This window comes from Rhizobium altiplani (assembly GCF_001542405.1).
Classification (GTDB): Bacteria; Pseudomonadota; Alphaproteobacteria; order Rhizobiales; family Rhizobiaceae; genus Rhizobium; species Rhizobium altiplani.
The window spans coordinates 230,687-277,025 of record NZ_LNCD01000138.1 but is presented as its reverse complement, the minus strand read 5'-3'; the positions used below and the strand labels follow the sequence as shown (position 1 = coordinate 277,025).

At 59.2% G+C, this 46,339-nt stretch carries 41 protein-coding genes (1 of these 41 only partly in view); 18 read left to right on the top strand and 23 right to left on the bottom strand.

Annotated features, from left to right (window positions below; translation table 11 throughout):
• Positions 1-108 precede the first annotated feature (108 nt).
• A complete protein-coding gene (locus tag AS026_RS34560; RefSeq protein WP_062370584.1) occupies positions 109-1,143 on the top strand; it encodes an IS110 family RNA-guided transposase in 1,035 nt (344 codons plus the stop codon).
• A gap of 447 nt (positions 1,144-1,590) precedes the next feature.
• Here the strand turns inward: AS026_RS34560 and aspT (AS026_RS34555) are convergent, their stop codons facing one another.
• From aspT (AS026_RS34555) to AS026_RS34545, 3 genes are all read right to left on the bottom strand, one after another.
• Positions 1,591-3,282, bottom strand: a complete 1,692-nt coding sequence (aspT, locus tag AS026_RS34555; RefSeq protein WP_062375308.1) for an aspartate-alanine antiporter — start codon at positions 3,280-3,282, stop codon at positions 1,591-1,593.
• 63 nt (positions 3,283-3,345) lie between these two features.
• Positions 3,346-4,971, bottom strand: a complete 1,626-nt coding sequence (locus AS026_RS34550) for a bifunctional aspartate transaminase/aspartate 4-decarboxylase (protein ID WP_062375306.1) — start codon at positions 4,969-4,971, stop codon at positions 3,346-3,348.
• 479 nt (positions 4,972-5,450) lie between these two features.
• A complete protein-coding gene (locus tag AS026_RS34545) occupies positions 5,451-6,119 on the bottom strand; it encodes a hypothetical protein (RefSeq protein WP_245307726.1) in 669 nt (222 codons plus the stop codon).
• 362 nt (positions 6,120-6,481) lie between these two features.
• Here AS026_RS34545 and AS026_RS34540 point away from each other — a divergent pair, with 362 nt between their 5' ends.
• The 3 genes from AS026_RS34540 to aspT (AS026_RS34530) all read left to right on the top strand — a co-directional run bounded on the left by AS026_RS34540 (position 6,482) and on the right by aspT (AS026_RS34530) (position 11,916).
• Positions 6,482-6,925, top strand: coding sequence for a hypothetical protein (locus tag AS026_RS34540; protein ID WP_245307724.1), 444 nt, complete (start codon positions 6,482-6,484; stop codon positions 6,923-6,925).
• Between the two features lie 450 nt (positions 6,926-7,375).
• The gene (locus AS026_RS34535) at positions 7,376-10,081 is read left to right on the top strand and encodes an aminotransferase class I/II-fold pyridoxal phosphate-dependent enzyme (RefSeq protein WP_062375298.1); all 2,706 of its coding nucleotides are present in this window, start codon (positions 7,376-7,378) and stop codon (positions 10,079-10,081) included.
• Between the two features lie 143 nt (positions 10,082-10,224).
• Positions 10,225-11,916 (top strand): aspartate-alanine antiporter, encoded by a 1,692-nt coding sequence (aspT, locus tag AS026_RS34530; protein WP_062375294.1) that lies wholly within the window; start codon positions 10,225-10,227, stop codon positions 11,914-11,916.
• A gap of 196 nt (positions 11,917-12,112) precedes the next feature.
• On the opposite strand, the gene AS026_RS34525 is transcribed toward aspT (AS026_RS34530), so the two are convergent.
• The 8 genes from AS026_RS34525 to iolE all read right to left on the bottom strand — a co-directional run bounded on the left by AS026_RS34525 (position 12,113) and on the right by iolE (position 19,654).
• A complete protein-coding gene (locus AS026_RS34525) occupies positions 12,113-12,418 on the bottom strand; it encodes a MurR/RpiR family transcriptional regulator (RefSeq protein WP_062375367.1) in 306 nt (101 codons plus the stop codon).
• 76 nt (positions 12,419-12,494) lie between these two features.
• Positions 12,495-13,463 carry a sugar phosphate isomerase/epimerase family protein gene (locus AS026_RS34520; protein WP_062375292.1) on the bottom strand — a complete coding sequence of 323 codons (969 nt, stop codon included), beginning with the start codon at positions 13,461-13,463 and terminating at the stop codon, positions 12,495-12,497.
• A 16-nt stretch (positions 13,464-13,479) separates the two neighbouring features.
• Entirely contained in the window at positions 13,480-14,472 is a 993-nt protein-coding gene (gene iolG, locus AS026_RS34515) for an inositol 2-dehydrogenase (protein ID WP_062375290.1), read from the bottom strand.
• Positions 14,473-14,538: 66 nt separating this feature from the next.
• A complete protein-coding gene (locus AS026_RS34510) occupies positions 14,539-15,330 on the bottom strand; it encodes a carbohydrate ABC transporter permease (RefSeq protein WP_160330134.1) in 792 nt (263 codons plus the stop codon).
• Positions 15,331-15,353: 23 nt separating this feature from the next.
• On the bottom strand, positions 15,354-16,262 hold the full coding sequence (locus AS026_RS34505; RefSeq protein WP_062375287.1) for a carbohydrate ABC transporter permease: 909 nt from the start codon (positions 16,260-16,262) through the stop codon (positions 15,354-15,356).
• Positions 16,263-16,285: 23 nt separating this feature from the next.
• Positions 16,286-17,614 (bottom strand): extracellular solute-binding protein, encoded by a 1,329-nt coding sequence (locus AS026_RS34500; protein ID WP_062375285.1) that lies wholly within the window; start codon positions 17,612-17,614, stop codon positions 16,286-16,288.
• Positions 17,611-18,711: an ABC transporter ATP-binding protein gene (locus tag AS026_RS34495; protein ID WP_062375283.1), complete on the bottom strand. Its 1,101-nt coding sequence runs from the start codon at positions 18,709-18,711 to the stop codon at positions 17,611-17,613. Before AS026_RS34495 ends, AS026_RS34500 begins: the two co-directional genes overlap by 4 nt.
• A gap of 43 nt (positions 18,712-18,754) precedes the next feature.
• Entirely contained in the window at positions 18,755-19,654 is a 900-nt protein-coding gene (gene iolE / locus AS026_RS34490) for a myo-inosose-2 dehydratase (protein WP_062375280.1), read from the bottom strand.
• Between the two features lie 91 nt (positions 19,655-19,745).
• Between iolE and AS026_RS42155 the strand changes: the two genes are divergently transcribed.
• From AS026_RS42155 to AS026_RS34480, 3 genes are all read left to right on the top strand, one after another.
• The gene (locus AS026_RS42155) at positions 19,746-19,907 is read left to right on the top strand and encodes a hypothetical protein (protein WP_160330133.1); all 162 of its coding nucleotides are present in this window, start codon (positions 19,746-19,748) and stop codon (positions 19,905-19,907) included.
• A gap of 102 nt (positions 19,908-20,009) precedes the next feature.
• Entirely contained in the window at positions 20,010-21,503 is a 1,494-nt protein-coding gene (gene mocR / locus AS026_RS34485) for a rhizopine catabolism transcriptional regulator MocR (RefSeq protein WP_100248233.1), read from the top strand.
• A gap of 95 nt (positions 21,504-21,598) precedes the next feature.
• On the top strand, positions 21,599-22,834 hold the full coding sequence (locus tag AS026_RS34480; RefSeq protein WP_062375278.1) for a DegT/DnrJ/EryC1/StrS family aminotransferase: 1,236 nt from the start codon (positions 21,599-21,601) through the stop codon (positions 22,832-22,834).
• 39 nt (positions 22,835-22,873) lie between these two features.
• On the opposite strand, the gene mocR (AS026_RS34475) is transcribed toward AS026_RS34480, so the two are convergent.
• On the bottom strand, positions 22,874-24,361 hold the full coding sequence (gene mocR, locus AS026_RS34475; protein ID WP_100248232.1) for a rhizopine catabolism transcriptional regulator MocR: 1,488 nt from the start codon (positions 24,359-24,361) through the stop codon (positions 22,874-22,876).
• A gap of 128 nt (positions 24,362-24,489) precedes the next feature.
• Here mocR (AS026_RS34475) and AS026_RS34470 point away from each other — a divergent pair, with 128 nt between their 5' ends.
• The 5 genes from AS026_RS34470 (at position 24,490) to AS026_RS34450 (ending at position 29,684) form a co-directional block, all read left to right on the top strand.
• A complete protein-coding gene (locus tag AS026_RS34470; RefSeq protein ID WP_062375274.1) occupies positions 24,490-25,617 on the top strand; it encodes a Gfo/Idh/MocA family protein in 1,128 nt (375 codons plus the stop codon).
• A 129-nt stretch (positions 25,618-25,746) separates the two neighbouring features.
• Positions 25,747-26,769: an extracellular solute-binding protein gene (locus tag AS026_RS34465; protein ID WP_062375271.1), complete on the top strand. Its 1,023-nt coding sequence runs from the start codon at positions 25,747-25,749 to the stop codon at positions 26,767-26,769.
• 103 nt (positions 26,770-26,872) lie between these two features.
• The gene (locus AS026_RS34460; protein ID WP_082728663.1) at positions 26,873-28,042 is read left to right on the top strand and encodes an ABC transporter ATP-binding protein; all 1,170 of its coding nucleotides are present in this window, start codon (positions 26,873-26,875) and stop codon (positions 28,040-28,042) included.
• Complete coding sequence (locus tag AS026_RS34455) at positions 28,039-28,878, top strand: ABC transporter permease (protein ID WP_062375266.1); 840 nt, start codon at positions 28,039-28,041, stop codon at positions 28,876-28,878. Before AS026_RS34460 ends, AS026_RS34455 begins: the two co-directional genes overlap by 4 nt.
• Positions 28,879-28,880: 2 nt before the next feature.
• Positions 28,881-29,684: an ABC transporter permease gene (locus AS026_RS34450; RefSeq protein ID WP_062375264.1), complete on the top strand. Its 804-nt coding sequence runs from the start codon at positions 28,881-28,883 to the stop codon at positions 29,682-29,684.
• Between the two features lie 70 nt (positions 29,685-29,754).
• Here AS026_RS34450 and AS026_RS34445 read toward each other — a convergent pair whose 3' ends face one another.
• From AS026_RS34445 to AS026_RS34415, 8 genes are all read right to left on the bottom strand, one after another.
• Entirely contained in the window at positions 29,755-30,933 is a 1,179-nt protein-coding gene (locus AS026_RS34445) for a GGDEF domain-containing protein (RefSeq protein WP_062375262.1), read from the bottom strand.
• Between the two features lie 315 nt (positions 30,934-31,248).
• On the bottom strand, positions 31,249-31,434 hold the full coding sequence (locus AS026_RS44720) for a zinc-binding dehydrogenase (RefSeq protein WP_425349839.1): 186 nt from the start codon (positions 31,432-31,434) through the stop codon (positions 31,249-31,251).
• A 173-nt stretch (positions 31,435-31,607) separates the two neighbouring features.
• Entirely contained in the window at positions 31,608-32,384 is a 777-nt protein-coding gene (locus AS026_RS34440) for a MetQ/NlpA family ABC transporter substrate-binding protein (protein ID WP_062375259.1), read from the bottom strand.
• Positions 32,385-32,426: 42 nt separating this feature from the next.
• Positions 32,427-33,095 (bottom strand): methionine ABC transporter permease, encoded by a 669-nt coding sequence (locus AS026_RS34435; RefSeq protein ID WP_025659220.1) that lies wholly within the window; start codon positions 33,093-33,095, stop codon positions 32,427-32,429.
• Positions 33,085-34,116 (bottom strand): methionine ABC transporter ATP-binding protein, encoded by a 1,032-nt coding sequence (locus AS026_RS34430; RefSeq protein WP_062375362.1) that lies wholly within the window; start codon positions 34,114-34,116, stop codon positions 33,085-33,087. Before AS026_RS34430 ends, AS026_RS34435 begins: the two co-directional genes overlap by 11 nt.
• Positions 34,117-34,477: 361 nt before the next feature.
• Positions 34,478-34,828: a VOC family protein gene (locus tag AS026_RS44325; protein WP_062375360.1), complete on the bottom strand. Its 351-nt coding sequence runs from the start codon at positions 34,826-34,828 to the stop codon at positions 34,478-34,480.
• A gap of 5 nt (positions 34,829-34,833) precedes the next feature.
• Entirely contained in the window at positions 34,834-35,346 is a 513-nt protein-coding gene (locus AS026_RS34420) for a helix-turn-helix domain-containing protein (protein ID WP_062375257.1), read from the bottom strand.
• Entirely contained in the window at positions 35,343-35,699 is a 357-nt protein-coding gene (locus AS026_RS34415) for a hypothetical protein (RefSeq protein ID WP_062375255.1), read from the bottom strand. The genes AS026_RS34420 and AS026_RS34415 overlap by 4 nt, the downstream gene beginning before the upstream one ends.
• Positions 35,700-35,990: 291 nt before the next feature.
• On the opposite strand from AS026_RS34415, the gene AS026_RS34410 reads away from it, so the two are divergent.
• Positions 35,991-36,635, top strand: coding sequence for a glutathione S-transferase family protein (locus tag AS026_RS34410; protein ID WP_062375252.1), 645 nt, complete (start codon positions 35,991-35,993; stop codon positions 36,633-36,635).
• A 98-nt stretch (positions 36,636-36,733) separates the two neighbouring features.
• On the opposite strand, the gene AS026_RS34405 is transcribed toward AS026_RS34410, so the two are convergent.
• Positions 36,734-37,753: a LacI family DNA-binding transcriptional regulator gene (locus AS026_RS34405; RefSeq protein WP_062375249.1), complete on the bottom strand. Its 1,020-nt coding sequence runs from the start codon at positions 37,751-37,753 to the stop codon at positions 36,734-36,736.
• Positions 37,754-37,895: 142 nt separating this feature from the next.
• Between AS026_RS34405 and AS026_RS34400 the strand changes: the two genes are divergently transcribed.
• The 5 genes from AS026_RS34400 to AS026_RS34380 all read left to right on the top strand — a co-directional run bounded on the left by AS026_RS34400 (position 37,896) and on the right by AS026_RS34380 (position 44,311).
• Positions 37,896-40,229: an alpha-L-rhamnosidase gene (locus AS026_RS34400; protein WP_062375247.1), complete on the top strand. Its 2,334-nt coding sequence runs from the start codon at positions 37,896-37,898 to the stop codon at positions 40,227-40,229.
• A gap of 69 nt (positions 40,230-40,298) precedes the next feature.
• The gene (locus AS026_RS34395; RefSeq protein WP_425349838.1) at positions 40,299-41,579 is read left to right on the top strand and encodes an ABC transporter substrate-binding protein; all 1,281 of its coding nucleotides are present in this window, start codon (positions 40,299-40,301) and stop codon (positions 41,577-41,579) included.
• Positions 41,580-41,642: 63 nt separating this feature from the next.
• Positions 41,643-42,506: a carbohydrate ABC transporter permease gene (locus AS026_RS34390; protein WP_062375242.1), complete on the top strand. Its 864-nt coding sequence runs from the start codon at positions 41,643-41,645 to the stop codon at positions 42,504-42,506.
• A complete protein-coding gene (locus AS026_RS34385) occupies positions 42,503-43,327 on the top strand; it encodes a carbohydrate ABC transporter permease (RefSeq protein WP_062375239.1) in 825 nt (274 codons plus the stop codon). Before AS026_RS34390 ends, AS026_RS34385 begins: the two co-directional genes overlap by 4 nt.
• Positions 43,328-43,330: 3 nt before the next feature.
• Positions 43,331-44,311: an ABC transporter ATP-binding protein gene (locus AS026_RS34380; protein WP_062375236.1), complete on the top strand. Its 981-nt coding sequence runs from the start codon at positions 43,331-43,333 to the stop codon at positions 44,309-44,311.
• Positions 44,312-44,497: 186 nt separating this feature from the next.
• On the opposite strand, the gene AS026_RS34375 is transcribed toward AS026_RS34380, so the two are convergent.
• Together AS026_RS34375 and AS026_RS34370 are read right to left on the bottom strand one after the other, a co-directional pair.
• Positions 44,498-45,685 carry a galactarate dehydratase gene (locus tag AS026_RS34375; protein ID WP_062375234.1) on the bottom strand — a complete coding sequence of 396 codons (1,188 nt, stop codon included), beginning with the start codon at positions 45,683-45,685 and terminating at the stop codon, positions 44,498-44,500.
• 12 nt (positions 45,686-45,697) lie between these two features.
• On the bottom strand, positions 45,698-46,339 hold the 3' portion of the coding sequence (locus AS026_RS34370) for a mandelate racemase/muconate lactonizing enzyme family protein (protein ID WP_062375231.1). The gene runs 573 nt beyond the window's last position; only the last 642 of its 1,215 coding nucleotides appear in the window; its start codon lies beyond the right edge, outside the window — the gene reads right to left on this strand; its stop codon occupies positions 45,698-45,700.

The window sequence follows — 46,339 nt, the reverse complement described above, 5'->3', positions numbered from 1 at the left end:
ATGATGAATCACAAATCTGCTGATTTGATGTTGTGGAACGGCTCTGCTCCCACCCTATCCTGAAAAGAGGCCGAGCATCCTGTTCGGTAAACAGCTTGGAGCGTTCTTATGACTTTGATCACGACAATCGGTCTCGATACGGCCAAACAAGTCTTTCAGTTGCATGGAGTAGACAACGAAGGGACGACAATCCTTCGTAGGCAGCTTCGACGCTCTGAGGTTTTGAAGTTCTTCAGGAAGATCCCGTCGTGTGTCGTTGGATTGGAGGCATGCGGAGGCGCTCATTATTGGGCACGAGAGATCAAGGCTCTCGGACATGAAGTTCGGTTGATCCCACCTGCTTACGTGAAGCCCTATGTCAAAAGAGGCAAGAATGACGCGGCAGACGCTGAGGCGATATGCGAAGCTGTAGGTCGACCGTCGATGCGTTTCGTGCCGCTCAAGACCGTCGGCCAGCAAGCGACGGCTATGCTCTTGAAGGCAAGGGACCTGCTGGTTCGGCAGCGCACCCAAACGATCAACGCTTTGCGCGGTCATCTTACCGAACTGGGCATTACCACATCCAGAGGTGTGGGCAAGGTCGACGACCTTGCCGCAATCGTCCGTGACGAGGATGATGCCCGCTTGCCACCCTTGGCCCGCATCGCCCTGTTGCCCCTGACCCATCAGATAGAGGCCTACACGTCGGAGATCGTTAAGTTGGAGAAGCACATGATCCGCGAAAGCCGACAGGATGCGACATTGAGCCGGCTGACCTCAATTCCAGGTGTGGGTCCAATCACTGCCAGCTCCATCGCGGCATTTGTACCCGACCCAAAGGCCTTCAAGTCTGGGCGTCACTTTGCGGCTTGGATAGGCCTGACCCCGAAATCAAATTCCACAGGCGGGAAAACCAGATTGGGAAGAATCTCAAAAATGGGAAACCCGGTCTTACGATCTCTTTTGGTTGTGGGAGCGTCCGCCGTTATCCAGCACGCACGTCGAGGCGCAAAGGTCTCAGCCTGGCTGACTGAGTTGCTGAGGCGCAGGCCATATAAAGTCGCCGCCATTGCGCTGGCCAACAAGATGGCCCGCATTGTTTGGGCTCTTCTAGTGAGAGGTGGTCAATTCCATAGCACGGCGAACGAAACGATGGCGGCCTAGGACCGAATGCAGATCGCTTGTCGTCGCTGACAAGCTGAGGCCCAAGGTGCAAGATCAATGATGACCCCGAGGAAAGACATCCGGATTGGATCAAGACCGTGATTCCCAACGTGCTTCGAGCTCGCTGATTTGTTTAGGTCACTCCAGTCGCGAACGTCATCAAGGCCAGTAGCCCAATTGCTGCGCGAAAAGGCCGGACATATGGGCGCACCAGCCCTCGGAATATCAACGATTGAACACCTTGACCGCAGAGCCGTTCCACATATGGGAATCCCGCACCGATTCCGATAAGCAATGATCCGCTCTAGACCAGATCGCTCAGAAGCGAAAAGTTTTCGACAGGGCCGCGCGGCGGCGCGGCCATCCGTCAGACCCACGGATGACGTTGGTGACCACTTCGGCCCAAGCGGTTGCCTCCGCAAGACGCGCTACCTTATCTACGGCAAACTAGCCAAGCAACAGGACCACGACCATCCCCCAGATCGTCAGCAGCGTGTTGCCGATGGCATAGGTCACGGTGTAGCCGAGCGCGGGAACCTGGCTCTTCGCCGCGTCCGTGATCATGCCGAGCGCCGCCGTGGTGGTACGCGCTCCGGCGCAGGCACCGAACAGGATGGCCGGATCGAACTTGAACAGGTACTTGCCGGTGTACATCGCAAGGATCAGCGGAACGGACGTCGCAACCACGCCCCAGAGGAACAGGCTTACTCCAAGCTCCTTCAGCCCAGCGACGAAGCCGGGGCCGGCGCTGATGCCGACCACCGCGATAAAGACGTTGAGGCCGACCGAATTCATGAACCAGACGGTCGAGGACGGGATCCGTCCGAAGGTCGGATGCACCGAGCGAAGCCAACCGAAGACGAGGCCGGAAATCAGCGCGCCGCCGGCGGTGGACAGCGTCAGGGGCACACCACCGACGTTGAGGACGAACGCCCCGACCAATGCGCCAAGGACAATCGCGGCGCCAATGAAGGCGACGTCGGCGACGTCGGTGGCGCGATCGGGGTAACCGATGTCTTTCGTCGCCGCGGTGATGTCCTGCGGGCGCCCGACGAGGGTAAGAATGTCGCCGCGATGGATCTTGGTATCCGGCAGGATCGGGATCACGGTCGCGGTCGCACCGCGAACGATCTTGCGCAGGAATACGCCGCGCGTCGTAGGCGACTTGGCGAGTTCGGACAGCGTTTTGCCGTCGACCGCCTTGGACGTGACGTAGATGTCGACGCCCTCGGCGCGGACGTTCTGAAGCTCGGGATCGTTTACTTCCTCGGCGGCCTGGCCGAGCACCTCGACCAGCACGTCACGCGGACCGGCCACGGCGACGACGTCTCCGGCCTTGAGTACCGTATCGGCGGTCGCCTCCTCGATCCGCCCGTCACGGCGGATGCGCTCGACGAAAACGCGCGCGTTCGGCACCATCGCCTCGGCTTGCTTCGCGGTCATGCCGACGGCGCGGCCCTCCGGCTTGATAAGGTACGCCCTGAGTTCGAAGCGGTGCCAGGCCGATCCCGCTCCGCCGAACTCCGCCGCGGCGCTGTGGCGCGCCTCGTAATCCTTGCAGGCGGCGACGAGGTCGATTCCGAGGAGCCGCGGGCCAACCAGTGCCAGAATGACCGCCGATCCGGCGGTACCGAAGATATAGCTCACCGCGTATGCGATGGGCATCGCGTTGAGCGTCGCCTGGGTCTGTTCTGCCGCCAGTCCGAGCCGGTTTATCGCGTCGGTGGCAAGGCCCATGGAGGCAGAGATGGTCTGCGAGCCGGCATAGAGGCCGGCGGCCGAGCCGATATCGTAGCCGGCGAGCATCGCCACGATCACCGGGATCGCCAGACAATAGAGGCAGACAACCACGGAAAAGGCTGCCTGCGGCAGGCCGTCGGAAGCGATACCGCGTACGAACTGCGGCCCAACGCCGTAGCCGACCGCGAACAGGAACATCAGGAAGAAGACCGATTTGACGTTCGGCGATATGACGATGCCGAGCTGCCCGATGACCACGGCGGCGAGCAGGGTCGAGGTGACGGCACCGAGACCGAGACCCTTATAGGTGAACTTGCCAACGAAATAGCCGATCGCAAGCGACAGGAAGATGGCGATTTCGGGATATTTCTGAAGCGTTGCGGCAAACCATTGAAGCATGGTGGCGATCTCCGGCGTAGGATCTCTTCAGCTGCGTCTTTTACAAATCGAATTGCGTCCCGCCTAAGGCTGAGCCGTCTCGCCCTTGGCGGCGCGGTAGGCCTGCAGATAGCCTCGTGCCACCGCACGGATGGCCCTGCCGATCGAATCGTAGGCTTCGTCCGGCAAATTGGCGAAGGACACGCGTACCGACCAGTTGGGCGCATCGAAGCCGGATCCATTGAGGACGACGATGCCATGGTCCTCGGCTAGCTTGAAGGCGATATCGAGCGGATGAACGTTCTCCTTCACCCAGTCCGTCACCTCGTCGCCGACGTACTTACGTGCCCAATATTCATAGTCGATGATGCCGTAGTAGCGGTCGAAATAGGGGCGAGCCTTGAACTCGATCCCCATTCCGTTCATCAGCTTGTCGAACCGGCGCTGGCAGATGGCCATGCACGCCTTCTGATAGATTTTTTCCTCGTCCATCATTTCGACGAGGCCGAACAGCGACATCATCACCTGCTGTGGTAGCGACAGGCCGGCCGTGTGGTTTAGCGCCACATCGCGGCTGTCAGCAACGATGCGATCGATGAACTTGAGATCGCGGGGATGTGGCGTCAGAGCCTTGTAGCGTGCGTCGAGAAGCTTTTGCGTCGCAGCCGGCATCTCTCGGATCATCTTGTCGAAGATGTTGTCCTGGGCGACGGCGACGACGCCGAGGCGCCAGCCGGTGCATCCGAAATACTTCGAATAGGAATAGACGCCGATCGTGTTGTGCGGCAGATGGCCCATGACGGATTCGAAATTCGGCACGAAGGTGCCGTAGACGTCATCGGTCAGGATCATCAGGTCGGGGCGCTTTGTTTTGACGAATTTGACCAGCCGGGTCATGCTTTCCGGATCGATCGCGACCGCGGAAGGATTACCGGGATTGACGATGAACAGCGCCTTGACGGACTTGTCCGCGAGCGGCTTCAGGTCTTCTTCGGTCAACTGGAACCGGTCTTCCGCCTCCGCCGAAACATGGATCTGCTTCAGCGAATAGTCCTCGAGATGCGGCATTTCGAGATAGGGCGTGAAGATCGGTGTGACGAGCGCAATCGTATCGCCGGAGTTCAGAAGGCGCGCATTCTTGAGCGCCTTGAAGATATAGCACATGGCTGCGGTGCCGCCTTCGACCGGGTAGAGGTCGAATTTCGCGGTCGGGCGGTGGCCAGCGCACATGGCCCACATCAGATATTCATGAGTAATCGCTTCGTTGTGCACCAACGCGCGGTCGGGAACCGGATAGTGGTCGCCGATGATCGAATCCGTGAGTTCGTTGACGAACTTATCAGGCTCAAAGGCGAATTTCTTGATGGCGAAATCCACCACAGCGTCGAGCGTCTCAGCGCCGGGCGTGTCCGGATCGCCCTTGCGCTTTTCCACCCACGCCTTCAGCCGCTTGTAGCATCCATCGACGGGCGGCATTCCAGCGAGACCCGCTTCCTCATCGAAGGAAACACGCTTGGCCTCGGTCAGCGCGAACTGACCAAGAAGGAAGAAAGCTTCGCGCGCCTTGGTTGCGATCCAGTTGGGGTTGCCTCGCCCGGCGTTGAGATATGCACGACCCGACTTGTCGGCCTGAGCCAGCCTGATGAGTTCGTCCTTGATCTCAAAGGGGCTGAGATCGACAAATTTTGCGTAGATTCCCGCTTCCGTCATTATCATTCCTCCCACTGTGGTATGCCTGCCGGGCATTGGACACATCGAAATGCGGACTTCGAGTTCTGCTAGTTGGAATGGTATCCGATGAGATTGCAACGGCAAAGAATGTTACACCTTCAAGTGGGGTAGTATACGGTATCCTACACCCTTTAGGGCATGCATCACCGATGTGCGCTCACCCTATCTCGGCCGCATACCAATAAGAGCGCCGACAACCCCGACGCCACGGCGACAGTTGACGATTTTGATCCGGACGATTTCGGCGACGTAGTGAAGGGTTTCTCCCGTCTTCAAGCTTGGTTCTAGTACGGGACCTGGCGCCGTGGGCCAAGCGGGGAGCCATTTCGTCGGCACTTGGTTTCGAGCGGGTAAGGAGCGTACATGCATCGACCAAGCATGAGAAGCCGAAGGCGGCTGGAGACAGTTAGCCTGGCCACTCGTTCCCGAGAGCTGACATCTACAACACAGGGCGTCGCCTACCCTTGGGGCCGCGACGTCGCACCCGCTCCGAATGGGGCTGCCACAGCCGCCGAAATTGATCGCGCGATGGCCGCCTGGACGTCGAGAATGCTTCGACCCTTTATATTGACGTCGTAGTCGCTCGACCACACGACTGAACCGTCTGCCGCTCGGACCAGGCGTGCGATCGCTCGCATATCATCTTTCTCCAAACGGACGCTTCCACGTAGCGTATATGTCGGATTGGTCCTATTGCCGTCTGGTGTACCGTCCTGCACGATCACGATCGGCCCGTTTAACTTTACGAGATTGGCGACAATTGCATTGGTCAACCCGCTCAAGACCTCATCGGGGACCTTTGTTTGTCCATCGGTCGTGAAGCCATCGACCAATATTGTTGGCCCGTCGCCGCTCGTGAACGCCTGCTTCAAAACAGGGTTATCGCTTTCGGCAATTGACGCCATCACCACGGCAGCAAGTAAGATGAATACAGCACCGATCATGATCCCACGTAGCAATCTGCTTTCGCGCTTCGGCGGCTCGATTGACGCCTGCTCGATCGATGGCTTTGTAGCGGCAGAAACGCTTTGCGCTTCATCTTCAGTCCTGACGCTACACTCAATAGCGCGTTTCACGAGTATTGGAACGTAACTGCCAGTTGGAACGGTAATCAGCACCTCATCCATTGAGCCGCTCGTCAGATAGTAGCGCTCAAGAGCACTACGAAGCTGGCGTGCTGCCATTCGTACGCAAGGATCATTCTGCATATCGAATGAGGTGTCGCGTCCGAAGACGCTGGTTGCAATTGTGAAGGCCTTCAGATAGGCGGCGCGTCCTTCGAGTGTCTCGTTCACGATGAACTGCAAAAACCTGCGCCCGCGATCGGGGAGAATGAAGTCTGGGCTCGACAGTATGCGATCCAACTGTTCTCGGACCTCGGCGGGAGAGGGGTGCGAGTGTACGCCGTCGGGTTGACTTCTCATCTGGGTCCTTCCGACAAGTGGACAACTAGAGGCATGTCGATGCTAGATTATCGACATGTAGTGATATGGCAATTGGCTTCCTTGATCACGCCAAAAAAAAGGCCGCGCAATTTCACGGCGGCCAGAACGGGCACGGAAACAGAACATACCGTAATTTACTTCCGCGTGGGCGCGCGGTTGTTACACTGTTATCGGGTAGAGGATCGCCAATGGGGAAGGATTGGATAGAGGAGGACGGCTGCCGTGGGACCGCGCAATCTGGATTGCGTCGGTTGATGCTCAAGCTGCCTGCGCAACGCCAACTGCTCCAGAAACTGCCCGCGTCCGGTTCGTGGCCGTTCTTTTGCAATCTTCTTGAAGCCTACGATGAGGGTTGCGTCGCACTGGAAGCCTTCCGGCGTGATGGTGCTGACCGCTTTTATATCGAGGAGTACGAGACAATGGTCGCTGAATTGGAAGCTGATATCGTCAGGGACCTTGCGCGCGTCGTTTGGCCACCGGACGGGTAGAATAGGATGTCGGGAAAGACAGAGGCCGGGGGGAGGCTGCAGCGTGAAAACCATCGGTCGAGGAGGAAGTGAGTAGGTTACAGACGGTCTGCGGTATACTACCGTATTTTACTTCGTATGTTGCAGCCGTTGAGTGATCCTGAGTTCGGCCCGCTAGGGCTGTGATTCTGTACCGTCGAGCACGACGCCGGCTAGCTACGGCTCCGCTTCAGGGCTGACGGGACGGAATGCCAGATACCGGGTCTAGGCTACACTGCCGACAATAGTCCATTCGCGACCTGGGACTAATGCTGACGTTGGCCTGAAATGGATGGGGGTCGGTATGCGGCTCCGCTCGCCTTGCAGTGCCTTTAGAAGCTGGCGACCTGCAGCAGGCCACTCCAATCGTCTGTGCAGTGACAATTCGTCAACTGTAGCGAATCTTCAATAAGAGGGTGTTGGGAGCATCAGATGCCAAAAAAAACCGCAGACAATCAGTCTCTGCTGATGCATTCGGGGCGTGCCGACAACTGGCGCGAGGTCACGTCTCTGGCCGACGCGTGGGCCGCACAACGGGGAGGGCGGGAGGCGCTGGAGGCAGCGCTCGCCGCCATAGAAGCCGTAGAGGAATACCACGCTTATCCCGGTGCGCGATTGCGCCAAGCCCTGACCGAGCGCATTGCTTCAAACGACCCCAGCGGGGCGGCCAGACTGGCTCGGCGCATCTCCAACGGCCTTCTGACCGATGCCTATCGCAGCCGTCCCGAGGAGTGGGATGTCAATGACCACCTGTCGCCAAGCGAGGTGGTCGATATTATGCCGCCAGCCACCGGTGAGACTCGTGCTCATCGCCCCTATTTCGAGGTCCTGTTTGTCAACAGCCAACCTTCCGCACGATGGCCCGCCCTGGCCTCTGAGCTCCGCAGGATGCGCCGTCACGAGGATTCTTTCATCTATGAGCCCATCTTCGTCGGCTCCTTCGAGGATGCGGTCTGCGCGGCAGCATTGAACCCCTCTATCATCTCCGTCGTCCTTGCGGAGGGATTCCCTTACCGCTCGCGCCACGATGCGCCAGTGTTGCGCTCCGTACTCAATCCGCTGCTTGGCGAGGCGGAAAGCCCCGAGGTCTCGGCACTTCACTTGTCACACATATTGAAGCGGATCCGGCCGGAACTCGACATCTATTTGCTTTCCGACCGGCAGGTCGAGAAAATTGCCGGTGATCCGGCGGCGGATTCGATACGGCGCATCTTCTATTCCGTCGAGGAACCGCTGGAACTGCATCTCGCGATCATCGAAGGCGTGCAGGCACGGTACGAGACGCCCTTCTTCGACAACCTGAAGAAATATGCACGTCGGCCCATCGGTACATTCCACGCCCTGCCTATTGCTCGCGGCAAGTCTGTCTTCAAGTCGGACTGGATCCGCGACATGGGCGAATTCTATGGCCTCAACCTGTTCCTGGCGGAAAGCAGCGCGACAACGGGTGGCCTCGACAGCCTTTTGGAGCCTACCGGCAACATCAAGCGCTCCCAGGAAATGGCTGCCCGCGCCTTCGGCGCCGACCACGTCTTTTTCGTTACCAACGGCACGTCCACCTCCAACAAGATGGCCGTCCAGGCACTGTTGGCCCCGGGCGACATCGCGGTGGTCGACCGCAACTGCCACAAATCGCATCACTACGGCATGGTCCTAACGGGTGCGCAGCCATACTACGTCGAGGCTTTCCCGATGACGGAATACTCGATGTACGGGGCGGTGCCACTCGCCACCATCAAACGTGCATTGCTGGCCTTGAAAGCGGAGGGGCGGCTCAATCGCCTAAAGCTGCTTGACCTGACCAACTGCACCTTCGATGGGCACATGTACAACGTCAGGCGGGTGATGGAGGAATGCCTTGCCATAAAGCCGGATCTGATCTTCCTCTGGGACGAGGCGTGGTCGGGATTTGCCCGGTTCTCTCCCTTCCTGCGACCTCGAACCGCCATGGGAGCCGCGGCCGATATCGAGGAATGGTTGCGCGATCCCGCCTCCATCAGTGCCTATGAGAAGCAAAGCGTCAATCTCGGAGATAATCCTTCCGACGAGACACTTCTGGCCACCCGGCTCATCCCTGATCCGCGGCTTGTACGCCTTCGCGTCTATCAGACGAACTCGACGCATAAGTCGATGTCGGCGATCCGGCAGGGCTCAATGCTTCTCGTCAAGGATGTGGACTTTCATACGGTCGAAGCTCAGTTCCACGAGGCAGTCTTCACGCATGCATCAACGAGCCCCAACCAGCAACTGATCGCCAGCCTGGACGTCGCGCGTCGACAGATGGAACTTGAAGGCTATGGGCTGGTGATGAACGCGATCGAGATTGCGTTGAAGATCCGTCGGGCAATCAACGAGCATCAACTGATCTCGAAATACTTCCGTGTGCTCGGTGCCGATGAGATGATACCAGCCGCGTACCGCCAGTCGGGCTTCCAGGACTACCTCGCGCCCGGCTCGAACTGGGCCACCGCGGTCAAAGCGATGCAGGAGGATGAGTTCTATCTTGATCCGACGCGCATGACGCTTGTCTGCGGAACCGCTGGTTTCGACGGAACGCAATTCAAGGGATTGCTGGCGAGCGAGTACGGCATCCAGCTCAACAAGACGTCGCGCAATAGCGTGCTACTCCAGTCGAACATCAACAACACGCGCAGCGACGTGGCCCACCTGATCCGCGTTCTCGTCGAGATTTGTCTTGGCATTGAGAAGCGCCTCGCCGACGGTGGACAGGCAGAAAGAGCCGCCTTCGATGCGCGCGTCAAATCCCTGATGACTGACGTGCCGGACCTTCCCAATTTCAGCCATTTCCACGAAACCTTCCGCGGTGATGCGGGTAAAGCAACACCCGAAGGCGACATGCGGACCGCCTTCTTTAATGCCTACGACGCCGCGCGTTGCGAGTATGTGCCGCTGCTCGGTGCTGAGTGCGATCGCAGACTGCGGGAGGGACCGGAAATGATTTCGGCCAATTTCGTCATACCCTATCCGCCCGGGTTTCCGATCATGGTGCCGGGTCAAGTGCTGACGCAGGAGACGATCGATTTCATGCGCAAATTGGATGTGAAGGAGATTCACGGTTACGAGAGAGCCAGGGGGCTAAAATTGCTCAAACCGAAGGCTGCAGGCGCAAAGCGCTGAGCCATTGCTTCAGGAGCGCTGGCTTCGCGCTCTACAATGCCGCCCCGTCACGGCATGCCGTAGCGGGGCACTGCTGACTTCTGGCGTGCGGGCAGTTGGCAATCATATCTGGCCTGGAGAAGGGGAGAGGAGGCAGTCTGGTCATGTCTTGGGTCGCGCAATTCCTGGTTAAGTATCCGGAACTCGCAGTGTTTCTCGCAATCAGCATCGGATATTTGGTCGGGGGCATCAAACTCGGAGGTTTTACCCTCGGACCTGTCACAGGCTCCCTTTTTGCGGGCATCCTGATAGGTCAATTCGCAGACGTCCCGATTGCGGCCATGGCCAAATCCTTCCTGTTCCTTCTGTTTCTCTTCGGTATTGGCTACTCCGTCGGACCTCAATTCATGCAAGCCTTGAAGCGAGACGGTCTCAAGCCGGTGTTGCTTGCCGTCGTTGTATGTGTGACAGGCTTGCTGACGGCGGTAGCGGTTGCCAAGGCTCTTGGTCTCGATCCCGGCTTCGCGGCGGGACTCGTTTCGGGCGCGCTGACCGAAAGCCCGGCCATGGGCACGGCAACCGAGGCGATCAATGGGCTGGCGCTGACGGAAGCCGATCGCGCGAGGTTGGTGGCACACATCGCTGTCGCGGATGCGGTGTGCTATGTATTCGGCGCCGTTGGAGTGATCCTATTCTGCAGCGTCGTCGGCCCGAGGCTGATGCGCATCGATTTGCGTGCAGAGGCACTTAAGCTGGAGCAGGATCTCGGGATATCCCGCAAGACGCCCGGCGTGGCATCTGCCTGGCATCGCTTCGAAATGCGCGCGTATCGGATCGCGGACGCCGCGCCGATAGCCGGTGTGACACTGACGGCCGCGGAGGCGAAATTTCCCGAACACAGGCTTTTCATCCTGCGCCTGCGACGGGGGAGCACGATTATCGAAGCGGAGCCGCAGATGGTGATTGCTCCCGGCGATGTCGTGGCCGTCTCAGGGCCGAGGGAGGCACTCGTGGCCGTGCTTGGCCCGCGCGCCGAAGAGATCGAGGATCGTGAACTTCTTGATGTACCGATACTGGCCGCAGACGTGCTGTTGACCAGCCATGAGCTTGCGGGCCGAAAGATCGATGACATCGCCAAGGAGGGTTGGACACGTGGTCTATATCTGCGTGCCATCAGCCGTGGCGGCGCGGCGATCCCCGTAGGGCCGGGGATCCGCCTTGAGCGAGGCGACATTTTGCGCCTGGTCGGGCCGGAGGCGACGGTGTCGCGTGCGGAAAAGCAGATCGGTGTCGTTATCGCACCGATAACGACGACGGATTTCTTCGTTCTCGGTCTTGCGATATTCTTTGGTGGACTTGTCGGCATCCTCGTCACCTTTCCGATCGGCGACATGCGGATTTCGTTGAGCACGAGTGTGGGCACGCTGCTGGCGGGGCTGCTGGTTGGGCATCTGCGCACGCGCTTCCCCCTCTTCGGACGGATTCCAGATGCTGCTGTATCGCTTATGACCGCGCTCGGCCTCGCGGCGTTTGTCGCGATGACGGGGCTGCACGCTGGACCGCTGTTTGTTGCTGCAATCGCCGAAGCGGGGGTGGGGCTTCTGTTTGGCGGCATGATCGTCACCATTGCCCCGATGATTGTAGGGCTCTATTTCGGCCGCTACGTGCTTCGCATGAACCCCATCCTGCTACTCGGGGGGCTGGCCGGCGCGCAGACGATGACTGCCGGCATGGCGGCCGTCCAGGATCGATCGGGAAGTACCGTTGCGGTTCTCGGATACACACCGGCTGTACCCATCGGCCATATCCTGCTCACGACCTGGGGAACCGTGATCGTCAATATCGTCGCGAATTAACGGGTTTCCAAAAGCTACTCTCCGTGTCGATCGCAATTGTCAGCGGCCATGCATTATTGAACCGATGGCGATTTGGTCACTCTACCGCCCCCACGCCTCGCAGGCGCGATCAAGTGACAAAAGCGCCTGTCAGGCACGTAGCCTTTCCAACTAACCTTCGAGGTTCGTCTAATAGCTTCCGCGAACACGGCGACGGTTACAATGCCAAGGAAAATGCCTCCGGGCCCGCCATTTCGCGCAGCCGCGATTGAAACAGCACTTTCATCTCGCGGAAATCCTTGAAGCCCACATGGCGGACAAATCTTGAGACTGATGTCGGCGATACGCCACACAAGGTTGCAAGCGTCTTGCTGCTCTCGAAGGCGACGATCTCAGGATTCGCCAGCGCGAAGCGTGCCACCTGTCGAAGCTGATCGGGAAAATCCAACTGGCCGCTCGCAATCAACTGGTTGAGATGATGATAATTGTGCGGCGCCGTCCGCCGTGCGGAAATGTCTATCATGTTGACCTCGTGGGTTTTGTGGGGCGGAAGCGCAAGCGCTGCTTGTGCGGTCGCTTCCGCCACCATCGCGCCCTGGTCAGGCGCTCGTATCCGGACGACGCCTTGGCTCGCTGAGGTTGATGGCGGCGTTGCGCAACAGCTCGACCGATTTGCGCATTCCCTCCATCGGCGACATCATCATGTCCTCATGCTCGATCGACAGCACGTCGTCGTAGCCGACCTGCTTGAGCGCCGTACAGAACTGCCGCCACCAGGTTTCCCCATGGCCATAGCCAAGTGTGATGTAGTTCCAGGTACGTTCGGCGTAGCGGTCGCCGGGACGCGGGTCGAGCACGCCATCGATGGCCGCGGGCACCGGTTCGACGCGGGTATCCTTGGCGTGGACATAGTAAATGGCCGAACCGAGCTGGCGGACCGCGGCGATCGGGTCGGCGCCCATCCACATCGGATGGCTCGGATCGTAGTTGGCGCCTACGGTCTCGCCCACTGCATCGCGCAGCTTTATCAGCGTGTGGACGTTGTAGACGGCCTGGTGGCCATGCAGTTCGAGGCACAGCTTGTGGATGCCGAGGTTGTTGGAATAGGCGACCAGATCGCGCCAATAGGGGATCAGCTTTTCTTCCCATTGGTATTTCTGGATTTCGAGGCATTCCGGCGGCCAGTCGGTGATGATCCAGTTTGGATTGGCATCGCCGGGGCCGCCCGGCAACCCCGACATCAGGACGACGCGGTCGATGCCCAGGAGGCTTGCGAGCTTGATAGTCTTCTCCGTCACCTTGTGATGCTCGGCGCCCTTCGCCCCCGGATGCAGCGGATTGCCGGAGCAGTTCAGGGCGGCGATCGTCATGCCGTGATCCTTGACGGCAGCGACGAATTCCCGGCGTGTCGTGTCACTTTCGAGCATGGCATCGAGGTTGATATGAGGTGCGCTCGACCAGTTGCCGCAGGCAAATTCGAGCGTCTCCAGCCCGAGTTCGGCCGACGCCCGCAGCATGTCCTTGAACGACAAGCCGCCGAGGCTGTCGGTGATCATTCCTATTTTCATCGTATCAATCCCAGTCTTAGAACTTGATCGGTTCGAAGCGGCCGGACTTTGCCGACGCAAGGGCGGCTTCGCAGAGGATCATTGCCTTGCGCCCGTCGCTGGCGCCGACATCCGGCTTCTTGTTGGCAAGCACGCATTCGATGAAATGATCGAGTTCGGCGTAGTAGGAGTCCATGTAGCGTTCGACGAAGAAGTAGAGCGGCTTGTCGCGCGACACGGCCTCGGAGCCGAAGGCTTCGACCGAGGTCGGCATGCGGTTGCCGGCTCGCAGCATGCCGTTCGAACCGTGTACTTCGATGCGCTGGTCATACCCATAAACGGCGCGGACACTGTTGTTGATATGGCATTGGCGGCCGGAGGCGGTGCGCAGGACGAACATCGCGGTGTCGTAATCGCCGTGCTTGGCATAGTAGGGCAGTACCAGGCAGGATCCGGTCGCAAACAGCTCGACGGGCTCCTCGCCGAGCAGGTTGCGCGCCATGTCGAAGTCGTGGATCGTCATTTCGCGGAAAACCCCGCCGCCGCCGGCAAGCGCTTCCTCGGTCTCCGCCTCAGGGTCGCGGCTAGTGATGATCACCTGTTCAATGGAACCGATCTCGCCGGCATCGAGACGCTGCTTGAGGGCGCGGAAGCTGGGGTCGAAGCGGCGGTTGAAGCCGATCTGGAACAGCGCGCCGGCCTTTTCGATTGCCGCGAGGCACTGATCTGTCCGGCCAATGTCGAGATCGATCGGCTTCTCGCAGAAGATCGCCTTGCCCTTCGCCGCTGCCGCCATGGCAAGGTCGGCATGGGTCTTGGTGGCCGAGGCTATCATCACCGCCCTGATGGACGGATCCGAAAGCGCCGTCTCGGTGTCGACGATCGCCGCGCCTGTCTGCGCGGCGATGCGCTGCGCCGCTTCGGGGCGCGGGTCGACGATATAACGAAGCCGTGCCTTCGGATGGCGCGCAAGGTTTCCAGCATGGACGCTGCCGATCAGGCCGGCGCCAAACAAACAAAAGTCGATCATTTCAGGTACTCTCTCCTCGGGCCGGCTCCCCGGCCATTGATGGACAATGCGGACCGCGATCCGCGGCTATTTGACCGCTCCCATGGTCAGGCCACGCACTAGGTGGCGTTGTACGAGCAGGGCGAAGACGACGATTGGCAAGGCTCCGATCACCCCGGCCGCTGCCATGGATGCCCAGTCGGTGTCGATGCGGCCGATCAAAGTCGCCGTGCCGCGCGGCATGGTCATGGCCTTCGGGGTGGCGGTCAGTGCCAGGGCGAACATGAACTCGTTGAAGGTCACGATCACCGCGAAGATGGCGGTTGCGGCAATGCCAGGAGCCGCCAGCGGCAAGGTCACTCGGCGAAAGGCACCGAACCGGGAGTCGCCGTCGACCATGGCGGCCTCCTCGAGGTCGACCGGAATTTCTCGAAAGAAGCTTTCCATCATCCAGACGCAGAAGGTCACGTTGAAGGCGGTATAGGTGATGATCAGGCCGAGCCACTGGTCAAGCAGCCCGAGCCGCAGCATCAGCAGGTAGACCGGGATCAGGATCACCACCGGCGGCACGATGCGCAGCGTCAGCAACAGCAGGCCGATCTTGCGTTCCAGCAAGAACGGCAGACGAAAGCGCGCCATCGCATAGGCGCCCAGCGTGCCGAGAACCAAGGCGATGGAGACCGACACGGTTGTCACTACCAGCGAGTTGGTCAAATAGGCGCCGAAGTTCTTCTCAGAAAAGAGCCGCAGGTAATTGTCGAAGGTCGGCACATGGGGGTAGAGGGTGCCTTCCTGCGTGATTTCCTTGTTGGACTTAAGCGATGTCGAGACCAGCCAATAGATAGGAACCAGGACGATGAACACGATGAACGACGTCACACTGGCCCTTGCGAGACGGGAATTCATTCCTGAGCCTCCTTCTGAAGAAGACGGACGGCCGTAAGCGCCATGGCGAGCACGATCAGCCCGACAGTGACGAACATTGCCGAGGCGTATCCGGTTTGTTGAAACTTGAAGGCGGTATCATAGCCGTAGATCGAGACGAGCTTGGTCGCTTCGCCGGGGCCGCCGCGGGTCAGCACGAAGACCTGGTCGAAGGTTCCGAAGGCGTCGATCGTCCTGAGCACGATGGCGATAGCTAGCACCGGTCGCATCATCGGCAGGGTCAGATCGACGAAGCTGCGCCAAGCGCCCGCACCGTCGACGCGGGCCGCTTCGAACGGTTCCTGCGGCAGGGATTGCAGTCCTGCGAGCAGGATGAGGAACATCAGCGGCGTCCATTCCCAAACGTCGAGAACAACAAGACCAATGAATGCGTTGACCGGATCGCCAAGGATCTGGACCTGACCGCCGCCAATCGCCACGGAGAGGGCCGTAATCATGCCGGCGTCGCTGGCATAGATCAGACGAAACAGGATCGCCACCACGACAGGTGTGATCACCATCGGTATGATGAGCACCGTTCTGAGAAGTCGGATGCCTTTGAATTCGCGGAGGCAGAACAGTGCCAGCGCAAAGCCGAGCACGGTCTCGATCGCCACCGCCAGGAAAACGAACCTGATACTCACCCAAAGAGCGTTGAGGAACTGGTCGTCGCTCCAGAGGCGCACATAGTTATCCAGCCCGGCCCAGCCAACCGCCGCGCCGTAGCGGTAGGCTTGCGTGCTGGCGCGCAAGCCGTCCCAGAATGGATAGACCAGAACGCAGAGCACGACCAGGACCGCGGGTGCCAGCATCAGGTAGGGCAGGGCAAGATCTAGCCCGGCGCCCTGAAGCCGTTGTTTTGTCAGGATCTGGCCCTTCGGGTTCATTGATAGTGTCCCGCCCTTTGGGTTCATTGATAGTATCCCGCCTGAGCGAGGTATTCCTTGACCTCATTGGCCGCCGCGTCCATCGCGGCTCCGCCGCCAGAGCCGGCCTGAAGCGCCTTGTTGAGCTCGATGCCGAGCAGCTCCTCAACCTTTGCCCATTCCGGCATACGCGGCCGGGGCAGCGCGCCGGCGTCAAGCTGCTGGAGCGCGACCGGGATCAAACGATTGCCGGGCTTGGCGACGCCAAACGCACTGCGCTTGACCGGGATCATTCCGGCTTCGGCGACCTTCGCCTGGGTATCTGCGCTCGTATACCACTTGAGGAATTCGATCGCGTTGGCCTTGTTCGGCGCCGACTTCGGTACGCCGGCTATGAAGATCCCGAGCTGTGAAACGGCCTTCACCTGCTTCGGGACAACTCCGAAGTCGAGTTTGCCGACCACCTTGGACTGGGCCGGATCGTCGGACTTCAGTGCATTGCCGGAATACTGGATGATCGCGCCGGCATCGCCGCCAAGGATGGCCGCTCCTTCCTGATCGGAGTCGAATTCGACCACGCCCGCCGGAGCGTTCTGCTTCATGGTGCCGACGAAGAAGTCAGAGGCGGCCTTACCGGCTTCCGAGTTGAACGTCGGGTTCCACTTGTCATCGAAGAACTCGCCGCCGAACGACAGGAAGATCGAATACCAGCTGGTGACGATCGAGTTGCCAGCGACGCCGCGGAAGACGACCGGATACTTGATCTTGCCCGACGCAACGCCATCCCTTCCCTTGGAGATCACCTCGTCCCAGGTCTTCGGCGCGCCGTTGGTATAGACATCGTTGCGATAGGTCAGCGTCTGTAGATCGCCGATGAAGGGTGCACAGATCAGGGTCGGCGTTGCATCCTTGAATGCGGCGACACGCGGGCCGCTGCGTGGCGGCCAGAAGCCCATATCGATTAGCGGGCCGATCCAGTCCTTGTCATCGACGCCAAGGCCGGCGGCGCCCAGATCCTCGAGGACATTGGCTGCGCCGAATTGCGGCACCCACGGATCGTCAAGCAGATAGAGGTCGTATTGCCCCGCGCCGTTCTGGGCGTCGGCGAACCACTTCTCAAGGGTCACGCCGTATTCGTCTTCCAGGAAGTCGATGTCGAAGCCTGCTTCCTTGGCAAGCGGGATGATTTTCTGCTTGAAGGGGGTCAGGCCGCCATCGGCGAACGCGCCGATGATAACTTTCTTGCCGGCAGCCTTAGCAGGCGCCGGAATGACCAAGGTACCGATGCTGGTGGAGGCTAGCGCCAGCAAAACCGTTGCCTTGAGTAGGGAGCGGCGAGATGTCGTGAGGTAGGATTTATTATCGTCTGTCATGCTCTGTTCCTCTCTGTTTTTTCCACTCTATGAACAGCGGTTTTGCCAGCCGTATCGAAGAAGCAGGCATTGCCGGCATCGAATGAGACACCGATGTGGTCTCCCACCGACGCCCGGAAGCCGCGATCGGCGCGCACAGTCAGCCGCCCGCCGTCGACACGCACATCGACCAGGGTTTCGTTGCCCATCGGTTCGACCACGTAGATTTCACCGGCCATCGAGCCCGTGGCACCTGGCTCAGTCAGATGCAGATCTTCCGGCCGAATGCCGAGTTCCGTAACACTGGCCGCCCGGCAGGCGTCAAAACGCTCACCCCTGATCGCAAGGCGGGCGCCGCCGACGTGGATGTCTGTTCCGTCCGCCTTGACCGGCAGGACGTTCATCGGCGGATTGCCGACGAACGTAGCGACAAAGCGGTTGGCCGGGCGGTCGTAGACTTCGGCTGGCGCCGCCAGCTGCTGCAAATCACCGCCGTGCATGACGGCGATCAGATCTGCCATCGTGAGGGCTTCGGCCTGGTCGTGGGTGACGTATATCGTCGTTGAGCCGAGGCGCTGGCAGAGCCGTTTAATCTCGCCGCGCATGGTCAGGCGCAGACGGGCGTCGAGATTGGACAATGGCTCGTCCATAAGGAATGCCGTGGGATTGCGGACAATTGCACGAGCAAGGGCAACGCGTTGCCGCTGGCCGCCGGAAAGCTGGCGAGCGCGCCGGGTCAGTAGATGGTCGATCTCCAAGACCGCGGCGACCTCAGCGATCTTGGCCTTGCGCTCCTGATCGGGCATGCCGCGCAGCCACAGCGGATAGCCGATGTTTTCCTCAATTGTCATCTGCGGGTAGAGTGCATAGCTCTGGAACACCATGGCGATGTCACGATCGCGCGGCTGCAGCCGCGTGACATCGCGTTCGCCGATCAGCACCTGGCCGGCGGTCGGCATTTCGAGGCCAGCGAGAATGCGTAGCGCCGTAGTCTTGCCGCAGCCCGACGGACCTAGCAGTGCAAGGAAGGCGTGGTCGGGCACGCTGAGGTTGAGGGACTTCAGAACGTTGAACGCCCCGAAGCTCTTGACGACACCGTTGTAGCGGACGGAACTCATGGCCACCTCGTCAGGTTGTTTGGCAATTGGAACACGGGATACCTCAATCCGCGACGGTAAGCCCGGCCTCGATCGCCATGGCGCGAAGGTTGCGGTAGCCCATCGTTGCATAGGTGAGGGGATGGGCCTTGGCGGGATCCTGTTCGGCCTCGACAACCAGCCAGCCGGAATAACCGGCATCGGCCAGGATCTTGAGTAGCGTCGGATAATCCTGCGCGCCATCTCCCGGCACCGTGAAGATGCCTTCCATCACGGCGTGCATGAAGCTCCAGTCTTCGGCGCGGGCGCGCTTCAGGATCTCCGGCCGGACATCCTTGCAGTGCACGTGGACGACGCGGGCGACGTGGTGCTGGAGCAACGCCTTCGGGTCGCCACCGGAAAAGGCGCAGTGACCGGTGTCGTAGAGCAGGCCGAAGGCCTCGCCGGTATTGGCCATCAACTTGCCGATCTCGTCGTCGGTTTCGACGATCGTGCCCATGTGATGGTGGAAGGCCATCCGCACACCGAAATCGGCAAAACGTTCCGACAGCGTGGTGATCTTGGCGCCGTAAGCTTTCCACTCGTCGTCGGCGAGATGCGGACGTTGCGAGATCGGGTCGTGGATGGCGCCGTGGCGGCCGCGCGAGGTGTCGGCGTAGACCACATGCTTGGCGCCGAGGTCACGCAGCAGCGTCAGATGCGGCAGGATCGCCTCGAATTCCTGATCGATGTCGTGGTCGAGGATGCGGCCATCATACCAGCCGGAGACGAGGTCGAGCTGATGCTGCTCGAGGATCGGGCCAAGCTCAGCGCTCTTGCGCGGGAACTTGCCGCCGAGCTCCGTGCCCGCAAAACCCGCCTTGCGTGTTTCCGACAGGCACACCTCCAGAGGGGTGTCTCCACCGAGTTCCGGCACGTCGTCATTCGTCCACGTGATCGGATTGATGCCAAGCCTTACTGTCATACGAGTTGTCTTTCCAATAATAGATGCTTCACTTGACGCTTCCTCTTCCTCGCAGTTGAGGGTCGCCCTACTACGCTGGCTGGAGGGCCGCATGTCGAAAACCGGTTTGATTCGACCAACTGCACGCAAGGATGGTGGGGAGATGCATCTCAAGGTGCACGCCGAACCCTCCCAGCCGCGCTACCTCAATGCGAGTGTAGATCCCCCTCCAGAAATCACCCTCGATCTGCGGCTAGACTACACCTATCTGTAACCTGCACGAGTTCCAGTTTGGCGGAAAAATTAGGAACCAGTTGCCAGTGGTCGTCGGAACACGTAGCGTGTCACTTCGTCTGGTCCACGTCAGGAAACGCCTGTGTCCTCCGCACGCTGTCTCCGCCAATCTTTTCCCCTCGACATGCTTGCTGTCGATCGAACCAGCGAGATGTCCCTGCATCGGCAGCTGCACCGCGCGCTGGTGAAGATGATCCAGGACAGGACGCTTGCCGCCGGTACGGCCTTGCCGTCGACGCGCGAACTCGCTGCCGATCTGGCTTTGGCCCGCAACACTATCATCGCGGCCTATGACCAGCTCGTCACCGAGGGCTATCTCGTCAATCGACAGGGCGCTCGCTATGTCGTGGTGGATCTCCCTCTGTTGCCGAAATTGCAGACCCCGTCGCTGATCATCCCAAGCGAGCGCACTCTGTCGGTGCGAGGCATGGCATTGATGCACCAGCCGTTCCACCATGGATCGCCGGGATGCTTCGCCTTTCATCCGGGCATGCCCGACGCTCACAACTTTCCCTTTGGCGTCTGGGGTCGCCTGCTGGCGCGGCGGGCCAGCTTCGCCGGCGACAGCTTGTTCGGGACCTACCACGTAACAGGCTTGCCTGAACTGAAGGAGGCGATCGTCGGTTACCTGGCCTCCTCGCGCGGTGTCATCTGTACCAAGGAGCAGATCGTCATAACAACAGGAGCACAAGCGGCCTTCGATCTTCTGGCGCGCCTGCTGCTCGATCCCGGCGATCGGGTGTGGATGGAAGAGCCAGGCTACTACGGCGCCAAGGCGGCCTTCACTGTCGCTGGAGCCGATGTCCGTCCCATGCCGGTCACCCTCGAGGGATGGCAGATGGGCCGGCCTCCGAAAAACATCCGGCTGATTTATGTGACACCGGCCTGCCAGCATCCCCTTGGCACCTCAATGCGCATGGACCAGCGGCTGCAGCTGCTGGAGCTCGCGGAAAGAAGCAATGCCTGGATCATTGAGGACGATTTCGACGGCGAATATCGCTTCCAGGGGCGACCGGTTCCCGCCGTGCATGGAATGGATCGCTCCGGCAACGTCATCTACGTCGGCACCTTCGCAAAACTACTCTTTCCGGCGCTTCGTCTCGGCTTCATGGTCCTGCCACCGGGCCTCTGCGATCGCATCCACCCCGCCCTCAGCACAACAGGACAGTTTCCGCCGCTCTTCCTGCAGGCAGCGCTCGCCGACTTCATCGTCGAGGGACACATGAGCCGGCACCTGAAACGCATGCGCCGGATCTATGCTGGCCGCCGGCAATTCTTCTATTGGATCTGCGAGGAGCGGCTTTCCGACTACATGGAGTTGCTGAACGCAGAAGCGGGCATTCAGGTCGTTGGGCACTTGCGCAAGGGCCTGAGCGACATCAAGATCAGCGAAGCCGCGACAAGGCTCGGCATCAATGTTTCGCCACTGTCGAAATACTATCAGCATGAGACACCCATCCAAGGGCTCGTGCTGGGATACGCCGCCTGTAACAAGGCACAAACGGAACTGGGGATCGGCCAGCTGGAGCGAGCTTTCGCGGAACATGTCAGCGTTCCGTCCCATTCCTTGGGATAGTGGTACCATCAAACTTGATTGAAACGGCACTTCTGAAGATACCGAAATCTGAGTAGCTTTCCTTCAACAGCAATCGCTTACATGGGAGAGTTGCGATGTACTACTATGGGCAGGAAGAAATCGATGCGCTGGCAAATGTCATCCGATCAGGCGTCCTTTTTCGGTATCACGAAGGTAGCCAGTGCGAGAAGTTCGAGAGACGCTATTCCAACTTTCTCGGGGTCAAGCATTTCTCGTTGGCGGTGAGTGGCTCTTACGCCCTTTCGGCCGGACTGATGGGCCTCAACATCGGTCCGGGTGATGAGGTGATCATTCCCGCCCACACCTATATGGCGACCGCAACGTCGGTTCTCGCTGTTGGCGCGATCCCGGTAATCGTCGACATCGACGAGAGCGTGACGATCAGTCCGAAGGCCATCCGCGCAGCCATCGGGCCGCGAACGAAGGCCATCATCCCCGTGCATATGTGGGGTGCCGCCTGTGACATGGACGAGATCATGGCTATCGCGGAGGAGTTCAACCTCTTCGTGCTGGAAGATTCCTGCCAGGGCGTTGGCGGCTCTTACAAAGGACGCAAGTTCGGCTCGATCGGCCATGCCGGCGCGTTCAGTTTCAACTACTTCAAGAACATGAGCTGCGGCGAGGGTGGTGGTCTTGCCACCAATGATCCCCAGGTCGCCGAAAGGGTGCGATGCGCCATCGATCCGTGCCACTACTATTGGCAGGGCCGAACCGACAGCATAAAGCCGTTTGCAAGTAACGGCGCCCGTGCCTCGGAATTCATGGGGGCGCTCCTCAACGTTCAACTCGACCGCATCGACGGGTTGATCTCCAGCATGCGCAGGGAGAAGAAGCGCATCATCGCCGGTACTGCGAGCCTCGACAATCTCGGCCTCAGATTGAGCCCGATGAACAGTCCGGACCACGATTGCGCAACACACGTCATGTATCTCCTGCCTAGCGCGGAGGCAGCAAACCGGTTCGTCGAAGTGTTCCCGGCCGTAATCGCCGGCAAGACCGGCCGCCACACCTATACCGAATGGGACCAGGTGCTGCAGCACGAGGGCGCTTTCCATCCGATCCTCAACCCCTACAATCTGATTGAAAACCGCGAATGCCGTCGCGAATATTCGCGAGACATGTGTGCCTCATCGCTGGATATCCTGGCTCGCACGGTCATGGTCCCGACCGATCCGCTCCGAGCACCGGAAAAGACCGCCGATATCATCCATGACATTGCGGAAGCTGCACGTATCGCACTCACCAACGCTGCCCCGGCGTCCGCCATCGTTCGCACGTCCGGCGCCGTCGATATTCAGAAATACACCTGAGGGGCTGCATTCCAGCGGGGCTGCGTTGCTTAATCACATTCATGCAACGCAGCCCCTGTCTTTTGACCGCAGGCTTTCCTGGAACGCGGCCCTGAGTCGCTCCAGTCCTTTTTGCCGCTCGGTTGCGCCAACACCGGTATAGCCCATGATGATCCCCTGTTCCGGCGGCGAATGGCGGTAATGCGGCGAAAGTGGGCTGACGTCGACCGCGTGCGCGGCCGCCAACCCGCAGAATTCCAGGTCCGACATGGGCATCTTGAACCGGCCCACAACTTGCATGCCGGTATCGATCTGTTCGACCGACAGCCATTCGCCGAGATAGGCGTTGCATTCCCCGACGAATTCGGCCTGACGCTCGGCATAAATGCGTCGCATCTTTGCGAGGTGCTTTGCAAAGAAGCCCTCCTCGATAAAATCGGCAAGTGTCGCCTGCAGCAGAAGAGGCGGGTGTTTGCCGGTTATGCTGACGGCCGCGTCGAACGCTTGGCTCAGGCGCGCCGGCACGACGACAAAACCGATGCGGAGAGCAGGAAACATCGTCTTGCCGAACGTGCCGACGTAAAGAACCGTGCCGCTTTTGTCGAGGCCCTGCATGGCAGGGATCGGTTTGCCGCGATAGCGATACTCGCCGTCATAGTCGTCTTCAATAATCCACGCGTTCAGGTTTTCTGCCGCGTTCAACAACTCGAGGCGATTTTCAAGGCGCATCGCGAGCCCCATCGGCCATTGACAGGATGGCGTGACAAAGAAGAGCCTGGGATTCTGCTCGAAGGTGGTGCGAACGGACCATCCATCGCGGTTGACGTAGAGCGGGATCGGAACACCACCGGCCGCCAGCATCGCGCTGAAGGCGCCGGAATAACCGGGCTCCTCGTAGCAGAAGGCGTCACCTTCATCGAGGAGAAGCCGCGCGCAGAGGTCGAAGGCCGACTGCGCCCCGGTAACGATGATGACTTGCGACGGGGTGCACTCGACGCCGCGCGAAACCCCGAGATAGTTGGCAATTGCCGTTTGTAGTCTCGGGTGACCCGAGAGCGAATGATAGCCAAAGATCTCCTCGTGAGGGTAGCGGGCATGCCTCTTCAATAGGCGGGCCCATGTGGAAAACGGAAACTCCCGAATATCGGGAAAGCCCGGATGAAAAGCGATTTGCCCGGGAACCGTCTGATCCTTCGGCTGGCGGACAATGACGTTGCCGCGCCGCGACAATTGCGGAAGATGCAGTTCGTCCTGCTGGGAGTCCGGTTTCTTGGTCGGTTCCGGCAGATCGCTGATCCACGTTCCCGAGCCTGACCTGCATTCGACATAACCCTCCGCAAGCAAGGCGTCATAGGCGGCGATCACAGTATTGCGGCTGATGTGTAGCTCGTCGGCAAGCGTGCGGCTGGAGGGCAGCCGCGTGTTAGCCTTGAGCTTCCCGCTCAGGATCAGACGGGTCAGTTCGTTGTAAAGCTGGCGGTGGAGCGCCGTCTCGGCGTCGGCGTCAAGCGTCAGCATATCTAGGGAAAACTGAATTCGCTTTCGCATGAAGTGGCACCATCAAAAATCGCGAATTTGTCCCTTTTGCTGGGGTCATTATCGACGTTAAATTTTCTCCGTCAACTATTCCGCTCCGGCCCGGCGCCGAGCCGGGTCGGCAAAGCCGGGGGTACAAAATGAAGGTAGCCATTGTCGGAACGGGCGGCATTGCCAAGGTGCACGCACGTGCGATCCTGCATCTTGGTGGAGAAATCGCCGGCGTCTGCGGCAGTTCACTGGACTCGGCTAAGTCGTTCGGCCATGGCCGGCCTTACGGCGACATCGAACGAATGCTAGCCGAGGTAAAGCCTGACGTCGTTCACATTTGCACGCCGAACCATCTCCACAAGGTTCAGGCGATCGCTGCTTTCGAAGCGGGGGCGCACGTCCTATGCGAAAAGCCGATCGCTGCTTCTATCGAGGACGCCTCATTGATGATCGAAGCTGCCGCACGTGCCGGCCGCGTCGGTGCCATCATGTATCACAATCGTGGATATCCGCTGGTGCAATTGATGCGCCAGCGTATTGCCTCCGGGGAGGTCGGGCGGCTGCTTCGCGTCGGCGGATGCTACATGAACGACGAAGGCTTGTCCCCCGATCGCTTCACCTGGCATTTCGTTTCGAAGCAGGTCGGGCGCTCATTCGCGATGATGGATATCGGCGTCCATTGGCTGGATCTCGTCGAGCATGTGACCGGCCGCTCTATCTGTGAGGTGACCGCACAGTTCAGCACCCATCACCCAAAACGCGTCTGGTCCGGCCAGCCGGGGCAGGGACCGCGCCCACCGGGGCGGGAGGTCGAGAACGGTGTTGAAGTGGACGTGCAAGTGGAGGATCACGCCGAGATCATGGTGCGCTTCGATGACGGCGCCTCCGGTAGTGCCACTATCAGCACGGTGTCGGCCGGCTACCCCAATCGGCTGGCGATCTCGGTGGACGGCACCAATCTCGGTTTGGATTGGACGCAACAGGAACCGGATTGGTATCTGGAGCGGCGGGGCGAGGGCCTGTTGAAACGCTTCCGGACACCTAACGACCTTTCGCCTGACAAATCCTACATGACGTTCCTGCCGGCGGGCCACGCCGAGGGACACGGCGAGGCGTTCAGAAACGTCATTTCGCAAGCATGGCGCGGCATGCGGGGAAAGCCTGCGGAATTTCCAAGCTTCGAGGATGGGTTGCGGGGCTCGCATCTCGTCGAGGCCGCAATTCGGAGCGCTGCGGAACGTCGCACCATTGCGGTCGCGCCACGAGTGGCAAGCTGAGGGTCGGCAAAGTGGCACCATCAGGATTGATGGAAGCGGTGCTTTGCTGCGAATGCGATGCCTCTAAAGTACCGGCATCGAGATGAACGGAAGTCCAACTGAAGTCACGCAGATACTTGGGAGGGTAGCATGATGAATAGACGACAATTTCTCGGTTCCACGGCGGGTTTTGCACTGCTCGCGAGCCCGTTTGTAGCCAGAGCTGCCCAGCGGGAGCTCCGGATCGCGGTCTGGCAAGGCTATGCCGAGCCTGAATGGGTCAAGCCCTTTGAAGAAGCAAACAATGTCAAGGTCAACATCACCTACTTGACCTCCGACGAAGAGTTCTTTGCCAAGATGCGCGGATCGCAAGGAGCTGGCTTCGACGCTTTCTCGATCAACACGTCGCTGGTGCCGCGCTATCAGAAGCTCGGCCTCGTCAAGCCGATCGACCCCACCAAGGTTGCGCGCATGGACCGCCTGAGCCCGGTCTACAAGAATGTCACGGACTTGAACATTGACAGTCAATTGTGGGGCATTCCCTTTGCCTGGGGCTCGCAGCCGCTAATCTACGACACAGCGCAGTTCGACAAGGCTCCCGACAGCTGGCACGTGATGTGGGATGAGGGAAATGCTGGCCAGCTCATCAACTTCGACGATCCGGGTACTATCACACTCGCTGCGTTGCTGCTCGGCTTTCCGAATCCTTACAAGCTCGAGCCCGATCAGTTGCAGGCCTGCAAGGCAAAACTCATCGAGCAGAAGAAGCTTCTAATGACCTACTACACCGGCTTCGACGACGGCGTGAAAATTTTTGCCGAGAATAAGATCAAGGCGATGCTGTCGATCGGAGAGCTGCAGCTCGTCAACCTCAAGAAGCTCGGTGTGGACGCCATGCTCACCATCCCGAAGGAAGGAGCAACCGGCTGGCTCGACTGCTGGGTCGTTTGCAATGGGGTCAAGGACGTCGATCTCGCGCACGCCTGGATCAACAACTGCATGGCCGACGAGGTGGGCACGGTTCTTTCCACCAAGTTGAAATACGGCAACACGACCAACCAGAAAGCCAATGAGGACAATGGCCTGACCTACGCCGACAAACTGTTCTTCGCGCAGCAGGCGGAAAACCAGGAGGCGCGAACAGCCTTGTGGAACGAGATCAAGGCGGCTTAGCAAATCGACGGGGGTGATGCTCATGCATCGCCCCCGTTCTCTTTCACAATACCGCTCGTGGCGGTGCACGTGGTCGTTAGACGCAAGAAGGGAAAGCGGCGCGATGTCGTCTCTAGGGGGAGAACAGGATCTTATCCTGCGCAGAGTGAGCAAAAGTTATGGACATTTGCAGGTCCTGCAACCGACGGAGCTACATGTCCGATCGGGTGAATTCCTGACGATTGTCGGATCTTCGGGGTCCGGCAAGACGACCCTCTTACGGATGATCGCAGGCTTTACCAACAACACCTCCGGGGAGATTCTTTTTCAGGGACGCGACATCACCAATGTGCCGACCCACAAACGCCCCTTCAACACGGTCTTCCAGGACTACGCACTTTTTCCGCACATGACGGTAGCCGAGAACATCGGCTACGGGCCGATGATCCGCCGCCAACCGCGCGAGGCGATTACTCGCAAGGTCAACGAGGCGCTGTCGATTGTAGGCTTGCAGAAAATGATCGACCGTATGCCGTCGCAGCTTTCTGGCGGGCAGAAACAGCGTGTCGCGCTTGCTCGTGCACTCGTTTGTGAGCCTAAGGTGCTGCTGCTCGACGAACCCCTTTCCGCCCTCGATGCGGAAATGCGCTATCAGATGCAAACCTTCCTCAAGGATCTGCAGCGTCGTGTCGACACCACCTTCATTCTCGTCACACACGATCAGGAAGAGGCGATCACGATGTCCGATCGCATTGCGGTGATGAGCGCAGGCCGGATAGAGCAGGTCGGCGACCATCGCGAAGTTTACTACGCGCCGAAAACGCCGTTTGTCGCGAGCTTTTTCGGCGATACCAATCTAATCGCCGGGACCTTGACTCCGGATGGTAGCCTTCAGACGCCATTCGGCCCGCTTGCCGACGTCGCCGCAAGGGGACCGCGCAAGGCAAAGGTAATCGCCTGCCTGCGTCCAGAGGCCATCCAGCTTGGCGCGGCAGGCAGAATGGACGCCGGTATTCAGCGCGAAGGCGAAAGGATCTGTATTTCCGCCCGGATTCGGAGAACCATCTTCGCAGGCCCGCTGACACGCGTCGTTGCAACCTGCGACGATCATCCCGAGATCGAATTTCTGGTCAAGGTCACGAGCGGCGATTTGCCGGTGTCGAGCGTACCGGGGACTTCGGTTCGACTTCGCTTTTCGGCCAAGGATCTGGCAATTGTTCCGGTCGCCGGTGACGAAGCCGCATCCGCCGCCGGACATCTTAAACTTGTCGCGGCTTCGGAGGGTGCGAGATGAGGTCGGGAGCGCGCATTTTCCTGTTTCTGATCGCCGCGGCAGGACCGGTTCTGTTGGTGCTGCTGCCGCTCAGTGGCTTTGTCTTGAATTCGTTCTATTCGATGAACGGCAGCGAAATCGTGCGAGATTTTTCGGCAGGCAACTACGTCGAGTTCGCCAACAACCAGGCCTATGTCGGGGTTCTTTGGCACACGATCTGGCTTTGCGGCCGCGTCGCCCTAATCTGCCTGTTGCTGGCCTATCCGCTGGCCTGGTACGTCTGGCAGCAACCGGAGGCCAAACGCTTTCCGCTGTTGCTGGTGATCATCTTGCCGCTGTTCATGAGCTATATTGTCAAGCTCTTCACGATGCGCTCGCTTCTAGCGGTTACCGGATTGATGAATGAATTGCTGCTCGACGTCGGTTTTCTCGCCAAGCCGACGACGGCGTTTATGTTCAACGAAAATGCTACCCTCCTGACGATGGTCGCGATGTACCTGCCGTTCGTGTTCCTGCCGATATATCTGGCTTTGGAACGCATTCCCGAGTCTCTTGTCCAGGCGTCGGCCGATCTCGGCGGCACGCAGGCGACTACCTTCCGCCACGTGGTTTGGCCGCTCTCCGTTCCTGGCGTCGTATCCGGAGCAATCTTCGCTTTCGTCCTGTCGCTCGGCGATTACGTGACACCGCAGATGGTCGGCGGTCCGAACGGCTTTACCTTCGGACGCGTGATCTTCTCTCAGTTCGGCGCCGCCTACAACTGGCCGCTGGGTGCTGCACTCGCGGTCGTCCTGGTGATCGTCAGCGGCGCGGCCATCCTGTCGGCAGGACTAGTTTCCAAGAAGGGTAAGGCATAGCAATGAGGTCCAGCGGCGGAGAAAAGTTTGTCTACGGGCTTTGTGCGGTCCTGTTTGCATTGACGGTGTTGGTTCTCTATGCGCCGATCCTCGTCAACGCGTTGCTTTCGGTGGTGCCGCGCAAAGCTGGCTCGCTGCATTGGGCCGAAGCCGGCGCCGGTGCCTATCTTGAGCTCTTCGGCAACGTCGACCTTATGCAATCGCTGTTTGCCAGCGTCGTCGTCGCGGTTTCGGCTTCGATCCTGTCGAGCGTGATCGCGATCGTGATGGCGCTCTATCTCGACAGCAGGTTCGCTTTCGGTCGCCGGGCCATCGAGACGCTGATCTATCTGCCCTTCATCATGCCGTCGATGATCACCGGGCTGGCGCTGCTCATCTATTTCACCGCGTTGAAGGTTCCGCTCAGCCTGGTGACAGTCACTCTCGGGCACACAATATTCGTCCTGGCAATAGCATATCGCCTGACAAGTGTCAGGCTCACCAATCTGTCACCTTCGTTGCGCGAGGCGTCAAGGGATCTCGGCGCCAATGGCTGGCAGACCTTCCGCCACGTTATCTTCCCACACCTCCAGCCTGCCATCCTGTCGGGCGTGCTGTTCGCGGCGGCGATCTCCATCGACGAAACCCTGATTACACTTTTTCTGTCTGGGGATCGCATGACGCTTCCCATCCGTCTTTGGTCGATGTTACGCGTCGGCTTTACGCAAGAAATCAACGCCTTGGTGACACTCGTCATCGCAGGGACACTTGTGGTGGCACTGTTCGGCCTGCGCGTCTGGAAGAAGAACGGAAAGCTTGAACTTTAAGACTGAGCGGTCCTCTTCCTCCTCCGGATGTCGGATAAACTCAAAATCAGTCCGGCCCGAAGGTCTGTTCTCATGTCACCAGCCGAATATCCGGCGACGCAGAGCGGGCTTGTCTAACGCAATTTCGTCCGGCTCGCTTTGCTTCGTAGAGCGCCATGTCGGCCCGGCGCATGGCGTCGTCAATGCTCTCCCCGGCGGGAACGTCGGCAACACCGAAGCTCGCGCTGACAGTCAGTGTTGGAGGCAATCCCTCCACAGTGATCCCCGTCGCTCCGAGTCGTACAGAGCTGGCAAACAGCATGGCCGTTTCGACCGTTGTGTTCGGCATGAACACGGCAAACTCCTCGCCGCCAATGCGCCCGACGATGAAATTCGGCGCAGCATTGGATTTCAGGAGGTCAGCAAAGGCGCGGATCACTTTGTCTCCGGCATGGTGACCGAACGTGTCGTTGATGCTTTTGAAGCGATCGATATCGCAGGTCATGACGGAATGCCGGACGGCGGGGGCGACAAGGCGGGCAGCGGCGACACCGTTCTCGAAACCGCGGCGGTTGGCAAGATCCGAAAGTACATCCCTTTCGGAATTGCTGCGTTCATCGGCCATGATATCGAGGACGAGGACCGAAAGGAGTGTCAGACCAACTGCCACGATCAATACGGCAGTCGATCCCTGTGAAATCAATGCGTAGTTTGTATGAATATAGTCAGTTGCCGCCGCGCCGGCACCGGCGGTCACTGCCAGACCAGCTTTTGCAAAGAAATGTAGACCGGTTGCGGTGAGCAGATAGCCAAGGACCCGATCGATCCTTGCGCGGCGCCGTGACGCGAAGACCGCAGCAGCGCAGGTAAGAATGACCAGCGCAAAAGGTGTTTGATAAGATAAGGCGTGCCGAAGCGTGCTACGCGGCAGGCCATAGATAAACAGATCAAGTACGATGCAAAGGGTGAAAAAAGATATCGCCCAGAATGGCGCGATCCGCACGCCGTAAAGCTCGCCAATACCAAAGCGCAGCAGGATCATGCCACCAAGCACAGTTGCAAATGCCAAAACTGCGAAGAGCTTCGACAAATCTGTATACGCAACGAAGAGCTCACTGATGGCAGAAAGAGAGGCGACAGCAAAACCTGCCGAGAACCATAGCGCAGCCTGGCGCGACTGGCTGCGCACCGCCACGACGGCGAATACCAGCGCAAAGCAGATTGCGATGATGAAATTCACCACAAGGAAGAAAACTGCTCCATTCACCATTGCACAAGAATCCGCTGCCAATCCCGCCGAAGCTTCAGTACAAGTGTCTTAATAAACTGTGAAACACGACACTATTAAGTGGGTGGCTTTCCGGACATTCTCGGCGTGACCTGCAATCCGCCTCCCGATACCTGAGCTCTAGCGAAGATCGACCCGATGACCAGTTGGGGTGGGGGGCGATCCCCCGGCTAGCAAACCGGCAACTATGGGGACCGTTTCAAGGTTTCGCAGGTCCGATGAGAAGGAACCGGCAGGGGTGGGGCGGTATTCTTCCGCTCGCAATGCCCGTTATCGCGGACAAACCCATTCAACGACTCAGCCAGGCCTGGGGCTCGGCTGCCGGTCAGACGTATCGCCCTCGACCAGTTTGATGATGATCTTCCCAACGACAGTTCCCCGCTCCAGAGCGATATGAGCTTGCGCCGTTTGGTCCAGCGGTAGAGTGAGCCCGATCATCAGGCGGTAGGCATCATCTTCAAGACAGTCTGTGATGCCGGCGATCGCGGCTTCCTTAGATGTGATCGGGCTTTACCGCCCAACATCGATCTTCGTCACGGTAACACGACCTTCGGTGAACGCCGCCCGATTTGGCGACGACAAAATGCCTCTGATCAACGAAAAACGGCCCGGCGGAGCCGAGCCGTTTCACTGTGCTGGCCCGATAAAGCAGGATCTTACCAGGACGGGATCAGGGCGCCCTTGAACTGCTCGTTGATGAACTTGCGGATGCTTTCATCATGGTAGGACTCGACCAGTGTCTTGGCCCAGGGCGCGTCCTTGTCGGCGGCGCGGACGACGATGACGTTGGCATAGGGTGACTTTTCGCCTTCGATGGCGATGGCGTCGGTCTTGGGATGCAGGCCGGCTTCCATGGCGTAGTTGGTGTTGATGACGGCGGCATCGACGTCTTCAAGCGAACGCGGCAGCTGGGCGGCATCGATTTCGGCGAACTCAATGTTCTTCGGGTTCTCGACGATATCGGCAACCGTCACCTTGATGCCCGGATTTTCTTTGAACTTGATCAGGCCCTTGCTAGCCAGAACCAGCAGCGCACGACCGCCGTTGGTCGGGTCGTTCGGGATGGCAACGGTAGCACCGTCCTTCAGTTCGTCGAGGCTCTTCACCTTCTTGGAGTAGACGCCCATCGGCGTGGTGATGGTCGTGCCGATGCTGACGAGATCGAACTTACGGTCGGCAATCTGGTTGTCGAGATAGGGCTGGTGCTGGAACGAGTTGGCCTGGATGTCGCCGTCGGCCAGCGCCTGGTTCGGCACGACATAGTCGGAGAACTCGACGATCTCGATATTCAGACCCTTGGTCTTGGCGACTTCGGCGACCTTTTCCATGATCTGGGCGTGCTCGCCTGGCGTGACGCCGACCTTGATATCCTCGGCGAAGGCCGAGCCGGCTGCAAAGGCCGCAATCGCGGCGGCGATGATGAACTTTTTCACGGGAGTCTCCTTGGTATGTTTATTGGATATGCGAATTAGAGATCAGTTCTTCCGGTTACGCTTGTCGAAGCGGCGGGCGAGCCCGTCGCCGGCGCTTTGCACGACCTGCACGAGCACGATCAGCACCGCGACGACGAGTACCATCATCTCCGGATTGAAACGCTGGTAGCCAAAGCGGATGCCGAGGTCGCCCAGGCCTCCGCCGCCGACGGCCCCGACCATAGCCGAGTAGCCGATCAGACTGACGATGGTCATCGTCAGCGCCATGAGGATGCTGGGTCGCGCCTCTGGAAGCAGCACTTTGTAGACGATCTGGGATGGCGTTGCTCCCATGGCGCGGGCGGCCTCGATCAGGCCCTTGTCGACCTCGCGGATGGCAGATTCAACGAGGCGCGCGAAGAACGGAATGGTGGCGATGGTCAGCGGCACGATTGCTGCCCAAGTGCCGATAGAGGTACCCGTCAAAAGGCGCGTCAGCGGCACGATGGCAACGACCAGGATGATGAACGGCGTCGATCGAGCGGCGTTGACGACGAGGCCAAGCACGCGATTGGTTTTCGGTGCCGGAAACAGCTCGCCCTTGCCTGATGTGGCGAGAAAGACACCGATCGGCAGGCCGATGATCGAGCCGACGATGCCGGCAACGAGGACCATTTGCAGGGTCTGCATCAGCGCCTTGGAGAGGAGGCCGAAAATCATATCAGGCGACATAGCCGAGCACCTCCGTGGTAAGGCCCGTTTCGGCATAGAAGCGGTTAGCCCGCGCGACGACATCCGGCTCCGCCGAGTAGGAAACGACAAGTGAGCCAAAGGGCTCGCCCGATATCTCCTCGATCGCGCCAGCGAGAATATTGACGTCGGAGCCGAGCTCGGCGACAAGCCGGCCGGTCAGAGGTTGAAAGGCCGTGTCGCCGAAGAACACCAGCCGGACGAGCACACGGTCGCCGGCCGATGGCTGCGGCTTGACGGCGGAGCGCAGCCAGTTCGGCAGTTTCAGGGCCGAGGCGAGCAGCGTGCGCGTCGTCTCGTGCTGCGGGTTGGTATAGACGTCGAAGGTACGGCCGGATTCGACGATGCGGCCGGCGTCGATGACAGCCACGTGGCTGGCGATGGTTTTCACCACCTCCATCTCGTGGGTGATCAGGAGAACGGTGAGACCGAGATCGGCATTGATCCGCTTCAGGAGCTCGAGGATCGACTGCGTTGTCTCCGGGTCGAGCGCCGAGGTGGCCTCATCGGAGAGCAGCAGCTTGGGGTCCGTCGCCAGCGCGCGGGCAATGCCGACGCGCTGCTTCTGGCCGCCCGAGAGTTCGGAAGGATAGCTGCCGGCCTTGTCGCCGAGGCCGACAAGGTCGAGCAGCGGCCCGACCTTGGCACGGATCGCCTTCTTGTCGACGCCTGCAATTTCCAGCGGCAGCGCCACATTGTCGAAGGCGGTGCGCGACGACAGTAGATTGAAATGCTGGAAAATCATGCCGATCTGGCGGCGCAGGCCACGCAGACCGTCCTCACCAAGCGCGCCGACGTCGACACCATCGACGAGCACCTTCCCCGACGTCACGCTCTCGAGACCGTTGACCATGCGGATGAGCGTCGATTTGCCGGCGCCAGAGCGACCGATTATGCCGGTGATGGCACTGCGTTCAACTGTCAGATCGACACTTTCGACGGCGGTGAAACCACCTTCGCCCGCGGGCCCGTAACGCTTCCCAGCGCCCTTCAAGGCTACCATCGGTACCGAATGTGCCACGGCGACCGGATCGCTTCCGGGCTTGCCGTCCGGCGCGGCGTATGTAGCGCCTGCGCGGCCCGCATGTTGGCTTGTCATGCTATGCTCTCAGATGTTGGTCTTCACAAACTGGGGGCTCTATAACCGCAAATGTACAAATTAGCCAATCGACCTGCACCTTCGAATTCAAACACGTTCTGACAGATGGTTCATCGCAAGCTTCACTGGCACGGTGCCTAGCCGCGTTGGCCGCCACTAGCGAATGGACGAGATATCGCTCGCGCATGTGAAACATAGCGAAAATCCAGCCGAACTCTTGGGATTCCCGCAGGCGTTCATTGCGCGGGCGAACGTTACTCGAACTCTACGCCTCAAGTAGTTCGATCTTATGTCCTTCAGGGTCCCTAATAACGCAACGGGTGCCCCAATCAGATTTGGAAGGCCGAGATATTATATCCACGGCGCTGCCCAGATTACTCAAGACTTTTGAGATCGATGGGACTCGAAACCCTAGGAGAACCGCGGTCGTGTCTAAGCTCTCGGTGCCTTTGGGATAGATTTCAAGGACCGAGCCACCTGTCTTCGACGCGAGATGTTCGGGGCCTGAACCGTGCTTTTCCTTTTGAAACTGAAAACCAAGAGTTTGGTAAAACGAAGCCAGAGATCCAGGGTCGCTTGCCCTGAGCACGACTAGATTTAAAGTTGGAGCCTGCATTGGCATCATCCTACCTGAGAAGCTGGAATCTCTAGCCGGGCTTCCATTTCGTCGAAAACAACGCGCATCTCAAGGCGGCCACCCATCGCGGCCACATGCTTCGCCAGGGTTTCGAACTTGATGTTTTCCCGCTTCTCGATTCTGTTGACCGACGGTTGCTTGATCGAAAGAGCCTCAGCGAGCTCTACCTGCGACAGGTTGTTGAGCTTCCGCATGTCCACGAGAGTGAGGTATCCAATAGATCCCGACTTTTCGAATTGTCTGAATAACTGATCGACCCGATTGGCAGCCTTTTCCGCGTTTCGGTAGACCTCATCAGGTCTCTGTCCGTACGCATCGTCGGAAATGAATATCCCTAGTCCAGCATGCGGGCGGAAGGAGATTTGCGTGGAGAAATCGTTCCTTGTGATGTCCAGAAATGTCTCGCCATTCGGATCATCAGGAGCGTCAGTTTCAACGGCGAACCCAAGCTCTTGGAGGTGAGCGACTGTATCAGTCAAAAGGCTAGTTGCTGTCATATTCCCAATCCTTCTCCATTCGCGCCCGGCTTTTCGAGAACTACAGTTTTTTGAAACCCTGTTGTTTCAATCCGTATAGCGCCATTTGCTCCGATGATTGTGTTGTGTGCTCTGGATCGATACCGGATGGTGCCTGGATGGCCCGGTACTTTCCGGGCGTTGTCAGATTGTGGAGGGTACATTCGTCCATCGGTCTGAAAAGCTGACGGGTGGGAGGCAACGCCGGAAAACTCGTCTTCAACGCCGTCGAGGGTCTCGCGGATAAGTTCAAATGCCTCATCATGTGTTCCTGCTGCCTCCGCGCCGGCCAGCCGCTCAACGAAGAGCGTGAATCGCTCTTGCTTAGTCTTCATATAATGCTCCTTAATATACTCTGCAAGGTATAATCGGATTCTCATAATGTGCCTACAGCGCGGGCGATAGGCCTAACGCGCTAAATCTAACCTGGCCGCGCCTCGCCGGACGAGGACAATACCCTTGTGCCATTGGCTCCCCAGGGCGGGCAAAGGAGGAAACGTGCTTCACGCCGTCACTACCCTTCTGTGGGATAGCTATGTCCGGGCCCAGCAGAATTTTCATCGCCATGTCGAAAGGCTCGGTCGTCGTTCGTCTTTTGCTATGAAGACGGTGGAGGCAAAGACCTAATGAAGATTTATTTCAGCAGAAACCCCAATCCGCGACTCGCTGTCGCCGTGGCGCGGTTCTTGAAAATGGACGTGGAATTCGAGTTTGCCGCACCAATGGCTCCGGGGCAGGCGGAGCGATTTTCTTCACTCAACCCAAACCATCTGTTGCCGATCTTGGAGCATGGCGGTCGCACACTTTGGGAGACCGATGCGATCGCGTGCTGGTTTTCCCGTCGTGTCGGCTCGAATTTCTGGAGAACCGACGATCATGAGCCGGAAATGATACGCTGGATCAGCTGGGCGAAGGAGAATTTCGTCAAGGCCTGTGACGTCGTGCATTGGGAGCGAGGCACGAAGTTGCGTTATGGCATCGGAACCTGTGACGAGAGGATGGTTGAAGAGGGTCTGGGACAATTCCACAAGGCCGCCGGCATTCTCGAAAGCCAGCTTGCTGATCGATCGTGGTTGGTCGGCGAGACGATTTCCTTTGCAGATTTTCGGATGGCGACATTCTTGCCGTTCAACGACGCCGCGCGCCTCCCGATTGATCGGTATCCCGCAATAAAACGGTGGGCCGACCGTCTCGATGAGATCGATGCATGGCGCGATCCGTTTTCCGGATTGGAGGCGCCAGATTTGCCGCCGATTCCCACCCCGTCCTGAGATCCGTCTCAGCGCCAACGAAAATCGCAGTGGTGCTGCAGCCGCTAGCGGAGCCTGGGCACCAATTGAACGAGACCCCAATCTTTTTCCTGGGAGCTTCACGTGCTGCCGCGCCATTCGATACGGGGTTCGATCAGGACGTGGCGAGCGTCCTTGCGTCCTTCTATTCGGCTAAGCAGCGCTTCGCTCGCGGTCCTGCCGAGTTCAGCGGCGTTCTGGTCTACACTTGTCAGGCCGACGAGCGGTATGGCCGCCATAGGCGAATTGTCGTAGCCGACAATTGCAAGATCTTCTGGGACCCGTATGCCACTCATGCGCGCGGCATTGATGAGTGGCACAGCATCGAGATCGGACCAGACGAAAACCGCGCGGGGACGGTCATTCAAGGCCAGAAAATCATTGATAGCGGCCCGGCGGTCGGATCCCACCAGCGGCAGACGGATGATGCGGGCCTCCAGGCCCGCAGCCTTCATGCCGTCAAGATAGCCCTTCTCGCGCTGGAGGGCGACGATGGTGGGCGGTGAATCGGCAAGGTCATAACCGAGCATCGCGATGTCGGTGTAGCCGGACCGCAACGCTGCCTCCACGGCCAGGCAGGCGCCCCGTCGATCGTCGGAATTGACCGTGTCATAGGTCTGCGCATGCGGCTCATGGTGCGCGATGACGACGATCGGGATCTGGCGCGCATAGCGCTCCAGCACCTTGCTCGATATCCTGGGAGCGATGATCAGAACGCCATCCATGCGGTTGTCGATCATCGATTCGATCATGGAAGCTTCGATCGGGCTCGTGGAACGGCCGATACCGATCAGTGCCTTGAAGCTGCTCTTCGCCAGCGTGGCATTGGCCTCCTCGATGACACCCGCCAGGAACGGGTTCGACAACTCGATCACCAGCACGCCAACCGTCTGCGTGCGGCCACGCATGGCTCGCGCTGCGACAGAAGGTCGGTAGTTCAATTTCTCGATCGAGGTTTCGACCTTGGTTCGCAAGACCTCGCTGACGCCGTAAGCATTACGCAGAACTTTCGAGACCGCAGCGACGGAGACACCGGCATCGTGGGCCACGTCACGGATAGTGACCCTGTCTCTTGTCGCGTTAACGGTCTGATTTTTCATTCCAATTCGCCTCATTCCCCGGTGTTCGGAAAATTATAGACACAAAAGCTCTTGCGCGGCAATCGATAGTGTAGAATGATATACATAGAACGATACACACAAAGCAATCGCCGGAGGAATTGGCGATTGGGGGAGGTTCTAGATGAAGACTGTTTCGGCCCACGGCCTTGCCGGGGAAGACGTCCTTGCCGGTTCTCTTTTCCATTTTACAGCGTCGATGATCGGACCCGCCTGCGACGGTGGCCAGGCAACACAGGGCACATTCGTCGCGCGGGAATTCTCGCTCGATGTGGTTCCGGCCGAAGCAGTTCTCAGCCTCTCGGCCCTCGGTCTCTACCGCGCCTTCCTCAATGGAAAACGCGTGGGCACCGATCTCTTGACCCCCGGCTGGACCTGCTACGACGACCGGATTGCCTATCAGGCCTACGATGTCGCTAAGCTCCTGCAACCCGGCAACAATCGCATCGAAATCTGGCTTGGCGACGGCTGGTATCGCAGCCAGCTGATGTGGGCATCCAACCCGATACTCAATTGCTGGGGCGACCGGACGGGGGCGATCGCAGAACTGCGCGCCGGCGGCGAGGTGCTCGTGAAAACCGACGATAGCTGGAAGAGCGGCTTCACACCCGTTGTTCGCAACGGCATCTACTATGGCGAGGATTATGACGCCCGCATTCGTCCAAAGGATAGCCATGGCGTTGATGTGCTCTCCTTCGACAGGGCCTTGCTCGTCCCGCATGAGACTGGTGCGGTCAAGGAGCTGGACGCTCTTTCACCGACCGACAGCTGGACGGAGGCCGATGGCCGCACTGTCTTTGATTTCGGACAGAATGCCGGCGCCTATGTCCGGCTGCGCCTTAAGGGTGTCGCCGGAGCAAAGGTGCGCGTCGAGCATTCCGAAGTGCTCGGCCCCGATCGCTTCTTCGACAATCGCAATTATCGCAGTGCGCGTGCTGAAGTCTCCTATACGCTTTCCGGGCAAGGTGAGGAGGATTATGCGCCGCTCTTCACCTTCTTCGGCTTCCGTTACGCGCGCATCACTGTGACAGGTGAGGCCGAACTCACCGCCATTACAATGGTGCCGATAACCTCGGTACCCCTGACTGCCGGCGGGTTTACCTCAGGTGTTGCGAGCGTCAACCGATTGGTCGAAAACACGATCTGGTCGCAGCGCTCGAATTTCATCGAAGTGCCGACCGATTGCCCGCAGCGCGACGAGCGTCTCGGCTGGACCGGTGATGCGCAGGTTTTCGCCGGAACGGCCTGCTGGCTTGCCGACAGCCAATCCTTCCTCAAGAAATACCTGCGCGATGTCATCCACGATCAACGGGCCAATGGGGCAGTGTCGCATTTTTCACCAGATCCGACGCGGCTCCATCCGATCGGTGGCCGCGGCGACTGGGCGGGATCGACCGGCTGGGGCGATGCGATCGTCATCATTCCCTGGCAGCTTTACCTGCATTACGGTGACAGCGCTGCCTTGGAAGAGTGCTTCCCCGCAATGTTGCGCTGGCTCGATTATCTCTGGGGCATCTCTGATGGGCCGATCATCCGGCCGCCCGCCGTCTGGGGCGCGCACGGCTTCACCTTCGGCGACTGGCTTCAGCCGGTTGGGGATAACAGAAAGCCCCGCCCGACCATAGCAGATGATTGCGCAGCTACCCTATACCACTTCATTTCAACGCAACTGACGGCAAAGATCGCCCGTATTCTCGGTGAGACCGTCGAAGCCGCTCGGCTCGAGAAGCGTTCTGAGGAGATTAAGACAGCATTCAGACACGAGTTCTTCGCACCCTCCGGCCGCATTGCCCATAATGACCAGACCTCGTGGGCCCTGGCCTTCCTCTATGGCCTCGTTCCGCCGGAATACGAAGAAGCCGCGCAAGGTTACTTCCGTAGGGTGGCGGAGGAAACGGATGGGGTCATCGGTACGGGCTTTATCGGCACTCCCGCCCTGCTGCCGGCGCTGACGCGACTTGGTATGGTGGACCTTGCCGAGAAGATGTTCCTGAACCGGAAGGTACCCGGATGGCTCTATCAGGTCGACCGCGGCGCGACTTCGATCTGGGAGCGATGGGATGCACTTTCCGAAGATGGCACGATCTATGATCCTGACATGAACAGCTACAACCACTATGCCTATGGCGCGGTCTGCCAATGGCTCTTCGAAGACGTTGCCGGGATCAAGCCGCTGGAAGACAAGCCCGGCTTCGAGGAAGTTCTCTTCGATCCCGCAATCTTGCCTGCTCTCTCGCCGGTTTGCGCATGGCATGATACGCGCTTTGGTCGAATCGAGGCTGGATGGACCCTGGAGGAAGGTTTCGTCACATGTCGCCTGGTGCTGCCGGAAGGTGTCACTGCGCGTCTCGAGGGGAGAAGCGAGCGCAAGTCGCTGCAGGCCAATGGCGCCAATGTCGAGCAAGGCAAGGAAATCAGGCTCGGCGCGGGGGAGCATAAGATTACGTTTTCCAACTGATGCAATTTGCCTGCAGGTCTCCGATTTGCGGGCAATCAGCTTACGCATTCCGGTCTTCAAGAGGAGGAAATGACTATGCGAATGACGAAGTGCAGCATCCTTGCAGCCAGCATCATGGCTCTTGCCGCTGGAGTGGCACATGCGGATGTGACCCTCAGTGTGCTGATCGATACCAATCCGGAATCCATTGCCTCGTTCGATGCCGTTTCAAAGGCCTACACGGAAAAGCATCCTGGCGTCAGCTTCGACGTCGAGCAGCGCGCGGGCGGCTCCGAAGGCGACAACATCGTCAAGACGCGGCTCGCGACCGGCGAGATGGCGGATATCTTCCAGTATAATAGCGGTTCTCTTTTCCAGGCCTTGAAGCCGCAGGAAACGATAGCCGACCTTGCCGACCTTCCCTCGGAAGCCGGCATTCTTGACACGTTCAAGAAGGTTGTCAGCGGCCCGGATGGCCATGTCCGCGGCATTCCCTTCGGTCCGGCCATGGGTGGCGGCATATTCTATAACAAGAAGATCTACGCCGATCTCGGCCTCACCCCGCCGAAGACCTGGGCGGAGTTCATGAGCAACAATGAGAAGATCAAGGCGGCCGGAAAGGTCGCGGTCGCCCAGACCTATGGCACGACCTGGACGTCGCAACTCTTCGTGCTTGCCGATTTCTATAATGTCCAGGCCGAGGTCCCGAACTTCGCCGACGACTACACTGCCAACAAGGTCAAATATGCCAATACGCCTGCGGCACTGCATGGCTTCGAACACCTGGAGGAAGTGGCCAAGGGAGGCTACCTCAATGCCGACTTTGGCGCTGCGACATTTGACGACGGCATGCGCATGGTCGCGACGGGTGAGGCCGCGCACTATCCGAACCTCACTTTCGGTATCGGCAATGTCCAGCAGAATTTTCCGGACAATCTGAAAGATCTCGGCTTCTTCGCTCAACCGGGCATGGATGCTGGAAAGAATGGCCTGACGGTCTGGATGCCTTCAGCGCTCTATGTTTCTGCAAAATCTGAGAATGTCGAGGAAGCCAAGAAATTCCTCGATTTCGTTGGCTCCAAGGAAGCCTGCGACCTGATGGCACAGGCCGTCCCGTCGGGTCCGTATCTCGTAAAGGGGTGCGAGCTACCGAAAGATATTCCGCCGGCTGTCTCCGACATGCTCCCATATTTTGACACCGAGGGCCGCAACGGCCCGGCACTCGAATTCGTCTCGCCTGTCAAGGGACCGGCACTGGAGCAGATTACGGTTGAAGTCGGAACCGGCATCCGCTCCGCCAAGGACGCGGCTGCGCTCTACGACCAGGATGTCGAGAAGCAGGCCAAGCAGCTTGGCCTGCCGAACTGGTAACCTCCCAGCCGATGCCCCATCCAGGTCAACCGATCTGGATGGGGGACGCTTCAAGGTATCCTTATGACAACACGAAAGTCCGCCTATCCCTACTGGTTTGTGCTGCCAGCGGCAGTGGTCTTCACTGTTCTGTTTCTGGCCCCGACGATCGCGTCCTTGTGGTTCAGCCTCACGCGCTGGGACCTGTTCACGACACAGTTCATCGGGCTGGAAAATTACCGGCAGTTCTTTCGCGAGCCCTTTCTGATACAGGGTCTCGTCAACACGATCATTTATGCCGTCCTGACCTCGGGCACGAAAACCGTTCTCGGTCTGCTGCTCGCCGTATTGCTGACCTCCGGGCTTTGGGGACAAGGCCTGCTGCGTACCGTGATTTTTTTTCCGGTTCTCGTCTCGACGATTGGCGTCGGCATCACCTTCTCGGTGCTCATGCATCCGACACGCGGGTTGATCAATGTGGCACTTGCTGCGACCGGCATCCATGGTCCGGGCTGGCTGACCGACCCCGCTCTTGCACTTTACTCCATCATCTTCGTCGACCTCTGGAAAGGGATCGGGCTTGCAACGGTCATCTATATCGCGGGTCTCGCCTCAATCAGCCCGGACTATTATGAGGCCGCTCGCATTGATGGGGCGACTGGCCGCCAGATGTTCTTTCGCGTCACCGTGCCGCTGGTCAGACCCGCCACCGTCACCGTCGTGACGCTCTCCCTCATCGGCGGGCTAAGAAGCTTCGATCTTGTCTGGGCGATGACGCGCGGCGGTCCGGGCTTTTCGTCGGATGTGCTGGCAAGTGTCATCTACAAGCAATATCAGGCGGGTTTTTACGGTCTATCGACTGCCGGTAACGTGATCCTCTTCCTCCTCATCGGGCTGATCGTCCTGCCGCTGACGGCCTGGTTCAATCGCAAGGAGGTGGATCTATGAGCCGCCGCCAGATCTATACCGGGATTGCGGCCTTGGCTGCTTGCGGCGTGATCTTCGTGCTGCCATTCATGTTTATCTTCATCACGGCCGCCAAGACGAAACAGGATGCGGCAACGCTGAAATTCAGCTGGCCGGCCGACTGGCAGCTCTGGCAGAACTTCATGGAGGTCGTCCAGACCCGCAACTACATGCTGCTGCTTGCCTATTTCAATTCGACTGTCATCACGGTGGCCGCCGTCACATTGCTGGTGCTCTTCGGCGCCATGGTCGGCTATGTGCTGCAGCGCCGCCCGTCACGCTGGAACGCTGTCATCTACGGCTGCGTGCTGGCCGGCCTGATGATTCCCCCGGCCGTTGTCCCGACCATCTGGGTGTTGCAGATGCTCGGCCTCTTCAAGACACTATCTGGCATGGTTCTGATCCAGGTTGCCTATGGCCTTGGCTTCACGGTTTTGCTGTTTCGCAGTTTCATCGCAACCATTCCTCGGGATCTCGACGAGGCTGCAATCATTGACGGTGCAAGACCGTTACAGATCTTCTTTCGCGTCATCCTGCCGCTGCTGAAGCCGGTCACCGTTACGGTCATCGTCGTCCAGTCAATCGCCATCTTCAACGATTTCACCAACCCGCTCTATTATCTGCCGGGCCGCGAAAACGTCACGGTGCAGCTGACGCTCTATAACTTTCAGGGACAGTTCCAGACGCAGTTCAATCTGCTGTTCATGAACATCCTTCTCGTGACCATTCCGCCCCTGATCGTCTTCATTTTCTTCAACCGGCAGATCGTTGCAGGCATGACCGCCGGTGCAGTCAAGGGATAAGCCATGACAAGCGTTGTTCTCGAAAAAGTCCGCAAGAGCTTTGGCAGCCTGGAGGTGATGAAGGGAGTCGATCTCACCGTTGATGCCGGCGAATTCTGCGTCTTTGTCGGTCCGTCCGGTTGCGGGAAGTCGACGTTGCTACGCATCATTTCCGGACTGGAGACTCAGACATCGGGCAAGGTCTTCATCGACAGCAAGGATGTCACAGATGCCGAACCCTCCAAGCGCGGCATTGCTATGGTGTTTCAATCCTACGCGCTTTATCCGCATCTGACGGTCGCAGAAAACATCGGCTTCGGCCTCTCGCTTGCCAGGCGGCCCAAGGCGGAAATCGCCGAACGGGTGAAGCAGACTGCCGATATCTTGCAGCTCTCGCATCTGCTCGACCGCAAGCCAAAGGCGCTCTCCGGCGGCCAGCGCCAGCGCGTCGCGATCGGCCGTGCCATCGTGCGCAACCCGAAAGTCTTCCTGTTCGACGAACCCCTGTCAAACCTCGACGCGTCGCTCCGCTCGCAGATGCGCATCGAACTGACCGAGCTTCATGCCAAGCTCGGCGCCACAATGATCTACGTCACGCACGATCAGGTGGAGGCGATGACAATGGCCGACAAGATCGTCGTTTTGAACGGCGGGGCCATCGAGCAGGTCGGGACACCGATGGCGCTCTACAACAATCCGGCCACTCCATTTGTCGCTGGCTTTATCGGCTCGCCGAAGATGAACCTGTTTGAGGCGGAGATTGCCGCGAGGGAAGGCTGCCGGATCTACGGTATCCGGCCCGAACATATCGCGCTCTCATCCATGGAAGGAAAATGGCAAGGCAAAGTGCGTCATATCGAGCGGCTCGGTGCGGATACGGTCATCCATCTTGATGTACCGGAATTGCCGGTGCTCGTCGTACGCACGGACGGCGACCGGCAAATTTCGGTCGGCGAGACCCTCTTCGCGTCCCCCCTCAACGGAAAGGAGCATCGGTTCTCCTGACACGTGGACTGCGTTGCTTTCCTTTCAAGTCGGGCATTGCTTCGCGGATAACAGCAGACATGTGGACATGTTCCCCTGCACAATCGATCCACTATCGATTAGCTGACCGCTTTCATCGGCGGCGTCAAATACCGCCGATGCCGTTGACTGTCTGCCCTTCGAGGCTGGACGGCCCTCGATGAGCACTTACGCAAAAGCGTAAGAGCCGTCCGGCCGTTTGGGAACGCGGCGTTGCCAGTGCACATAGCCTTCATGAACCATTGCTTCTTCGTCCATCTCAACGCCCCAGCCTGGCCTGTCCGGCCTGAGTTCGAGATAGCCGTCCTTGGGCAAATAGGGATCGATGACGTAACGCGTTTCGCCCTGTCGGCTCTCTATATTGAGGCCCCCGTAGACATACGCCTGCCCCTTTGGCAGCCGATACTCCAGAATACGAAAATTCTGTGCGGCGGCGGAGAAGTGAACATTCACGGCCGTGGCGAGTGGTCCCATGGGATTGTGGGGCGCCACGCCGACGAAATGCGCTTCGGCAAGTGTTGCGATGCGCCGCATCTCGCTGATGCCGCCGACCACGCAGATGTCGGGCTGGATCAGGTCGGCGCCCTTGACCTGAAGAAGGCGCAGGAACTCGTTTCGATTGTAGAGCGATTCACCTGTTGCGAGCACGCAGTTCAGCCCCTGCTTGAGATCGCCCCAGGCCTCGATGTTTTCGGGGCGAAGGGGCTCCTCGTAAAACAGCGGATCGTAGGGAGCAAGCGCATTGCCGAGCTGGCGTGCGGCGACAGGCTCGAAGATCTTTGCATGTGCATCAAATGCGATCTCGTACTCGTCCCGCACGGTCTCCCGCAGAGAGCGGAAATAATCCGCCGACGCCTTGACCACGTTGCCCCAGCGATGTGCGTGCATGTCGATGCGCCACGGGCTGAGCTTGAATGCGGTAAAGCCCCATTCTTCATTCAGCCGATCGAACTCGTCGCGCGCAGCTGGTGCATCGGGTGCGGTATAGACGCCGGCATAGACCTTGACACGATCGCGAACTTCACCGCCAAGCAGCTTGTAGACGGGAAGATTGGCAGCCTTTGCGGCGAGGTCCCAAAGGCAGTGATCAAGCGCCGAGATCGCAGCCAACCCAAGGGCGCCCGGTGGGAACCGGCTTTGCTGGATCAACAGATTGACCAGATAGTCGACACGCGTTGGATCCTGACCGGACAGAAAACCATAGAGGTAGTCGAGGAGGGGAGGGAGCGCCTTGTCGGGACCGTGGTTGTAGCATTCGCCCCAGCCCGTCAGACCGTCGTCGGTATCGAGTGCGACGATGACGCGGGGACGGTCCTTGTCGCGGGTCATGAACACCCGCATGCGGTCGATCTTCATTTCTCTTTCCTTCTAGCGATTGAAATAGCGGTGACGCGACAGGCGCGTCTGGACGTAAAGATGCTCGTTATAAGTTCCGGGATTGTAGGAGCCGGCACTCTCGGGCACCGGCACGGAGACATTGCCGCCGCTTGGAAAGCGCGCCACGAATGATTCATCGATATCACAACCAAGACCCGGCGCGTCCGGGACGGCAATCGATCCGCCGACCTGTTGCGGATGGGGCAAAATCGTCAGCTTTCGACCGTCCCAATCGTCATCGATGCGTTCGAGGATGAGCGCGTTCGGAATAGCCGCAAGCACGTGCAACGCGGCGTATTCGGCGACAGGACCGAGCGAGCCTGAATGCGGCGCCATCTGGATGTGATGGGCCTCGGCCATGGCCGCGATCTTCTTCATCTGCGTAATGCCACCGGCCCGGCCGGTATCGGGCTGGATGATGTCGACCAGTTCGTTTTCGATCAGTTCGCGCTCTCCAAAGATCGTCGCCGAACGTTCGCCGGCTGCCAAGGGAACGTGGGCGGCATCGCGAATGCGTCGGTAGCCATCGATGTTTTCCGGTGCGATCGGATCTTCGACCCAGAGGAGTTCGTAAGGCTCAAGCGCCCTGACCAGCCGGCAGGCGTCGGCCGGTGTTAGCCAGGGCGGGCCATG

Coding starts and splice junctions, on each gene's coding strand:
- AS026_RS34560 (WP_062370584.1), top strand. CDS start 109: ATGACTTTGATCACGACAATCGGTCTCGATACGGCCAAACAAGTCTTT.
- aspT (WP_062375308.1), bottom strand. CDS start 3,282: ATGCTTCAATGGTTTGCCGCAACGCTTCAGAAATATCCCGAAATCGCC.
- AS026_RS34550 (WP_062375306.1), bottom strand. CDS start 4,971: ATGACGGAAGCGGGAATCTACGCAAAATTTGTCGATCTCAGCCCCTTT.
- AS026_RS34545 (WP_245307726.1), bottom strand. CDS start 6,119: ATGGATGAGGTGCTGATTACCGTTCCAACTGGCAGTTACGTTCCAATA.
- AS026_RS34540 (WP_245307724.1), top strand. CDS start 6,482: ATGGCAATTGGCTTCCTTGATCACGCCAAAAAAAAGGCCGCGCAATTT.
- AS026_RS34535 (WP_062375298.1), top strand. CDS start 7,376: ATGCCAAAAAAAACCGCAGACAATCAGTCTCTGCTGATGCATTCGGGG.
- aspT (WP_062375294.1), top strand. CDS start 10,225: ATGTCTTGGGTCGCGCAATTCCTGGTTAAGTATCCGGAACTCGCAGTG.
- AS026_RS34525 (WP_062375367.1), bottom strand. CDS start 12,418: ATGATAGACATTTCCGCACGGCGGACGGCGCCGCACAATTATCATCAT.
- AS026_RS34520 (WP_062375292.1), bottom strand. CDS start 13,463: ATGAAAATAGGAATGATCACCGACAGCCTCGGCGGCTTGTCGTTCAAG.
- iolG (WP_062375290.1), bottom strand. CDS start 14,472: ATGATCGACTTTTGTTTGTTTGGCGCCGGCCTGATCGGCAGCGTCCAT.
- AS026_RS34505 (WP_062375287.1), bottom strand. CDS start 16,262: ATGAACCCGAAGGGCCAGATCCTGACAAAACAACGGCTTCAGGGCGCC.
- AS026_RS34500 (WP_062375285.1), bottom strand. CDS start 17,614: ATGACAGACGATAATAAATCCTACCTCACGACATCTCGCCGCTCCCTA.
- AS026_RS34495 (WP_062375283.1), bottom strand. CDS start 18,711: ATGAGTTCCGTCCGCTACAACGGTGTCGTCAAGAGCTTCGGGGCGTTC.
- iolE (WP_062375280.1), bottom strand. CDS start 19,654: ATGACAGTAAGGCTTGGCATCAATCCGATCACGTGGACGAATGACGAC.
- AS026_RS42155 (WP_160330133.1), top strand. CDS start 19,746: ATGTCGAAAACCGGTTTGATTCGACCAACTGCACGCAAGGATGGTGGG.
- AS026_RS34480 (WP_062375278.1), top strand. CDS start 21,599: ATGTACTACTATGGGCAGGAAGAAATCGATGCGCTGGCAAATGTCATC.
- mocR (WP_100248232.1), bottom strand. CDS start 24,361: ATGCGAAAGCGAATTCAGTTTTCCCTAGATATGCTGACGCTTGACGCC.
- AS026_RS34470 (WP_062375274.1), top strand. CDS start 24,490: ATGAAGGTAGCCATTGTCGGAACGGGCGGCATTGCCAAGGTGCACGCA.
- AS026_RS34465 (WP_062375271.1), top strand. CDS start 25,747: ATGATGAATAGACGACAATTTCTCGGTTCCACGGCGGGTTTTGCACTG.
- AS026_RS34460 (WP_082728663.1), top strand. CDS start 26,873: ATGTCGTCTCTAGGGGGAGAACAGGATCTTATCCTGCGCAGAGTGAGC.
- AS026_RS34455 (WP_062375266.1), top strand. CDS start 28,039: ATGAGGTCGGGAGCGCGCATTTTCCTGTTTCTGATCGCCGCGGCAGGA.
- AS026_RS34450 (WP_062375264.1), top strand. CDS start 28,881: ATGAGGTCCAGCGGCGGAGAAAAGTTTGTCTACGGGCTTTGTGCGGTC.
- AS026_RS34445 (WP_062375262.1), bottom strand. CDS start 30,933: ATGGTGAATGGAGCAGTTTTCTTCCTTGTGGTGAATTTCATCATCGCA.
- AS026_RS34435 (WP_025659220.1), bottom strand. CDS start 33,095: ATGTCGCCTGATATGATTTTCGGCCTCCTCTCCAAGGCGCTGATGCAG.
- AS026_RS34430 (WP_062375362.1), bottom strand. CDS start 34,116: ATGGTAGCCTTGAAGGGCGCTGGGAAGCGTTACGGGCCCGCGGGCGAA.
- AS026_RS44325 (WP_062375360.1), bottom strand. CDS start 34,828: ATGCAGGCTCCAACTTTAAATCTAGTCGTGCTCAGGGCAAGCGACCCT.
- AS026_RS34420 (WP_062375257.1), bottom strand. CDS start 35,346: ATGACAGCAACTAGCCTTTTGACTGATACAGTCGCTCACCTCCAAGAG.
- AS026_RS34415 (WP_062375255.1), bottom strand. CDS start 35,699: ATGAAGACTAAGCAAGAGCGATTCACGCTCTTCGTTGAGCGGCTGGCC.
- AS026_RS34410 (WP_062375252.1), top strand. CDS start 35,991: ATGAAGATTTATTTCAGCAGAAACCCCAATCCGCGACTCGCTGTCGCC.
- AS026_RS34405 (WP_062375249.1), bottom strand. CDS start 37,753: ATGAAAAATCAGACCGTTAACGCGACAAGAGACAGGGTCACTATCCGT.
- AS026_RS34400 (WP_062375247.1), top strand. CDS start 37,896: ATGAAGACTGTTTCGGCCCACGGCCTTGCCGGGGAAGACGTCCTTGCC.
- AS026_RS34395 (WP_425349838.1), top strand. CDS start 40,299: ATGACTATGCGAATGACGAAGTGCAGCATCCTTGCAGCCAGCATCATG.
- AS026_RS34390 (WP_062375242.1), top strand. CDS start 41,643: ATGACAACACGAAAGTCCGCCTATCCCTACTGGTTTGTGCTGCCAGCG.
- AS026_RS34385 (WP_062375239.1), top strand. CDS start 42,503: ATGAGCCGCCGCCAGATCTATACCGGGATTGCGGCCTTGGCTGCTTGC.
- AS026_RS34380 (WP_062375236.1), top strand. CDS start 43,331: ATGACAAGCGTTGTTCTCGAAAAAGTCCGCAAGAGCTTTGGCAGCCTG.
- AS026_RS34375 (WP_062375234.1), bottom strand. CDS start 45,685: ATGAAGATCGACCGCATGCGGGTGTTCATGACCCGCGACAAGGACCGT.